This window comes from Streptomyces sp. NPDC020917, from assembly GCF_044333795.1.
GTDB lineage: Bacteria > Actinomycetota > Actinomycetes > Streptomycetales > Streptomycetaceae > Actinacidiphila.
The window spans coordinates 1-51,238 of record NZ_JBIRRR010000019.1; the positions used below are offsets into that span (position 1 = coordinate 1).

The window sequence follows — 51,238 nt, forward strand, 5'->3', positions numbered from 1 at the left end:
CACCCCGGGGCCCGCCCCCGGGGGGGGGGGGCCCGGCGCGGGGGGGGGGGGGGGGGGGGGGCCCCCCCGGCGGGGGGGGGGGGGGCGGGGGGGCGGGGCGGGGGGGGGGGGCCCCCCCCCCCCCCCCGGCTCGATCCGCGTATCACCAGGCGGGTGGGGACGATCCGCGGCTCCGCCGACAGCGCCCCCGCGCCCGGTTCGGCGTCCAGCAGCCCGCGCAGCGCGGCGACCGCCGCCTCGCCCAGGGCCCGCTGGTCCTGGGCGACCGTGGTGAGCGCGGGCCGCACCAGCGCCGCCGCGTCGATGTCGTCGAAGCCGACCACCGCCAGGTCCCGCGGCACCGACAGGCCCGCGTCGGCGGCCGCGTGCATCGCGCCGATCGCCATCTGGTCGCCGGCCGCGAAGATCGCGGTCGGGCGGTCGGCCACCGACAGCAGCCGGCGCCCCGCGGCCTCCCCGCTGGCCAGGAAGAAGTCACCCTCCACCACGTACCCGTCGGGAACGCCCAGCCCCAGGCGCGCGCAGGCCCTGCGGTAGCCGGCCAGCCGCTCGGCGGCCGGCGGCAGGTGCAGCGGGCCGGTGATGGTGGCGATCCGCCGGTGGCCCAGCGCGTACAGGTGCTCCACCGCCGCCTCGGCGCCCGCCGCGTTGTCCGAGCTGACGCGCACGGTGCGCGGCCCGGTGAACGCGGTGTCGATGCCCGCGCACGGCACCGTCGAGGCCGCGAGCATCCGCAGGCAGCGGTCGTCCGGGGGAGTGGTCAGCATGATCACGCCCTCCAGGTTGTGCCGGCTGACCGCCTGCAGATGGGTGCCCTCCGGGTCGTCGGGACCCGGCGTGGTGAGCAGCATCAGGTGGTAGTCGGCCTCCGACACCGCGGTCCGCACCGCGCTCAACAGGCCCAGCAGGAAGGGGTTGTGGAGGCCCTGCGCCTCCTGGCCGCTGTCCCAGACCAGGCCGATGGTGTCCGAGCGGCGGCGCACCAGGGTGCGCGCCGGCTCGTTCGGCGCGTAGCCCAACTCCGCGGCCAGGCGGCGGATCCGCTCGCGGGTGGCCTCGCTCACCTCGGCCCGGTCGTTGAGCGCCCGCGAGACGGTGGCGGTCGAGACGCCGCTGCGGCGGGCGAGTTCACGGATGTTCACGACGTACCCGTTCTGCGCGAGTGGACAGGGGGCCGACCTGCGGGAAGGCGACACAGACAGCCTGAACGAAAACACCTTCTGCGTACAGTCTTGACGATCAGTGAGCACGAGGACAGACTGCCCGCCGTTTGGAAACGTTTACGGCATCAGGTCCCGGCCTGCCGGGACCCCCTACGAACGGGACTCCTGACATGCCTGCAACGCCACGAAGACTACGGACCAAGGGACTTCTCACCCTCGTCACCGCCGCCGCCTGCGTGGCGGCGGTGGCCTCGGTCCCGGCCCAGGCCGGCGACAACCCCACGTACACCAACCCGAACGCCCCCGTGGACGTGCGGGTCAAGGACCTGCTCCACCGGATGACGCTCGCCGAGAAGATCGGTCAGATGGACCAGATCTCGGTGGTGCGGATGCAGGGCGACTGCGAGTGGAGCGGCGGCGACTTCACCGACTCCTGCATGAAGAACGTGCTCGTGGACAACGCCGCGGGATCGGTCCTGTCCGGCGGCGGCGCAGGTCCCGCGGTCAACACGCCCGAGAACTGGGCGAAGATGGTGAACGCCGTGCAGAAGTACGCCGTCACCAACTCGCGGCTGCACATCCCGGTCCTGTACGGCGTCGACGCCGTGCACGGCCACAACAACGTGCTGGGCGCCACGGTCTTCCCGCAGGAGATCGGCATGGGCTCGACGTGGGACCCCGCGCTGGCGCAGGACACCGGTGCCGCCACCGCCCGCGCGGTCGCCGCCACCGGCATCGACTGGAACTTCGCGCCCGTCGCCGACATCGCCCGCGACCAGCGCTGGGGCCGCTACTACGAGACCTACGGCGAGGACCCGCTGCTGTCCGGCACGCTGGCCGCCTCCTCCGTCAAGGGCATCCAGGGCGCCGACGGCGCCAAGAAGGTGGTCGCCACCGTCAAGCACTTCGCCGGCTACGGCCAGCCCGGCAACGGCCACGACCGGGTGCCCGGCGACGTCTCGATCCGCTACCTGCAGGACACCCTGCTGCCCTCGTACAAGACGGCCATCGATGCCGGCGCGCAGACCGTGATGGTCAACTCCGGCGCGATCAACGGCGTTCCGGCCACCGGCTCGCACTACCTGCTGACGACCGTGCTGCGGCAGCAGTTCGGCTTCCAGGGCGTGGTGGTCAGCGACTGGCAGGACGTTCGGGCGCTGCAGACCTCGTACCACGTCGCCGCCGACTACCCCGAGGCCGTCGCCAAGGCGGTCAACGCCGGCCTGGACATGGCCATGGAGCCGTACGACGCGCAGGGCTGGAGCGACGGCCTGAAGGCCGCCGTCGACCGCGGCCTGGTCTCCGTCAAGCGGATCGACGAGTCGGTGACGCGCATCCTGCGGCTCAAGTTCCAGCTCGGCCTGTTCGAACACCCCTATGTGGACGCCTCGAAGGCCGACGGGGCCGTGCTCGGCGCCGACACCGACCTCGCCCGCCGGGCCGCCGACGAGTCGCAGGTGCTGCTGCGCAACGACGGCAACGTGCTGCCCATCGCGCCGTCCGCGAAGAAGATCGTCGTGGCCGGCTCCTACGCCGACGACATCAACGACCAGGTCGGCGGCTGGACCGTCGGCTGGCAGGGTGTGCCCGACGGCGTGCACATCCCCGGCACCACGGTGCTGCAGGGCATCAAGGACGCCGCGCCGTCCGGCACCCAGGTCGTGCAGGCCACGACCGCGGACGACGCGGTCGCGCAGGCCAAGGACGCGGACCTGACCGTCGTCGTGGTCGGCGAGAAGGCCGCGGCCGAGGGCGCCGCCGACAGTCCGCGCCCCGAACTGAGCGCGGACCAGCAGGCGCTGGTGAAGTCCCTGAAGGCCACCGGCAAGCCGGTCGTCACCGTGATGATCGCGGGCCGCCCGCTCGTGCTCGGCGACGCGGACGGCACGCAGGGCCTGCTGATGTCGTGGCTGCCCGGCAGCGAGGGCGGCAAGGCCGTGGCCGACGTGCTGTTCGGCGCGTACAACCCGAGCGGGCGGCTGAGCGCCTCGTGGCCGAAGGACATCGGCAACGAGCCGCTGTACTACCAGCAGTTGCCCGGCACCAACGGCGGCCCCGAGTCCTCGTACGACGCCGCCTACCCGTTCGGCGCGGGCCTGTCCTACACCTCGTACAACTTCGCGTCGATCAAGGCCGGTTCGGCAACCGCGCGGGCCAAGGACACCCTCCACCTGTCGGTCGGCGTCACCAACTCCGGCTCCAGGGCGGGCGACCTGGTCGTCCCGGTGTACGTCTCGCAGCCGTCCAGCGACGTGCTGGCGCCGTCCCGCAAGCTCGTGGCGTTCGCCCGGGTGCACCTGGACGCGGGCCAGTCCCGCACGATCGCCCTCGACGTGCCGCCGAGCAGGCTGGCGGTCACCCCCGGCGACATCGACGGCACCGCGCCGCAGGCCGTGGCGCCCGGCGCCTACGTGTTCACGGTCGGCACCCAGAGCACCACGGTGACCGTGCGCTGACCCGGAACCCCCACACCCGGACGGCGCCGGGCCGGGGGCGGCTTCCCGCCCCCGGCCCGGCGCGTGGTGTGTGATGGACCTTTCGGCGCGGACGGGAGGCCCGATGGGCGGCGAGCAACGCGAGGACGACGGCTGCACCTTCGGCACGGCGGACGAGGACCGGGCGCTGCTGGCCCGGACGCGGGCCGCTCCCGTGCTGGCCGGCCCGCTGCCGGAGTTCGCACCCGAGGACGCCCCCGACGCCCCGGGGCCGCTGTTCGCCCGCTGGCTGGACCGGGCGCTGGCGGACGGCGTGCCGGAACCCCAGGTGATGACGCTCAGCACCGCGGGCGCCGACGGCGCGCCCAGCGCACGCGTCCTGATGCTCCGTGGCATCGACATCGCCGACTGCGCCTGCGCGTTCGCCTCCGACGCGGACAGCCCCAAGGGCCATGACCTGGCCGCCAACCCCCGTGCGGCGCTCACCTGGTACTGGCCCGCGCACGGCCGGCAGATCCGGATGACCGGACCGGTCGACGTCCTCGGCGCCGGCGCGGCGCGGCGCGACTACCTCGGCCGCTCCGCCGCCGCGCGCACCGCCGGGTTCACCGGCCGGATGAGCCGCCCGCTGAGCGGGCCGGCGGAGTACGAGCGCGCGCGGCAGGCCGCGCAGGCCCTGGTCGAGGACGAGCCCGGACGGGTGCCCGAGGGCCACACCCTGTACCGGCTGCGGGCGCAGCAGGCCGAGTTCTTCCAGGCCGACCCCCGGCGCTTCCACCTGCGGGTGCGGTACACGCGGACCGGCGACGGCTGGACCCGGACCTTGCTGTGGCCATGACTCATCCTTGCGAAGGAGCCGCCCTCACTCCCGGGCCGTCCTGCGGGGGAGGCGGAGATGGCCCGCTGAGGCGATGTGCCGGGCGGCCGTCCCTGATGGAGTGGGTGCCGTGTACAGCGACTGCGGACCCCGGCTCGACCTCGGGCGGCTCGCCGACGAGCCCCGCCTGACGCCGGGCGTGCGCGCGGTCGCCGCCGGGGCGCGCAGACGCGCCACCCGCGACGGCGACCGGTTGGTGGACACCGCGCACCTGCTGCACTCGCTGCTGGAGAGCGACCCGGTCGCACGCGACGCCTGCGACGCCGGCACCGGGCGGATGGCCAGGGTGCTCGGCTACCTCGTGCAGCGCAGCATCGGGTACGGGCTGCGGTGGAGCGGCACCGTGGAGGAGAGCGGCGCGCTGCCCGTGCTGGTGCCCTCGGGGGCCGCGGTGCCGCGGCCGCGCCCGCCTGAGGCCGGGGCCGGGGCCGGGGCGCCGGCCGGCGGATCCCTGGACGTCGGATCGCCGGACGCCAGGCCCGTTGACGCCGGATCCCTGGACGCCGGATGGAGCCCGGCGGCCGCTGCGGCGATGCGCCGGGCGGTCGCGCTGGCCCGCAGGCGCGGCAGGGGCCAGGCCGACGGCGTGGACCTGCTGGACGCGCTCGCCGCCGACCCGCAGTGCCGGGCACGCGAGGTGCTGCGCGCGGCCGGACTGGATGTCAGCCGTCACCGGGGTGACGGTCCTGTCGCGAGCTGACATCATGACCGGATGCACGCAACTCAGGGGAGGAACGGCGGCCTGGGCCTCGCCCTGCTCTCGGCCGTCGCGTTCGGGGGCTCGGGGGTGGCGGCCAAGCCGCTGATCGAGGCGGGCTTCGACCCGCTGCACGTGGTGTGGCTGCGGGTCGCCGGCGCCGCGCTCATCCTGCTGCCCGTCGCCCTGCGGCACCGGGCGCTGCCGCGGCAACGGCCCGGGCTGCTCCTCGGGTTCGGCCTGCTCGGCGTCGTCGGCTGCCAGGCCCTGTACTTCGTGGCGATCTCCCGGATCCCGGTCGGCGTCGCGATCCTCGTCGAGTACCTCGGCCCCGCACTGCTGCTCGGCTGGGTGCGGTTCGTGCAGCGCCGCCCGGTCAGCCGGGCGGCCGCCGTGGGCGTGCTGCTGGCGGTGTCCGGTATGGCGGGCGTGGTGGAGATCTGGTCCGGCCTGGCCTTCGACGCGCTGGGCCTGCTCTGCGCGTTCGGCGCCGCGTGCTGCCAGGTCGCCTACTTCGTGCTCGCCGACGACGGCACCCGCAGCGGCGAGGCCCCCGACCCCGTCGCGGTCATCGCCCACGGGCTCGTCATCGGCACCGTGGTCCTCACCGCCGTGGCCCGGCCGTGGGACATCCCCTTCTCCGGCCTCGCGCACCGCGCCGCACTCGGCCAGCGCGAGGTCCCCGCGGTCCTGCTGATCGCCTGGATCGTGCTCGTCGCCACGGTCGTGGCCTATCTGAGCGGGGTCCTCGCCGTGCGCCGGCTGAGCCCGCAGGTCGCCGGGGTGGTCGCCTGCATCGAGGCGGTCGTCGGCACCGTACTGGCGTGGATCCTGCTCGGGGAGCACCTCGGTGCCGTCCAGATACTCGGCGGCGCCCTCGTCCTCTTCGGGGCGTTCGTCGCGCAGACGTCGGCGGCGGCCAAGCGCCGCAAGGGCGACGGGGACGGCCGCGGCGACGGGCAGACGGCCGGGACCGGACCGGCGCTCGGGGCGCTGCCCGATGCCCTGCCCCCGGCGGGGCAGCCGGAGATCGCCGGCGCTCCGTAGCCGCCCGCAGGGCGGGGGTTCGCGGGTGCGGCGCGGCCCCCAGCGGTTGACGATGCCGGTCGTGCCTGGACGGGCAGGCGTTGCGGCGCCCCCGGCATCCCGCCCGCTCCGGATGTCCACAGGTGGGGCGTACGTTTCGGGCCCCGCCGGGATAGGGTGGCCGCATGCTCTCCATGGTTCTCCCGCCGCCGGCCCGCTGACGCGGGCACGCTGCCACCAGATCGGACCCCGGCCTGGCCAGGCCCTCGGAACGCGCGACGCGTGAGCGCCATGCGCGATGCACAACCCCGAGGTGCGGCAGGCGAGTGAGTGCTGCCCGCAGACGGTGACGCCTTCACCCACCCTTTCCCTGCGGGAGTTCCCTCGTGTCATCCACCCACGCCCGGGCCGTCCTGACCGCCCGCCGCGCGCTCCTCTGCGTCGTCTTCGCCGCCACCGCCTGGGGCACCGCGGGCGCGGCGGCCGCCCTGCTCTACAAGGGCAGCGGCCTCGGCCCCTTCGGCCTGACCTTCTGGCGCGCCGCCGGCGGCTTCGTGCTGCTGCTCGGCGCCCGCGCCGCCCGCCGGCCGGCGAACCGCTCCGGCGGCCGGCCGGCCGCGACCACCCCGGCGGACGCCGGAACGAGGCCGCGGAGCCGCGGCCGGAGCGCCGTGCGCCTGCTCGCCACCGGCGCCGCCCTGACCGTCTTCCAGGCCGCGTACTTCTGCGCGGTGCGGTCCACCGGCCTGGCCGTCGCCACGGTGGTCACCCTCGGCGCGGGGCCCGTGCTGATCGCCGTCGCGGCGCGGCTGACCATGGGCGAGCGGTTGGGGCGGGCCGGCGCCTGCGCGGTGGCCGTCGCGCTCGGCGGGCTCGCCGTCCTCGTCCTGGGCGGCGGCAGCGCGACCGTGCGGCCCGCCGGCGTCGCCCTCGCCGTGCTGTCCGCCGCGGGCTACGCCGCCATGACGCTGCTCACCCGCTGGTACGGCCGCCGTGGCGAGGCGGCCGACCCGCTGGACACCTCGCTGTGGTCCTTCGGCCTGTGCGCGTTGGTGCTGCTGCCCGTCGCCGCGGCCGAGGGGCTGCTGCCGCACGCGGACGGGCTCGTCAGGACCGTACTGCTGCTCGGCTACCTCGCCTCGGTGCCCACGGCCGTCGCCTACGCCCTCTACTTCGCGGGCGCGGCGGTGCTGCGCGCGGCCACCGTGTCGGTGATCGCGCTGATCGAACCGGTCTCCGCGGCCGTCATCGCGGTCACCCTGCTCGGCGAGCAGCTCACCGGCGCGACGGTGCTCGGCACGGTCGTGCTGCTCGCCGCGGTCGCCGTCCTCACCTGGGAGGAGGCGCGCACTCCCGCGGCCGTACCGGCGCCCGCCGCGCCGCGGGAACCGGTGGCGGAAGGCAGCAGCGCCGCCTGACCGCCGCCACCTCCCCGCCCGCCTGACCGGGCCGGCACACCGCCCCCGATCCGGTGGGGCCGGGTTGACCGCCGCGGGCCCTGTCGGGCGCTGCGGAACGGGCGGGAGTTGCCGATCGGCGGCTACGCGCCGGCCGGCCTCCCGCCCGCCCCGAGGCGGCGGAGCTGCTGGGCGCGGGCGCCCGCGTCGCGCGGGGCGGCGCGCTCGGCCAGCAGTCCGGTGACCCGGTGCTGGACCTCCTCCGGCTTGTTGCCGCCGAACTTGAACTTGGCCCGGACGTCGGTGACTTCCAGGCGGACCCCGCGGATCCCGGGCAGCATGCGCCCGAACGGGGCCTCGCCGGGGAGCACGGGTGCGGTGCCGCCGTCCGGCTGGAAGTGCCCGAGCTGGCGCCGCAGCAGCTCGGCCTTCTCCTGGGGATCGTCCAGGACGTGTGCCACGGCCAGCAGTTGGACCGCCGCGTAGTAGCTCGTCGGCGTGCCGTGCTCGGTCGGCTGGTCCGGCAGGGCGTGCCAGGGGCCGGGCACGAACGCGTAGTCGTCGACGATGCTCAGGGTGACCCGGGGGCTCGCCTCGAGCGCCGCCCACAGCGGGTTGGGGCGGGCGAGGTGGAGCAGGGCCTCGCCGCGCGCGCCGGGTGCCGGGTCGTAGGCGAAGTGCACGGGCTGGACGAACGGCGGCTCGCCGTCGAGGCCGTTGACGGCCAGCTGCCCGAAGTCGCGGCCGGCCAGCCAGGCCCGCCACTCGGCCTCGTCCGCGGCCGCGTCCCAGGGGTGGATCAGCATGGTGCGGTGTCCTCTCGGGCCGCGCCGCGCGGGCCGGCGGGCGCCAGGTAGCCGGGCAGGACGATCGACGGGTCGAGGTCGCCGGCGGGGACCGGCACCCCGTAGGCCGGGCGTACCGGCACCACTCCCGTCCAGTGCGGCAGTCCGAGGTCCTCGGGTTCGTCGTTGGGTCCTCCGGTGCGGACCTTCGCCGACACCTCGGCCAGGTCCAGGCGCATCACGGCGGTCGAGGCCAGCTCCTTGGCGTTGGCCCGCCGGGAGTCGGCCGCCCTGCCGGGGACGGCCTGGTCGACGATCGTGTCGAGCGCCAGCGAGCGCTCCGCGGGGTCGGTGACCTGGTGGGCCGTGCCGTGCACCACCACCGAGCGGTAGTTGATCGAGTGGTGGAACGCGGACCGGGCGAGCACCAGGCCGTCGACATGGGTGACGGTCAGGCACACCGGCAGCCCGTCGCCGCCGCCGGCCGCGCGCAGCGGGCGCGAGCCGGTGGAGCCGTGCACGTACAGCCGCTCCCCGTACCGCGCGTACAGGGTCGGCAGCACGACGGGCGCCCCGTCGCGGACGAAGCCCAGATGGCACAGGTAGCCGGCGTCGAGGATGCCGTGCACCAGCTCCCGGTCGTAGGCGGCGCGTTCGCGCAGCCGGGTGGGGACGGTGCGCGGCGTGGCAGGGTAGGCGGCGGGCGGGCCGGACTCGGAATCCCGTGTCATGACTGGCGCGATCCTTTGCACTAGTGCATAATTACTTTTGTGCTAGGAGAGTATCGGATCACTGGTCGGGGCGCATCGGCTATCGCCGCGGACATCGAGAGCGCCGTGGGCGCGGGGGCGCTGGCCCCGGGCGCGGCGCTGCCGCCGCTGCGCGAGCTGGCCCGCGAGCTGGAGGTCAACCCCAACACCGTGGCCGCCGCGTACCGGCTGCTGCGCGACCGCGGGGTGATCGAGACGGCGGGCCGGCGCGGCAGCCGGGTGCGGGCGCGGCCGGCCACCGCGCCCCGCGACCAGATCCGGATCGACGTCCCCGCGCAGGCCCGCGACATCTCCACCGGCAACCCCGACCTCGCCCTGCTGCCGCCGCTCGCCGACGCGCTGGCCTCGGCCGCCGCCCACCACGCGCAGGCGCCCGCCCTCTACGGCGGGCCGCCCGTCGACCCCGAGCTGAGCCGGCTGGCCCGCGCCGCCTTCGACGCGGACGGCGTGCCCGCCGGCCCGATCGGCCTCACCTCCGGCTCCCTGGACGCCATCGAGCGGGTGCTGGCCGCGCACCTGCGGCCCGGCGACGCGGTGGCCGTCGAGGACCCGGGGTGGGGGAGCGTGCTGGACCTGGTGCCGGCGATGGGGCTGCGGGTGGAGCCGGTCGCCGTCGACGACGAAGGACCGGTGCCCGCCGGGGTCGCCCGCGCCCTGGAGTCCGGCGCGCGGGCCCTGGTGGTCACCGACCGGGGCCAGAACCCGACCGGTGCGGCCCTGTCCGCCGCGCGGGCCGCGGAGTTGCGGGAGCTGCTGGCCGCCCACCGCGGCGTGCTGGTGGTCGACGACGACCATGTGCACGGGCTGACCGACCTGCCGCTGCACTGCCTGTCCGGCGCCACCGACCACTGGGCGCTGGTGCGTTCCACGGCCAAGGCGTACGGTCCGGACCTGCGGCTCGCCGTCTACACCGGTGACGCGGTCACCGTCGACCGGGTGCGCGGCCGGCACCGGTTGGGCGCGGGCTGGGTCAGCCACCTGCTGCAGCGCGCCGTGGTCCACCTGTGGCGGACCGGCGCCGTGGACACCGCCGCGACCGCGCGCTCCTACGACCAGCGGCGCGACGCGCTGCTCGGGGCACTCGCCGACCGGGGTATCGCCGCGCACGGGCGCAGCGGGATGAACGTGTGGGTGCCGGTCCCTGACGAGACCGGCGCCGTCGCCGGGCTGCTGCAGCGCGGCTGGGCGGTCGCCCCCGGCGCCCGCTTCCGCGCCCGCTCGGCGCCCGGGATCCGGCTGACCGTCTCACCGCTGGCCCCGGACGACATCGAGCCGCTCGCCGACGCCGTCGCCGCGGTGTTCCGCCCGGCCGGGGCGGGCCGCTATGCCTGACCCGGACGCCGGCCCCACTACAGCCCCTGGCTCCGCGGCTCCCGCGGCCGACGCTGGGTGAGGGCCGCGCCGACCAGGATGACGACCGCGCCCACCGGCTCGTTCCAGCTCAGCGACTCGCCGAGCAGCAGTACGCCGGCCGCCGTGGCGACGATCGGGATCAGATAGGTGACCATCGAGCCGATCGTCGGGCCCTTCTCGGCGACCAGGCCGTACTGCACCAGGAACGCGAGCCCGGTGCCCAGGGCGCCCAGCGCCAGCACCGACAGCACCGACTTCACCGGGTACGACGACGGCAGCGAGGTGAAGAACGGCGTCACGACCAGCAGTTGCAACGTGCCGAGCATCAACTGGCTCGCGGACATGGCCAGGTTGGAGCTGCCGGAGTTCGACAGGGTGCGCCGCACGTAGGCCCAGCCGACCGCGTAGCTGACCGCCGCCGTCAGCGCCATGATCGTGCCCTTGGGGTCCTGGCCCGAGAACCCCTGCCAGGCGCCGAGGACGGTGAGCACCCCGGCGAAGCCCAGTCCGACGCCGGCGAAGCGCTGCCGCGACGGCCGGTCCTCGGAGAGCGCCACGACCGAGACCAGCATCGAGAACAGCGGCGTCGCCGCGTTGCAGATCCCGGCGAGCATCGACGGGATGGTCTGCTCGGCGGTCGCGAAGAGCGTGAACGGCAGCGAGTTGAGCAGGAAGGACGCCACCAGCAGGTGCAGCCACACGCGCCGTCCGCGCGGCAGCCGCTCCCGCTTGACCGCGACCGCGGTGGCCAGCACCGCGGTGCCGAACACCATCCGGCCCAGCGTCACCTGCAGGGGCGCGAACGCCTCGTTCCCCACCTTCATGAACAGGAAGCTGAAGCCCCAGACCAGGCCGAGCGCGGCGAAGCGGATCCGCCAGTCCGTGAGCCCGCGCAGCAGGGCGCTGCCCGGGCCCGCGGGTGCGGCAGGAGACGCGACCGCCGGGGCGGACGCGGACGCGGAAGCGGAGACGGGAGCGGACGCGGGGGCGTCGGTTGCCGCGGGTGCGGCTTGCGGTGCGGGCGCCGCGGCAGCGGCGGAATCCACGGAATCCACGGAATCCACGGAACCCACGGGAGGGGTCTCGGCGGGAGCGGTCATGGCACCACGATGACGGCAGCGACGTCGTAGAACAAGCGAGAATTCGTACACAGACGACGTAGAATCACTAACATGTTGAGCCTGGAGCGCCTCCGCATCCTGCATGCCATCGACACCTACGGATCGGTGAGCGCCGCCGCGGACGTGCTCAGCGTGACGACCTCCGCGGTGTCGCAGCAGATGGCCAAGCTGGAGCGGGAGACCGGCCAGTCCCTGCTGGCCAGGAACGGCCGCGGGGTGCGGCTGACCGACGCCGGTCGGCTGCTGTCCGGGCACGCCGAGCGGATACTGTCCCTGGTCGAGCTGGCGCACTCCGACCTGGAGGCGCACCGCGGCGCCGCGGTCGGCGAGCTGCGGGCGGGCGCCTTCCCCACCGCGGTCCGCGGCCTGTTCCCCACCGCGCTCACCGAGCTGCGCCGCGGGCATCCGCAACTGCGCACCGTCGTCCACGAGTTGGAACCGCACGACCAGCTGTCCCGGCTGGTGCGCGGCGACATCGACCTGGCCGTCGTCCTCGACTGGTACAACAAGCCGCTGTCGCTGCCCGGCGGGCTCGCCAAGGCCCCGCTCTTCGACGACATCGCCGACGTCGCGGTGCCGGTCGGCCACCGGCTGGACGGACGGGCGCAGATCGAACTGGACGAGTTGGCCGACGAGGAGTGGATCGCCTGGCCGGACGGCGGCTTCTGCCACGAGTGGCTGCTGTTCACGCTGCGCGGCAAGGGCATCGAGCCGCGGATCTCGCACCACGCCGAGGAGCACGCCACGGTGCTCGCGCTGGTGGCCGCCGGGCTGGGCGTCGCCGTCATGCCGCGGCTGGGCCGCGACCCGATGCCGGACGGCGTGCGGATCGTGCCGGTGCGCTCCACCATGTGCCGCCATGTGTACGCGGTCTGGCGGGAGGACGCCGACCGCCGGCCCGCGATCCGGGTGGCGGTCGACGCCCTGCGCCGCTCGGCCGAGCGCTACACCGGCTGACACCGGCCGGTCCTGGCCGGGCTCGGGCCGGGGCGAGGCCGGGCTCGGGCCGGGCTCAGGCCAGCGAGATCTCGCCGCCGGAGACCGTGACCTGCTTGGACGGCAGCGGCGCCTGCGCCGGCCCGCCGGCCACGCTGCCGTCGGCCACGTGGAACTTGCTGCCGTGGCACGGGCAGTTGATCGTTCCGCCGGACACGCTGGCGACCGTGCAGCCCTGGTGGGTGCACACCGCGGAGAAGCCCTTGAACTGGCCCGCGGCCGGCTGGGTGACGACGACCTTCTGGTCGGCGAAGACCATGCCGCCGCCGACCGGGATCTCCGAGGTCTTGGCGAGCGGGGTGCCGCCGCCGGGCGCGGTCGTGCTCCCGGAGCCCGCGCCGGAATCGGTGGGGGAGGCGGTGGAGCCGTCCGTCGGCTGGGTCGTGCCGCCGGAGTCCGTCGACGCCCCGCCCGTCGTGGGGTTGGCGTCCGAGCCGGAGCCCTTGTCGGACGAGCCGCACGCGGTGAGGACGGCGGCGAGGCCCACGCCTCCGGCCGCCGCGACGACGGTGCGGCGGGTGGGGGTCTCGAGGCTTGCGGGGGTTTCGGCCATGAGCTGCTTCCTGTCGACTGGTCGGGCCCGGCGGGCCGGCGCGAACCGGCCCGCCGCGTCGTTGCACGCGTGACCGTTCATACGGCCTGCGGCGGCGAAACATTCAGCGACGCGCGCAGGAAGTTCAACTGGTGCCGCAACAGCCCCTCCACCACCACCGGATCGGTGGGTCCGTGGGTGACGTTCGACAGCGGCAGCACCTGGTGCATGCGCCCGGCGGCGAGCAGCGCCGCGGACATCCGCAGCGTGTGCGCGGCCACCACGTTGTCGTCGGCCAACCCGTGCACCAGCAGCAGCGGGCGGCGCAGCGAGGCCGCCTCCCCGATCGGCGACGAACGGTCGTACGCCGCGGGCTCCTCGTCGGGGTGGCCGAGGAACCGCTCGCGCCAGTGCGTGTCGTACAGCCGCTGGTCGCTCGGGCCCGCGCCGCAGATCGCCGCGTGGAAGACGTCCGGCCGGCGCAGCACCGCGGCTGCGGCGAGCGTCCCGCCGTAGGACCAGCCGCGCATCGCCACCCGGCCCAGGTCGAGGTCGGGGCAGTGCGCGGCGGCCGCGTGCAGCGCCGTCACCTGGTCCTCGATCGGCGCGCCGAGCGTGTCGCCGTGCACCGTCTTCTCCCACACGGGCCCGCGTCCGCGCGTGCCCCTGCCGTCCGCGACGACCACCGCGAAGCCCTCCTCCGCGAACCACTGCGCCTCGCACAGCGGCCAGTAGCGGCCGTGCAGCACCAACTGCATGGCGGGCCCGCCGTAGGGCGCCATCAGCACCGGCAGCGGGTCGCCGCCCGGCCGGTGCCACGACGGCAGCAGCAGCGCGGTGCGCACCGCGAGCTCGCCGGCCCGCAGCCAGGTCACCCGCGGCGGCGTCACCGGCTCGGCGCTCAGGCAGGCGACCGGCAGCGGCGCCCCCTCGGCGGGCAGCAGCCGGAACCGGGGCCCGTCGTCGGTGTGCGAGTCGAGCAGCAGGGCGCCGCCCGCCCGCTGCCCGGTGTGGACGCCGGGCTCCTCGCTCAGCCGCTCGGCACCGCTCTGCGGCGCGTACGACCAAAGGTGCACCTCGGTCGGCTCGTCGCTCGCGGTGAACAGCACGGACTCGCCCGCGACGTCCTCGACGGAGCGTATCTGCAGCCCCTCCGGGGTGACCGGCTCGCCCGCGACGGTGAGCCGGCGGGTCCCGCCCAGGTCTGCGGTGTGCACCAGGGCGCCCGACGCGGTCCTGGCCGGCGTGCCCGGGATCAGCTCCACCCAGGCGGGGTCGCGCTGCTCGTGCAGCAGCCGGGTCGCGCCGGTCGCGGGATCGGCGGCGAGCACCCGCAGGGTCCGCTGGTCGCGGCTCTGCACGGCCAGCAGCGGTCCGTGCGCGTCCCATCCGGCCCTCGCCAGGTACTCGTACGCGGTCCGGTCCCAGACGACCTCGGTCCTGGTCCCGTCCAGCCCGAACACGTGCAGGGACACGTCGGCGTTGGCGGTGCCGGCCGCCGGGTACGCCACCTCGCGCGGCGGCCGCGACGGGTTGGCGGGATCGGCGATCCACCAGCGCTGCACGGGGGAGTCGTCCACCCGGGCGGCCAGCAGGTGCCGGCCGTCCGGCGCCCACCAGTGGCCGCGGTACCGGCCCATCGACTCCGAGGCCACGTGCTCGGCCAGGCCGTAGGTGACGTCCGCGCCCTCCGGCGCCGCCACCAGCAGGCCGGGGGCGCCGTCGAGGTCGGCCACGTGCAGGGCGCCGCCGCTGACGTACGCGACCCGGCGCCCGCCGGGCGAGAGCCGCGGGTCCACGACCGGCCCCGCGGTCGGCACCGGCCGCGGCGGGCCGTCGGGCCGTTCCCAGCACCACAGGGCGCCGTCGAGCGCGAAGACCACGGTGCCGAGATCGGGGTCCGCGTCGTAGCCGACGATGCCGCCGGTGCGCTCCCGCGCCCGCTCCCTGCGGATCCGTTCGGCCTCCGGGACGCCGTCGGAGGAGCCGCCGAGCGTGTCCGGGTCGACGAGCAGGTGCTCGCCGTCGCCGTCGAGCAGCCACAGGCAGCCGGTGCGGTCCTCGGGACCGCGGGTGCGCAGGAACAGCGCGGCGGTGCCGTCGGCGGACAGCGTGAACGCCCGCGGGGCGCCGAGGGAGTAGCGCTGCGTCCGGGCGATCTGTCCGGGGAACGCGGCCGAGGCGGAAGAGGTGGGGTCGGGGGAGGTGGTGGAGATCATGTCCATAAGGGCAGTCTCCACCCCACTAACCTGGGGGGATGTTGAGAGAAGTGACGGGCATCCGCTACGTGACGCCGCTGCGCGAGGGCGGCTCGGTGCCCGGTGTGGTCGAGGCCGACGACCTCGGTACCTATGTCGTGAAGTTCACCGGCGCGGCCCAGGGCCGGAAGGCGCTGGTCGCCGAGGTGATCGCCGGTGAACTCGGCAGGCGGCTCGGCCTGCGGGTGCCCGAACTCGTGCGGTTCGAGTTCGACCCGGTGATCGGCCTGGGCGAACCCGACCAGGAGATCCAGGACCTGCTGAAGGCGAGTGGCGGGCTCAACCTCGGGATGGACTTCCTGCCCGGCTCCCTCGGGTTCGATCCGCTGGTGTTCACCGTGGATCCCGCGGAGGCGAGCCGCATCGTGTGGTTCGACGCGCTCATCGGCAACGTCGACCGTTCGTGGCGGAATCCTAACATGCTGGTCTGGCACAAGGACTTGTGGCTGATCGACCACGGCGCTTCGCTCATCTGGCACCACAACTGGCCCTCCGCCGAGGCGTCCGCGGCCCGGCCGTACGACGCCTCCGACCATGCGCTGTCCCGCTTCGACCCCGAACCGGCCGCGGTGGCGGCTGAGTTGACGGCGAAGGTGACCGAGGAGCTGCTGGCCGAGGTGACCGCGCTGGTGCCGGACGCCTGGCTGGCCGACGAGCCGGGCTTCGACGCGCCCGACGACGTGCGCCGCGCGTACGCGCGCCTGCTGGGCGCCCGCGCCCACGACGTCCACCTCCGGATCACCACCGCGCCCGGGCGCCGCGAGAAGCAGCCGCCGCCGGAGTGGCTGCGCCCCTGGGTCGAGGGCCACGCCGAAGGGAAGGGCGCCAAGTGAACGCGCGGGACGTCTTCGAGTACGCGCTCGTGCGCGTGGTGCCGCGGATCGAGCGCGGCGAGATGATCAACGCCGGGGTGCTGGTGTACTGCCGGGCGCAGAGCTACGTCGGCGCCCGGGTCCACCTGGACGAAGTGCGGCTGCGCTGCCTGGACCCCGATGTGGACGTGGACGGCGTCCGCGCCGCGCTGCGCGGCTACCAGGGCATCTGCGAGGGCGGCGACCGCGCCGGGCAGGCGGCGGAGGACGACCCGGGCCGCAGGTTCCGCTGGCTGACCGCGCCGCGCAGCACCATCGTCCAGCCGGGCCCCATCCACACCGGGCTGACCGCCGACGCCGACCGCGAGGTGGACCGGCTGCTGGAGCTGCTGGTCCGGTGAGCCGTGGGCCGGGGGCGCGCACCCCGGCGCCGGAACCCGGGCGGGTGCCCGCGGAACCCGAGCGCCCGCGCGCGGACCCGGGTGCGCGCCCCCGGTCGATCCCGTGCCATGAGCCACATCCGCCGTGGTGGCGTTGACACAGGGTCACGGCACTCCTACGGTTTCGGCTACGGGACCTACTAAGCGGTCGCTCATACGTCTGGATGTGTCTGCCGGGCGGGTGCGCGGCCGCCTCACCGGGCTGAGGAGACACAGATGTCCACCACCGAGCAGCGCGTCGCGATCGTCACCGGCGCCGCCCGCGGCATCGGCGCCGCCACCGCGGTGCGGCTGGCGCAGGAAGGCCGCGCCGTCGCCGTACTCGACCTCGACGAGGGGGCGTGCAAGGACACCGTCGAGACCATCACCGCGGCCGGCGGCCGGGCCCTCGCGGTCGGCGCCGACGTGTCCGACGAGGCCCAGGTCGAGGCCGCCGTCGCCCGGGTCGCCGAGGAACTGGGCGCGCCCACCGTGCTGGTGAACAACGCGGGAGTGCTGCGCGACAACCTGCTCTTCAAGATGACCGCCACCGACTGGGACACCGTCATGGGCGTCCATCTGCGCGGCGCCTTCCTGATGACGCGTGCGGTCCAGAAGCACATGGTGGACGCCAAGTTCGGCCGGGTCGTCAACCTCTCGTCGTCCTCCGCGCTCGGCAACCGCGGCCAGGTCAACTACTCGGCCGCGAAGGCCGGTCTGCAGGGCTTCACCAAGACCCTGGCCATCGAACTGGGCAAGTTCGGTGTCACGGCCAACGCGGTCGCGCCCGGCTTCATCGTCACCGACATGACCGCGGCCACCGCCGCCCGCGTCGGCATGGGCTTCGAGGAGTTCCAGGCCGCGGCCGCCACCCAGATCCCGGTCCAGCGCGTCGGCCGCCCCGAGGACGTCGCCAACGCGATCGCCTTCTTCACCGGCGACGCGGCCGGCTTCGTCACCGGCCAGGTCATGTACGTGGCCGGCGGCCCGCTCAACTGACCCGCACACGAAGGCCATCGACATGACTCAGCCCACTCCCGGCACCGGCCGCGTCGCCCTGGTCACCGGGGCCAGCCGCGGCATCGGCTACGGCATCGCGGAAGCCCTGGTGGCCCGCGGCGACCGCGTGTGCATCACCGGACGCAACGAGGACGCCCTCAAGGAAGCTGTCGAGCGGCTCGCCTCGGCCGCCCCCGAGGGGGCCGGCGAACCCCGCGTCATCGGCGTCGCCGGCAAGGCCCACGACGAGGCCCACCAGGCCGTCGCCGTCGAACGCACCATGGAGGCGTTCGGCCGGGTCGACTACCTCGCCAACAACGCCGGCACCAACCCGGTGTACGGGCTGCTGGCCGACCTCGACCTCGGCGTGGCCCGCAAGGTCTACGAGACCAACGTGATCTCCGCGCTGGGCTTCGCCCAGCAGACCTGGAAGGCGTGGCAGAAGGAGAACGGCGGCGCGATCGTCAACATCGCGTCCATCGCCGGCCTCGCGCCCTCGCCGTTCATCGGCGCCTACGGCATGAGCAAGGCCGCCATGGTCAACCTCACGGTGCAGTTGGCGGCCGAGATGGCCCCGGGCGTCCGGGTCAACTCCATCGCGCCCGCCGTGGTGAAGACCAGGTTCGCCGCCGCCCTTTACGAGGGGCGCGAGGAGGAGGCCGCGGCGGCCTACCCGCTGCAGCGGCTCGGCGTGCCCGAGGACGTCGGCGGGGCGGCCGCGTTCCTGCTCTCCGACCAGGCCGCCTGGATCACCGGGCAGAACCTGGTGCTGGACGGCGGCCTGTTCCTGCAGGCAGGCCACTGACGGAAGGTGCCGCCCGCGGCCCGCGGGCGGCACCTGTCAGTGCCGGGCACTAGGTTCGGGGACAGCAACGGATCATCGACCGGAGGTTCCCGACGTGCCCAGCATGCTGCCCGACTCCTGGCAGGCCGTCCTCGGCGAGGAGTTGGACAAGTCCTACTTCCAGCAGCTCACCGAGTTCGTCGCCGAGGAGCGGTACGACCACCGTGTCTTCCCGCCGCAGGACGAGGTGTTCGCCGCGCTGGAGGCGACGCCGTTCGACCGCGTCAAGGTGCTGGTCCTCGGCCAGGACCCGTACCACGGCGAGGGGCAGGGGCACGGCCTGTGCTTCTCCGTGCGGCCCGGCGTGAAGACCCCGCCGTCGCTGCGCAACATCTTCAAGGAGATGCGGGACGAGCTGGGCCACCCGGTGCCGGACAACGGCTACCTGATGCCGTGGGCCGAGCAGGGCGTGCTGCTGCTCAACGCGGTGCTCACCGTCCGCGAGGGCGAGGCCAACTCGCACAAGGGCAGGGGCTGGGAGAAGTTCACCGACGCGGTGATCTCGGCGGTGTCCGCCCGCTCCGAACCCGCGGTGTTCGTGCTGTGGGGCAACTACGCCAAGAAGAAGCTCCCGCTGATCGACACCGCGCGGCACGCGGTCATCCAGGGGGCCCACCCGTCCCCGCTGTCGGCCAAGCTCTTCTTCGGCAGCCGGCCGTTCAGCCAGATCGACGAGGCGCTCGCGGCCCAGGGCCACGACCCGATCGACTGGCGCATCCGCGACCTCGCGGTGCAGACGGGCTGACCCCCGGCGCAAAGCCCTAGGGGGCCGGTCTCCGCAGGCGCGGGGTCAACGCGCCCTGCGCGCAGGGCTGCCGCTCACCGCCGGGCCGACGGCCCGGCGGCAGGCGCGTGCCGCCGCACCGTCCGCTCCCCAGCCGCCGTACACCCCGCCGAGGTCGCACACGCCGGAACCGCCGGGCAGCCGGGGCATCGCCGGCAACGGGGGAACCCCGGCGCGTCCCGGCTCCCGGCGGTGCGCCGGACGGTGCGGCCCCGCGGCGCCCCGCGCCGGGCGGACCCGGGCGGCGGACGGGCGCGGTGAGCCGACCGGACGGGCCCCCGCGGTGTCCAGCACCTGGTGGGCCGGCGGCTGCGGCACACGGCCGTCGGGCCGCTGCCCCGCAGCCGGCTGCGGCGGGACCGCCCGCGGAGCGGCGGTGCGCGCGGCGGGAGCGGGTGGCGGGGGAGCCGGACGGTCGTGCAGCCGGCGGCGGCCCACACTGCCAGCACGGCCATCAGGAACGGGAGTCGGTGGGGCGGTCGGCGCACCCGGTCCACTGTGCCCGGTCCCGGGCGGCCCCGGAATTCCCCGTCCGAGTGACCGTTCGGCCCTCGCACGCGCGCACTTCACCCGCACGAGTGGTGGCGGATGGCCGGTTGACATCGGCGGGGCACGTCGGCCGGGGCACGTCGGCCGGTGCACGTCGGCCTGTACGCGTCGGCCGGGGTGCGCCAGGGGCCCGCAGGACGCCCACGCCCTGCCCGTATGCTGCGGTGACGCCCGCGCGGGGCGCCCGCGGCACGGTACGAGCCGCCGCTCCGGCGGCGGACCGCGCGGCCGGCCCGGCGGCGGAGCAGCCGACGGCGGGCCGCCGAGGCAACGGCAGACGACAGGAGCACGCATGGCATCCGGCACCGCCCCGCTGAAGATCGGCGTCATCGGTCTCGGTGACATCGCGCAGAAGGCGTATCTGCCGGTGCTCGCCACCCAACCCGGCCTGGAGCTGCACCTGCAGACCCGCACGCCGGCGACGCTGGAGCGCATCGGCGACGCCTACCGGCTGCCGCACCGCCACACCACCCTGGACTCGCTGCTCGACCAGGACCTGGACGCCGCGTTCGTGCACGCCCCGACCGACCACCATGTGGCGATCGCCGAGCGCCTCATCGAGGCGGGCGTCCCGGTCTACGTCGACAAGCCGCTCGCCTACGACCTGGCCGGGGCCCGCCGCGTGGTGGAACTGGCCGAGCAGCGGGGCGTGTCGCTGATGGTCGGCTTCAACCGCCGCTACGCGCCCGGCTACCTGCAGTGCCTGGACCACCCGCGGCACCTGCTGCTCATGCAGAAGAACCGGATCGGGCTCGCCGAGGCGCCCCGCGCCCTGGTCTTCGACGACTTCGTGCACGTCGTCGACACCCTGCGCTTCCTCGCGCCGGGCACCGTCGACCAGGTCGCGGTGCACGCCCGGGTGCGCGACGGGCTGGTGCACCACCTCGTGCTGCAGCTGGCAGGCGACGGCTTCACCGCCGTCGGCACGATGAACCGGATGAGCGGCTCGGTCGAGGAGAGCCTGGACGTCAGCGGCGACGACACCCGCCGTCAGGTGATCAACCTCGCGGAGGTCGTCGACCACAAGGGCCAGCCGACGCTCCGCAGGCGCGGCGACTGGGTGCCGGTGGCCCGCCAGCGCGGCATCGAGCAGATCACCCTGGCCTTCCTCGACTCCGTCCGCGGCGGCGTGCTCCTCGACGCGCGGGACGCGCTGCGCACCCACGAGCTGTGCGAGCGGATCGTCACCGAGATCGAACGGACCGCGCCGGGTCCGGCCGCCTGACCAGCCGGGTGCCCTCGTAGGCGGCGGCGACCACCAGCATCAGCAGGGCCAGGTGCGGCACCCAGTCGCCGAAGCGGACGTACGGGCTGACGCCGGTGGCCAGCGGCACCTGGTAGACGGCGGTGGTGCTGCTGCCGGTGCCGACGCGGTGGCCCACCGGCCGCCCCTGCGCGTCGAACACGGCGCTGATCCCGGTGAGCGTGGCGTGCACCATCGGCCGCCAGGTCTCCGCGGAGCGCAGTGCGGCCAGCGAGGCGTGCTGCGCGGGCGCCCAGCTGTGCTGGAACGACGACGTCGAGGACTGCGCGACGAGCAACTGCGCGCCGCTGCCGGCCAGATGCCGGCTCATGTCGGGGAACGCCGTCTCGAAGCAGATCAGCGGGCCGAACCGCAGCCCGCGGTCGTCCATGACGACCTGCCGCTTGCCGGGCGTCCGGTTCTGGTCGGCGGCCTTGCCGACCGACGTGGCCCAGCCCAGCAGCGACCGCATCGGGATGTACTCGCCGAACGGCACCAGCCGCATCTTGTCGTACGTCGGCCCGGTCACCCCGTTCGGGCCGATGAGCTCCGAGGTCTTGGAGATGCCCGAGCCGTCGGCCTTGGGCGCGTCGACGTTCACCAGCACCTCGGAGCCGACCTCGGCGGACAGCGCCGCCAGCCGGTCGGCGACCTCGGGGTGCGACGTCAGGTCCACGCCCACGCTGCTCTCCCCCCACACCACCAGGTCCGGGTGGGTGCCGGCGAGCTGCCGGGTGAGCTCGACCTCGCGGTTGAGCCGGCTGTCGCCGGTGGGCAGGACGCCGGGCTGGACGATCGCGATGCGCACCGACCCGGACTGCTGCGGGCGCGGCGCCCACAGCCACACCGCGCTGGTGCCGACGGCCGCCACCAGCAGGGCGACGATCGCCGGCCGGCGCACCGGCGGCAGCGCGACCAGCACCGCCACGGCGGTGTTCAGCAGCACCAGCAGGAAGCTCACCAGCCACACGCCGCCGATCGACGCCAGCCGCAGCGCCGGTGCGACCTGCCACTGGCTCGCGCCCAGCAGCCCCCAGGGCCCGCCGAGGCCCTGCCAGGAGCGCACCAGCTCCACCATCAGCCAGCCGGACGGCAGCAGCACGATCGCGGACGCGACCTGCCCGGCACTCGCGCCCGGGTGCAGCAGCCGCCGCACCAGCCAGCCCCATGGCGCCCACAGGGCTCCCAGGAGGAGCGCGAGGACCACGATGAACACGTTCAGGCTCGGCATCAGCCAGTTGTGGACGGCCAGCATGAAGCCCGCGCCGCCGAACCAGCCGTCCAGCGCGGCGCGCCTGGCGGTGGGGGCGGAGCGGATCAGCAGGATCCAGGGCACCAGCGCGACATACGCCAGCCACCACAGCGAGGGCGCGGGGAACGCCAGGGCGGGCACCGCGCCGGCCAGCGCGGCCGTGCCGGAGCGCACCCAGCGGGACGACAGGCGTGCCGTCAGCCGCTCCTCGACCGTGGCCGTCGTGGCCGTCATCCGCGCTCCCTCGCGTCCTTGCGCCGGCTGCCGCCGCGCCGAGGGCCGCCGGGCCGATGGGGTGATCAAGGCTGTTTACCCCCTCACATGGGCCGACACACCGCCACCCGGGCGTGTCGTCCACCGGGCGGCGCCGCCGCTCCGACCATCTTCCTCCAGGCCAGACGCCTGTGCGCCCGGGGGTGCGGGGGTGCGCGCATCCCCGGCGGCGGGTGTGCTCCCGAAGCCCGCGCAAGCGCGGGACCGGCCGCGCCTCGCGGCAGGCGGCGGCGTCCGGTGCCGGGCGGCGACCGGCCCCCGCGGCGGTTCTCACGGCAGGCGGTTCCAGGCGGTCAGCACGTGGTGGCCGTGCTCCATGCCGAGCCGGCTGACGGTGCCCGTGGCGAGCTGGAACAGCGCTCCGTCGGCCGCGGGCAGGCCGAGCCTGCGGGCGGTCAGCACGCGCAGCAGATGGGCGTGGGCGACGAGGACGACGTCCCCGCCGTCGCTGTTGGCGAACGCGGCGTCCGCGCGTGCCAGGACCTTGTCGGCGCGCGCGCCGACCTCGTCCGGGCTCTCTCCCGGGTGCCCCTCGGGCCCCGGTGCGACGCCGTCGGTCCACAGGTCCCAGTCCGGCCGGGTGCGGTGGATGTCCCGCGTGGTGACGCCCTCGTAGCCGCCGTAGTCCCACTCGCGCAGGTCGGGCTCGATCCGGGTGCGCTCCAGGCCGGCGAGCTTGGCGGTCTGCCGGGCCCGTTCCATCGGGCTGGTCAGGACGCAGGCGATGTGGCGGGAGGCGAGCAACGGGGCCAGGCTGCGGGCCTGCTCCTCGCCGTTGGGCGTGAGGGGAAGGTCGGTGTAGCTCGTGTGCTGCCCTGACAGGGTCCACTCGGTCTCGCCGTGGCGGATCAGTACCAGCTCGCCCATCGGGCACCTCCCGTGACGCCCCGCGGCGCCGCCGTTGTGATCATACGTCCCGCTCGGGAACGTGCGACGGCCCCGCGCCCGCCGCCGGGCGGCGGTGGACGGTCAGGTTCCGCACCGAGGTGAACTCTCGTCGGCGCCCAGGACTTCCCGTCACCTGACGTGACTACGATGACGCGCAGTGCCGCGGTTGCGGCATCCGCGTGACCTCGGTCTGATCGGTTGGAACAGGCGACGCCAGGACAGGAGCCGGTATGGACGACGAGACCCGCAGCTACGACGTGGTGGTCATCGGAGCGGGCCCGGTGGGGGAGAACCTGGCGGACCGTGCCCGGGCGGGCGGGCTCAGCACGGTGATCGTGGAGAGCGAGCTGGTCGGCGGCGAGTGCTCGTACTGGGCCTGCATGCCCAGCAAGGCGCTGCTGCGGCCGGTCCTCGCCCGCGCCGACGCCCGCCGGCTGCCGGGCCTGGCCGACGCGGTGACCGGACCGCTGGACGCGGCGGCGGTGCTCGCCCGGCGCGACTCCTTCACCTCGAACTGGAACGACGACGGGCAGGTGGGCTGGCTCGACTCGGTCGGCGTCGACCTCGTCCGCGGCCACGGCAGGCTCGACGGGCCCCGCCGGGTGAACGTCGCCACGCCGGACGGCGGCACCGTGCGGCTCACCGCCCGCCACGCGGTCGCGGTGTGCACCGGCACCACGGCAGCGCTGCCCCCGCTGCCGGGCCTCGCCGGAGTGCGGCCGTGGATCAGCCGGGACGCGACCAGCGCCAAGGAGGCGCCGGGGCGGCTGCTGGTGGTCGGCGGCGGCGTGGTGGCCGTCGAGATGGCCACCGCCTGGCAGGCGCTGGGCTCGCAGGTCACCCTGCTGGTCCGCGGCTCCGGGCTGCTGCCGCGGATGGAGCCGTTCGCCGGAGAGCTGGTCGCGGACGCGCTGGGCGAGGCCGGGGCGGACGTCCGGTTCGGGGTCTCGGTGACGTCCGTGACGCGCGAGGGCGGCCCGGACGGCGAGGTGTGCGCCGTGCTGGACGACGGGAGCACGCTCGCCGCCGACGAGATCCTCTTCGCCACCGGCCGCACCCCGCACACCGACGACCTCGGCCTGGAGACGGTCGGGCTGGCGCCCGGGGACTGGCTGCCGGTCGACGACACCCTGCGGGTGACCGCGGTCGCGGACGGCTGGCTCTACGCGGCCGGCGACGTCAACCACCGGGCGCTGCTCACCCACCAGGGCAAGTACCAGGGCCGGATCGCCGGAGCGGTGATCGCGGCCCGCGCCAAGGGCGAGCCGCTGGACGACGCCCCCTGGGGCGCGCACGTGGCCACCGCCGACGCGGCGGCCGTCCCGCAGGTCGTCTTCACCGATCCGGAGATCGCCTCGGTCGGCCTGACGCTGGAGGAAGCGGAGCGCGCCGGGCTGCGGGTGCGGGCCGTCGACTACGACCTGGGCAACGTGGCGGGGGCCAGCCTCTACGGCGACGACTACCGCGGGAAGGCCCGCATGGTCGTGGACCTGGACGCCGGCGTCCTCGCGGGCGTCACGTTCGCCGGCCCCGGCGTCGGCGAACTGCTGCACTCCGCCACGGTCGCGGTGGCGGGCCGGGTACCGGTGGCCCGCCTCTGGCACGCGGTGCCCGCGTACCCCACCATCAGCGAGATCTGGCTCCGCCTGCTGGAGACCCTCCGCGGCTGAGCCCGTCCGGCGCCGGCAGCGGGGCGGCGTGCCTCAGGCCGCCGGCGGGAGGGCGAGCGCGGCCTTGACCGACTCCGAGAGCGGGTCGGCCAGCACCTCGGGCAGGCCCGCCTCGAAGCCGTCGAGGGCGATGCGGACGACGTCCGCGGGGGCCGACTTGGGGGCGTCGACAGCCGCGGACATGTCGGTGTCGACGTAGCCGACGTGCAGGCCCGTCACCTGGGTGCCCTGCCCGGCGAGCGCGATGCGCCACGCGTTGGTCAGCGACCACTGCGCGGACTTGGCGGCCGAGTACGCTGCGGCGCCCGGCATCGTGGCCCAGGACAGCACGCTCAGCACGGTGAGGATGCCGCCCCCGCCGTTGCGGGCCAGCACCGGCGCGAACGCCCGGCCCATCTCCAGCGTGCCGAGCACGTGCGTGTCGAACTCGCGCCGGTAGTCCTCGCGCGGGCCGTCCAGCAGGGAGGCGCCCGTCGTGATGCCGGCGTTGTTGACCAGGAGCGTGACGTCCCCGGCCTGCTCGGCGGCCGCGCGCACCGACTCGGGGTCGGTGATGTCCAGCCGCAACGGGACCGCGCCGGGCACGGTGACCTTCCGCGGGTCGCGGGCGGCCGCGTACACCTTCGCCGCGCCGCGGTCGAGCAGGGCCTTGACGAACTGCTCGCCGATACCGCGGTTGCCGCCGCTGACGAGGGCGATCGAGCCGTTGATCTTCATGGGAGGCGTCCTTGCACGAGGAGGAAACAGATCGGTTTCCACCGACTGTAAACCGATCTGTTTCCGCTGTCGAGCCGCGGCGCTAACCTGGCTGCATGACCACCACCACGCCCAGGCCCGGCTCGCGCGACCGGCTGCTCGACGCCGCGGCGGAGCTCTTCTACCGCGAGGGCACCGGCACCGGCATCGACGCGCTGTGCCGGGCCGCCGGTGTCTCCAAGCGCTCGATGTACCAGCTGTTCGGCAGCAAGGACGAGGTGCTCGCGGCGGCCCTGGAACGCCAGCAGCCGGGCCTGGAGGCACGGCTGCTGCCGGGGCCCGGCGAGCCGGAGGCTCCGCGGGCCCGGATCCTGTACGTCTTCGAGCGGCTGGCGGACGCCGCGGACTCGGCGGACTTCCAGGGCTGCCCGTTCCTCGCCGCGCAGGTGGAACTGAAGGACCCGGGGCACCCGGCGAGCGTGGTGGCCGCCCGCAGCAAGGAGCGCATGGCCGACTTCTTCCGGGCCGAGGCCGGACGCGGCGGCGCGGCCCGGCCGGACCTGCTCGCACGGCAGTTGATGGTGGTCTACGACGGGGCCAGCGTGCGTGCGGGCGTCGGCGTGGAGCGCCTCGGCGACGGGCTCGCGGCGGACACCGCCGCCGCCCTGCTGGACGCCGCGGGCGTCACCGCCTAGCGGCCCGGACCCCGAAGTAGTCCCCGCCCTTGCGCCGCGGGCTGTCGCTGCCCCAGGCGCGCCGCCGCCACCGCCACCGCGGCGCCGGCACCAGCCGCGGGATGTGCTTGGAGCACTGGAGGTACGCCTCCTGCACCTCGGCCTCCACCCACACCACCGGCCGCCGGCCGCGGTTCGGGTCCTCGGGCAGCCCGGGGTGCAGCTCGCGCATTTCCGCGTCGGGCACGACGCGGGCCCGGCCGTTGATGTGCAGCCCGATCCGGTCGCGGGTGAAGTCGATCATCAGGATGCCGATGTGCGGGTTCTCCCGGATGTTGCCGAGCGACGCCATCACGCCGTTGCCCCGGTACTCCGGATAGCACAGCGTCTTGGCGTCCAGCACGTGCAGCACGCCCGCCGGTCCGGCCCGGAACGCCGCGTCGCACTCGCCGCCGCCGTCCGCCGTGGCGACGAAGAACATCTCCTGCTCCGCGGCGAACTCCCGCATCCTGGTGTTGAGATGGTCCAGCACCTGGTCGGCGTAGAACCGGTCGGCACGCTCCCGCGTGCCCAACTCCTCCTGCAGTCCGTGCTCTCCCGCGCTGCCGGGACGTGGCGGCACCGCTTCGGGACCCGAGCCGCTGAACATCGGCCGCCCCCTCATCGTCGAGTGGATTCCGTGGTCACCCCGTGGTCGAGCGGTCAGCCACGCTAGCCAGGAATGGGGAGATGTCCGGCGGTTCTGGCCATCACCGCCCGCGGGACGGGCGCCGCGTGGTAAGCGCATCCGTGTCCACGATGCGGTCAGCCGTTTGACCGGTTTCGGCGGAACCGGCTACGTTGCGCGGCATGCAGCGCACCACACATCTGACGACGCGGGGTCATGTCGACCTCAAGCGCGTGTGCTCCGCTGCGTGTCACCGGGTCTGAGCCACGGCTCCGCACAGGAGCGTCCTCGGGAGCGCCCGCCCGCCGGTCCGTCACCGGCCGCCGGCCGGTGCCTCCCGCCGCCCGGCCCGGAAGGCACCCGCCGTGACCCTGCCGAACGACACCCCTGCCCGCAGCTCGGACCCGGCCGTCCCGGCGGCCCCGCATGGTCAGAACCTCCCGACCGCCCCGACTCCCTTGCGCCGGGCCGACGTTCCCTCCCCTCCGGTGCAGCGCAGGACCTCCGCCGCCGGCGCGGTACTCGGCGCGGTCCTCGACCACGGCCCGGTGGCCCGCAGCACCGTGGCCCGGCTCACCGGCCTGTCGCCGTCCGCGGTCACCGGCCACAGCGCCCGGCTGCTGGCCCGCGGGCTGCTGCGCGAGCGGCCGGAGACCGCCGGGCCGCGCGGACTCGGCCGCCCGCACATCCCGTTGGAGATCGAGACCGGCAGCCATCTGGTGGCCGGCGTCCACATCGCGGTCACCAACTCCACGGTGGCGCTGATGGACCTGCGCGGCCGGATCGTCGCCGAGGACCGCCGGCCGCACGACCGGCCGGCGCCGCACGACGTGCTCGACGGCGTCCCCGCACGGCTGGCCGTGCTGACCGCCGCGCACGCGGCGGACCGCGGGGTGCTCGCGCTCGGCGTCGCCACCGGCTCCTGGGTCGACCCCGGCGCGGGCCTGATCGTCGACCATCCGCGGCTCGGCTGGCGCGACGTGCCGGTACGTGAACTGCTCGCCGGGGCCACCGGGTTGACGGTCCAGGTGGACAGCCACTCGCGGGCGCTGGCCCGCGCCGAGCAATTGTTCGGCGCGGTCGCGGCGAGGGAGAGCAGCGTGCTGCTGTTCGTCGGGGCCGTGGTGGACGCGGCGTTCGCGACCGCCGGCGCCGTGCACCGCGGACCGCGCTCCGCCGCGGGCAGCGTGGCCCATCTGCCGCTCGCGCCCGGCGAGGAGGCGGCGGGCGTCCCCGCGGAGCCCTGTACCTGCGGCACCCCGCGCTGCCTGCAGTCCGAGGTCTCGGAGCCGTCGATGCTGCGGCAGGCCGCCGCGCAGGGCCTGCGGGTCGCGGTCTTCCGCGACCTGCTCGATCTGGCCCGGGCCGGCGACCGCACCGCGATGGCCCTCTTCCGGCGTCGGGCCCGGCTCGTCGGCCGGGTCGCCGCACTGCTGCTGGACATGTTCGACCCCGAAGTGCTGGTGGTGGTGGAGCCGGGGACCGGGTGGCTGCCGGAGTGCCTGGCCGACCTGCGGGCCGAGGTCGCCGCCCGCTCCTGGGTGTGCGATGACCCCGAACGGGCCGTCCTGCCCAGCAGTTTCACCGGTTCCGTGCTGCCCGTCGCCGGCTGCACGGTGGCCCTCGGCGCGCTGTACGCCGACCCGCTCGGCGCGCTGCCGGCGGTGTCCTGACCGGCCGGCAACGGGCGGCCCGAAATCCCGCTTAAATTCAGCGAGTTGCATTGTTGACCACGCCGGAACCCCGACAGGACAATGGAAACATGACCAGCGAGCAGCGGAATCAGGGAAGGCGGCCCGCGGCGGCGCTTTCCCGTCGCGCCGCCGCCGGTCCGGTGGCCGCGGCCGTCCGGCGCCGGTGTTGTCGCCCCTGCCGTGCGTGTCGCGTGCCCGCCTCCTGCGGATCGTGTCGAGCGGCCTGACCAGCGGGTCTGTGGTGTCCTCGCTTTCCCGTGCCGGTGGGACCGCCGTCGTCCCCCCGCGCGTTCCCTGACGATCCGCCGGGTCGCGCGCTGCCGGGATTTCGCGTGCCGCGCGTTTTCCGGCGTTGCTGAGCCCGCGTCCTTCTCGGCTTTCCGAGTGCTCCGGGCGTTGTGAGGTATTTCCTGCCTGCCCTGCGCACATTTTGCCCTGCCCATTTCTCTGCACCAGGGGGAGACAGTTGTCCATCGCCGTGTCCGCGCTTCCCGTACCGGGTATCGCCCCGGAGCGCTTCAAACGGATCTTCCGCAACCATCCGGCGGGCGTGGTGGTCGTCACCGTGGACTCCGGGCGCGGGCCCGCGGGCTTCACCGCGACCTCGCTCACCTCGCTGTCCCTGGCCCCTCCGCTGATCTCCTTCGGGATCGGGGTGACCGCCTCGTCCTGGCCGCACGTCGAACGCGCCGGCAGCGCGGTGGTGAACTTCCTCGGTGCCGAACAGGAGGACGTGGCACGGCGGTTCGCCACCAGCGGCATCGACCGGTTCGCCGCACCCACCCGCTGGCGCCGGCTGCCCTCGGGCCAGCCCGTCCTCGACGGCGTCAGCGGCTGGCTGCACGTCGGCTTCGAACAGGTCGTGCCCGCGGGCGACCACCGGATCGTCGTCGCCAGGGTCGAGGACGCGTGGCTCGACGAGGGCCGCGGCCCGCTGCTGTTCCACGACGGCGCCTACCACTCCCTGAACGCCCGCTGACCCGAACTCCCGTCCTCCCAGGGTCCGGCCACGCCCGCCGGCCCGAACTCCCGCCGACCGGAACCGGATTCCGGCACTCACCAGGGACCACGATGCCCACCAGTACTCCGCCCCCGCCCCTCCACCGCCGGTCGTTCCTCGCCCTGGCCACAGGCGCCGCCCTCGCCGCCGCGGGATGCGCCCGCGCCACCACCGCCGCGGATACCTCCCTGCCCACCCGGGCCCTCCCGTCCGGCGCGCCGCCGCCGGGCACCAGGCTCGCGATCGCCGTGCACACCTCCCAGCTCCAGCTGGCGAACTCCGGCCTGGACGCCCGACTGCCCTTCACCGTGTCCAGCTGGCCCAACCTCAGTGCGGGCCCCGACGTCATCCAGGGATTCCGGGCCCACTCGGTCGACCTGGCGAGCAACGCCGGGATCCCGCCGATCCAGGCGCAGGCCATCGGCGTGGGCGCCCGGATCGTCGCGGTGCAGTCCCGCAACCACCCCATCTACACGTTCGCCACCGCACCCGGCACCGCCATCGGCAGCGCCCAGGACTTCCGCGGGAAGAAGATCGCCTTCTCCCAGGGGCAGGCGCAGGGCGTCGTCGTGCTGCGGGCCCTGAAGGAGGCGGGGCTGACGACCGGCGACGTCAAGCTCGTCGCGCTGCCCAGCACCCAGTTCCTGACCGCGCTCCAGGCCCGCCAGGTCGACGTGGCGCCGCTCGGCGAGCCGGTGCTCACCAAGTACCTGGCCCAGTACGGCAAGGACGGCGCCCGGGGCGTGCACACCGACGTGGTGGACCTGCTGTCCATCCTGTGGGCGCCGGTCGAGGTGCTGGAGAACGACGCCAAGGCGGCCGCGATCCGCAGCTACATCCCGCTGTGGGCGCGGGGCGTGGTGTGGGCCTGGGAGCACCCCGAGCAGTGGATCCAGGCGTACTACGTCAAGGACCAGGGCGTCTCGGCCGACGACGGCCGGCGCATCGTCGCCTCGCTCGACACGCCCCGGTTCCCGCTGAGCTGGGACAAGGCGGTCAACTGGGAGCAGCAGACCGCCGATCTGCTGGCCGAGGGCGGGTTCGTGCCGAAGGTGAAGGCCGAGGACCTGTTCGACCGGCGGTTCGAGGGGCTCGCGGCGCGGTCGGTCCCGCGGAAGTACCAGGTGCCGTCATGACCGAGGCCCTGTCCCGCCTGGGCACCGCTGACCGGCCGCCGGCCGCCGTACCCGCCCCCGTCGCCGTCCCCGCCCCCGCTCCCGCGCCGGTCCGCGGCACCCGCCGCAGGCTGGGGCCGGGCAGGGCCGTGCCCTTCGGCCGGCTGCTCGGACCGCTGCTGCTGGTCGCGCTGTGGTGGGCGGCCTCCGCGCTGCACTACCTCGACCCGCGGATCCTGTCAGGGCCGGGCGCCGTGGCCGCCACCGCGGCCGACCTGGTCCACGATGGCCGGCTCCAGGACAACGTGCTGGTCTCGCTGCAACGCGCCGGCCTCGGCCTGCTGTTCGGCGTCCTGGCCGGGGTGGTGCTCGCGATCGCCGCCGGGCTCAGCCGGTTCGGCGAGTACCTGCTGGACGGCACGCTCCAGGTCAAGCGGGCGATCCCGTCGCTGGCCATGCTGCCGCTGCTCATCCTGTGGCTCGGCATCGGCGAGCAGATGAAGGTCACCGTGATCGCCCTCGGTGTCGCGGTCACCGTGTACATCAACACCTATGCCTCGCTGACCGGCATCGACAGCCGGTACGTGGAGCTGGCCGAGAGCCTGGACCTCGGCCGCTGGCGGTTCCTGCGCACGGTGGTGATCCCCGGCTCGCTGCCCGGCTTCTTCGTCGGCCTGCGGCTGGGGGTGACCGCGTCCTGGCTCGGCCTGATCGTGGTCGAGCAGATCAACTCCACCAGCGGGATCGGCTACATGATGTTCCAGGCACAGCAGTACGCCCAGTCCGACGTGATCATCGTGGGCCTGGTGGCCTACGGGATCTTCGGGTTCGCCTCCGACGCGGCGGTCCGGGCGGTCGAGAGGAGGGTGCTGTCATGGCGTCGCACGCTGGCGGGCTGACCGCGGCCCCCGCCGTCCCCGTGTCCTCCGCCGTCCCCGCCGTCCGCACCGTGCGGCTGGTCCGGTCGTTCGGCGGGCGCGAGGTGCTCAAGGGGCTCGATCTGACCCTCGCCCGGGGCGAGTTCACCGCGCTGCTCGGCCGCAGCGGATCCGGCAAGTCCACGCTGCTGCGGGCCGTCGCCCTGCTCGACCACGGGGTGGCCGGATCCGGTGAACTCACCGTCCCCGAACGGGTGTCGCTGTCGTTCCAGGACTCCCGGCTGCTGCCGTGGCTGCGGATCCTGGACAACGTGGTGCTCGGCGTCCGCGGCCCCCGGGCCCGGGAACGCGGCGAGACGGCGCTCGCCGAAGTGGGCCTGTCCGGCCGCGAGCGGTCCTGGCCGCACGAGCTGTCCGGCGGCGAGCAGCAGCGCGCCGCGCTGGCCAGGGCCCTGGTGCGGGACCCCGAACTGCTGCTCGCCGACGAGCCGTTCGGCGCGCTCGACGCGCTCACCCGGATCAAGATGCACGGCCTGCTGCGGGAGCTGTACGAGCGGCACCGGCCTGCGGTGCTGCTCGTCACGCATGACGTGGACGAGGCGATCGAACTCGCCGACCGGGTACTGGTCCTTGAGGAGGGCCGGATCGCTGTCGATCTGGCCGTCCGCCTGCCGGCCCGCAGGAGCCGCCGCGACGCGCGGTTCCAGGAGTACCGCGACACCCTGCTGGCCGCGCTGGGCGTCGTCGAACGCGGCGGCGCCGCACCGCAGGACCGCACCCCGTCCGAGCCCGCAGGGGAGGCCGCCACGCACCGCACACCGGCACCGCACGCCGCACCGCCCCCCTTCGGCGACCCCGTCCACCCGCCGCGGCGAACCGAGCGCCCTCACGAGGAGAAGGACTCCCATGACCCGCAGGACTGACCGCAAGCACCTGCATCTGAACGCGTTCCTGATGTCCGTCGGGCACCACGAGGCGGCCTGGCGGCTGCCGGAGAGCCCGGCCTCCGGCGGCACCGACCTCGCGCACTACGCGAACCTCGCCCGGATCGCCGAACGCGGCAAGCTGGACTCGCTGTTCCTGGCTGACAGCCCGGTGCTGATGGGCGACCCGGGACGCCGCCCCGGCAGCAAGCTCGAACCCACCGTGCTGCTGACCGCGCTGGCCGGCGTGACCAGCCGGATCGGCCTGATCGCCACCGCCTCCACCAGCTACAACGAGCCCTACAACCTGGCCCGCAGGTTCGCCTCGGTGGACCACGTCTCCGGCGGGCGGGCCGGCTGGAACATCGTCACCACCGCGGGCGCCGACGCCGCCCGCAACTTCGGCCTGGACGACACCCCGCAGCACCGCGACCGCTACCTGCGGGCCGCCGAGTTCGTCGACGTGGCCACCAAGCTCTGGGACAGCTGGGCCGACGACGCGGTGCTCGGCGACAAGGAACTCGGGGTGCACGCCCGCGCCGAGAGGGTGCGCAGGATCGACCACCAGGGCACGTACTTCCGGGTCGACGGGCCGCTCAACGTGCAGCGCTCGCCGCAGGGTTACCCGCTGCTGGTGCAGGCCGGGTCCAGCGAGGACGGCAAGGACTTCGCGGCCCGCCACGCCGAGGCGGTGTTCACCGCGCAGCAGACCCTGGAGGAGGGCATCGCCTTCTACCAGGACGTCAAGCAGCGCGCGGTGGCAGCCGGCCGCGACCCCGACGGCATCAAGATCCTGCCGGGCATCGTGCCCGTCATCGGCGACACCGAGGCCGAGGCCCGCGCGCTGGACGACGAACTGGACCGGCTGATCCGGCCCGAGTACGCCAAACGGCAGCTCGCCAGGACGCTGCGGGTCGACCCCGACGCCCTGGACCTGGACCGCGAACTGCCCGGTGACATCCCCACCGAGGACGAGATCGAGGGCGCCAAGAGCCGCTTCACGCTCATCGTCGACCTCGCCCGGCGCGAACGGCTGACGGTCCGCCAGCTGATCGGGCGGCTCGGCGGCGGCCGCGGCCACCGCACCTTCGCGGGCACCGCCGAGCAGGTCGCCGGCACCATCGAGCACTGGTACGACGCCGGCGCCGCGGACGGCTTCAACATCATGCCCGCCGTGCTGCCCTCCGGCCTGGAGCTGTTCGTCGACCGGGTGGTGCCGATCCTGCAGGAGCGCGGCCTGTTCAGGACCGAGTACACCGGCACCACACTGCGCGAGCACTACGGGCTGCCACGCCCGGCGAACCGCCTCTTCGAGCCCGCGGACAGCGGCGAGGGCCACCTCGGCATCGCCCTGGCGGGCGCCCGGTGACGGGCTGTCCGGGGACGACCGCGAACGGGCCGGCTGCCGCGCACTCCGCGGCGGCCGGCCCTGCCGTGCCGCCCGCCGCCGGCTGGGTGCGCCGGCTCGGCGGCTACTGCCTGCGGCACCGCGCCGACCTGCTCGCGGCCTTCGGCGCGGCGGTGGCCGCCGCGCTCGCCACCGCGACCCTGCCGCTGGTGCTGCGGCACGTGGTGGACCGCGTCGCCGCCGGCGCGACCGCGTCGGTGACCGCCTGGACGGCGCTGCTGGCGGGCCTGGGCGCGGTCCGGTTCTGCGCCGGCTTCGTCCGCCGCTACCGCGCGGGACGGCTGTCCCTCGGCGTCCAGTACGACCTGCGCAACGACGCCTTCGCCGCGCTGCTGCGGCTGGGCGGCGCCCAGCAGGACGGGCTGCGCACCGGGCAGATCGTCAGCCGCTCCATCTCCGACATCACCCTCATCCAGACCCTGCTGCAGTTCCTGCCGAACATGACCGGCAACGCCCTGATGTTCCTGGTGTCGCTGGTGTTCATGGCGGTGCTGTCGCCGCTGCTGACCCTGGTCGCGCTCGTCGTCGGGCCGCTGCTGTGGTTCATCGCGCTGCGCAGCCGCCGCGACCTGTTCCCGGCCAACTGGCACGCGCAGCAGCAGGCCGCCGAGGTCGCGTCCGGCGTCGAGGCGACCGTCACCGGCGTGCGGGTCGTCAAGGGCTTCGGCCAGGAGCAGCGCGAGTTGGCCGGGCTGGAGCAGCGGGCCCGCGGCCTGTTCGCCTCCCGGCTGCGGGTCGTGCGGTACACCAGCCGCTACAACCCCGCGCTCCAGGCGGTGCCGGCGCTCGGGCAGGTCGCGGTGCTGGCGTTCGGCGGCTGGCTCGCGCTGCACGGCCACATCTCGCTCGGCACGTTCCTGGCGTTCACCAGCTACCTCGGGTCGTTCGTCACGCCGGTCCGCCAGGTCGCCACCCTGCTCACCGTCTGGCAGCAGGCCAGGGCCGGCACCGAGCGGGTGCTGGAGGTCGTCGACGAGGCCCCGCAGATCACCGACCGGCCCGGCGCGCGCGTACTCGGCCCCGAGCCGCCCGCGGTGCGCTGGGACGACGTCACCTTCGGCTACGGGGACGGCGAGCCGCTGCTGCGCGGCTTCACCCTGCACCTCGCGCCGGGCGAGACCGTCGCGCTCATCGGCGCGGCCGGCTCCGGCAAGTCCACCGCCGCGGCGCTGCTGCCGCGGTTCTACGACGTGCCGTCCGGGCGGGTGCTCGTCGGCGGCACCGACGTGCGCGACCTCACCCTCGGCTCGCTGCGGTCCCGGATCGGGTACGTCTTCGAGGAGAGCCTGCTGCTGTCCGACAGCGTGCGGGCCAACATCGCGTACGGCGACCCGGACGCCGGCGAGGACCGGGTGCGGGCGGCCGCCGCGGTCGCCCGGGCCGACGAGTTCGTCGAGCGGCTGCCGCAGGGCTACGACACGGTCGTCGGCGATCAGGGCCTCACCCTCTCCGGCGGCCAGCGGCAGCGCATCGCGCTGGCCCGGGCGCTGCTGGGCGACCCGGCGGTGCTGGTGCTCGACGATGCCACGTCGGCGATCGACGCCCGCGTGGAGTCCGAGATCCACGCCCGGCTGCGCGCGGCCACCCGCCGCCCCACCACGCTCATCGTGGCCCACCGCCGCTCCACCCTCGAACTCGCCGACCGCATCGCGGTATTGGAGAGCGGACGCGTCGTGGACAGCGGCACCATGGACGAACTGCGGTCGCGCAGCCCCCTGTTCAGGTCGCTGCTGTCCGCCGTGGACGCCGGCGCCGACGAGGCCGGCGACGCCGGGGAAACGGCCGCCGGGCACCACGGTGCCCATACGGCCGGGGAGCCCTCGGCGCACGGCGTCGAGGATCCGGAAGCCGCGGAGCCGGGCCCCGCGGTGAGCGCCCATCTGTGGCGGCGGCCGCAGGAGGACACCGCGCAGCAGCAGGACGGTACGGCGATGCGCGCCGCCCAGATGGTGGCTCTGAACGCGGCCACTGCCGGACGAGGGCGCGGCGGAGCCGGCGGCGGCGTGCTGGGATCCGCGCCGCCCACCCCCGAGTTGCTCACCAGGCTCGCCGAACTCCCGCTGCCGGACGCAGATCCGAAGGTCGGGACCGAACAGAGCCGGGCCGCCGACCCGGAGTTCGGCCTCCGCGCGCTGCTGCGGCCGTTCCGCAAGGCCCTGCTGCTCGGCCTGCTGCTCGTCGCCCTGGACGCGGTCGCCCAGATCACCGTCCCGGTCCTGGTCCGGCAGGGCGTCGACCACGGCGTCGCCGACCACGCCCGCGGGGTGCTGGTCGCCGCCGCCCTGGCCGCCGCGGCGGTGGTCGGCGCGGACTGGCTGATCGGCGTCGCCCAGGTGCGGACCACCGGCCGCACCGGGGAACGGCTGCTCTACACGCTGCGGGTGAAGACCTTCGCCCAGTTGCAGCGGCTGGGCCTGGACTACTACGAGCGGGAACTCGGCGGCCGGATCATGACCCGGATGACCACCGACGTGGACGCGCTGTCGTCCTTCCTGCAGACCGGCCTGATCACCGCCGTGGTCAGCATGCTGACCGTGCTGGGTGTGCTGGTGACGCTGCTGGCCATCGACGCCGGCCTGGCCGTGGTGCTGCTGGCCGCACTGCCCCTGCTGGCCGGGGGCGTGGTGCTGTTCCGCCGCGTGTCGGTGCCCGCCTACCACGAGGCCAGGGAGCGGATCAGCGCGGTCAACGCCCGCCTGCAGGAGAACGTCACCGCCATCCGGGTCACCCAGGCGTTCCGCCGCGAGCAGCGCAACGCCCGCGACTTCGCCGAACTCGCCCGCGGCTTCCTGGAGTCGAGGCTGCGGGCGCAGCGTGCGATCGCGGTGTTCTTCCCGTTCGTGGAGTTCCTCGGCACGCTGTGCACCGCCGCCGTCCTCGCGGTCGGCGCGAGCCAGGTCCGCTCCGGGACCCTCACCGCGGGCACCCTGATCGCGTTCCTGCTCTACGTCGACCTGTTCTTCTCGCCGATCCAGCAGTTCTCGCAGGTCTTCGACGGCTACCAGCAGGCCGTGGTGGGCCTCGGCCGGCTGCGCGCCCTGATGCGCACCAGGACCGGCACCCCGCAAGCCGAACACCCCCTCCCTGTCGGCTCGTTGCGCGGCGAGGTGGAGTTCGACGGGGTCACCTTCGGCTATGCGGGCGGCGCCGGGCAGGAGGCGCTGCACGACGTCTCGCTGCGCATCGCACCCGGCGAGACCGTCGCGCTGGTCGGCGCGACCGGCGCCGGCAAGTCCACCGTCATGAAGCTCATCGCCCGCTTCTACGACCCCGGTTCGGGGGTGGTTCGGGTCGACGGCCACGACCTGCGGGACGTGGACCTCGCTGGTTACCGCCGCAGGCTCGGCCTGGTGCCGCAGGAGGCCCACCTGTTCAGCGGCACCGTGCGCGACGCCATCGCCTACGGGCGGCCGGACGCGAGCGACGCCGAGGTGGAGGCCGCGGCCCGCGCGGTGGGCGCGCACGAGATGGTGGCCGGACTGCCGCTCGGCTACCTGCAGCCGGTCGGCGAGCGGGGCCGCAGCCTGTCGGCCGGCCAGCGGCAGTTGCTGGCCCTGGCCCGCGCCCAACTCGTGGATCCGGACGTGCTGCTGCTCGACGAGGCCACCGCGTCGCTCGACCTGGCCACCGAGAGCCGGGTGGTGGCCGCCACCGAGGCGCTGACCCGGAAGCGCACGACGCTGGTGGTCGCCCACCGGCTCACCACGGCCGCGCGGGCCGACCGCGTGGTGGTCATGGACCGCGGGCGGGTCGTGGAGTCCGGGACGCACACCGCGCTGCTGGCGGCGCACGGGCCTTATCGTGCGCTGTGGGACGCCTTCCTTCAGACGGGTGCGGCCGCAACCGTCGACCAGCTCACGCCCGACCCGCTCGTCGACGGGAGCTCGCGCTGACCGATTCACCGCCCCCTGCGCTGCGCTCGGCTCGCCCGGTGTTCGTCTCCAGGTCCGCCGTGGCCCGTCGCGCAGTTCCCCGCGCCCCTTGCGGCTTCCGGGGTGCCTCGCGCTGCGCTTGGCCGTGTGCTGGTCTCTTCGTGGCTTGTCGCGCCCCCTCGGGAGCCGGGGTGCCCCCGGGTGTGCTTTGCCGTCGTGCGGCGTCGTTGTGGCTGGTGGCGCAGTTCCTCGCGCCCCTTTCGGTGCACCTTCGGTGGGTAGGGTCGGGGCCGCCACGGGAGTGTCTCCTCGGAACTGTGCGTGCGGGTTCTTTCGTGGGGTGGGCCGGGTGTGTGCACAGTTCCTGCGGGGACACTCCCGCACCGTCCCCTCCCAGCCCGGCCCCCGTCTGCGGGAGGACTTGGGACGGGGGTCACCCCCGCAGGGGCGCGGGGAACTGCGCGACCAGCCACCCGCGCACCGCGCATTCGGCAATGCACCTTCGGGGGCACCCCGGATGCCCGCCCCGGAGGGGCGATGCTCCAGGAGTGCGGGGAACTCCGCGCCCAGCTTGGACGGGCCGTTCGACGGCGGGGCAGTCCAGGGGGCACCCCGGATCCCGCAGGGGCGCGGGGAACTGCGCGACCAGCCACCCGCGCACCGCGCATTCGGCAATGCACCTTTGGGGGCAGCCCGGATGCCCGCCCCGGAGGGGCGATGCTCCAGGGGCGCGGGGAACTGCGCGACCAGCCATAACGCACGCCGCAGGCGGCAAACTACGAGGCGGGGCAGCCCAGTTGCCGGAGGGGCGAGGAGTCAGGGGCTGACCTTGATGACGACCTTGCCGCGGGTGTGGCCCTCCTCCACCGCGCGCAGGGCCAGATCCGCCTGGTCGAGGGGGAAAGTGCGGGTGACGAACGGGTCGAGCGCGCCCTCCGCAACGAGCCGGACGACCGCCTCCAGCGCGCGCGTCGAGCGCTCGCGGACCACCGCGCTCCCGCCGAGCGCCACGACCGCCGCCTTGTCCGCCACGCTCACCACCCGCGCCGGATCGGCCGCCAGCGCCGCCACCTCGCGCAGCGGTTCACCGCCCACCAGGTCGTAGACCGCGTCCACGCCGTCCGGCGCCACCGCGCGCACCCGGTGCGCGACATCCGGGCCGGAGGCCACGTGCACCGCGCCCAGCGACTCCACGAAGTCCTTCTTGGCGGCGCTCGCCGTTCCGATGACCCGCAGGCCCTCGTGCACGGCGATCTGCACGGTCGCCGTTCCGACCCCGCCGCCCGCTCCGTTGACCAGCAGGGTCGCGCCGCGGGGCAGGTCCAGCTGCCGGACGCCGTCCCAGGCCGTGCCCGCCGCGACCGGCAGGGTCGCCGCGTCGGCGAAGGACACCTGCGGGGGCTTGCGGGCCGCGGCGTCCGCGGGCAGCAGGGCGTACTCCGCGTAGGAACCGCCGTCGGGATGCCCGAACACCTCGTCGCCGACCGCGAATCCGGTCACCCCCTCGCCGACCTCCGCGACGACCCCGGCGGCCTCGCGGCCGAACACCGCGGGGAAGCGCGGCTCGGGCTCGGTGGGCGGGCGCAGCCCCTCGCGCCGCTTCCAGTCGGCCGGGTTGACGCCGGCGGCGCGCACGGCGACCAGCAACCGGCCTGGCCCGGGCACGGGGCGGGGCAGATCGGCGAACGACTCGGCCTCCGGTCCGCCGAACCGGTGGAACACATAAGCACGGGGCATGGCTGCTGTCCTTGCGTCGAGGAGCGGTCGTCGAGGAGTGGTGCTGCCGCACCTGCCGGCCGGGCCCGCAGCGAGGGGCCGGGCCCCGCCGGTCATCCCAGGGCGTCCGGTGCGGCGGCGGGGACGCGCAGGCTGTGGAAGAAGGTGGCCTTGCGCCGGGTGAAGCCCAGCGACTCGTAGAGCCGGACCGCGCCGGTGTTCGACGAGGCCGCGTGCAGGAACGGGACCTCGCCGCGGGCCCTGACGCCGGCCGCGACGTGCCGCACCAGGCGGGCCGCCAGGCCCTGGCCCCGGTGCCGCTCGTCGGTGCACACCGCGCTGATCTCGGTCCAGCCGGGCGGCCTGAGCCGTTCGCCGGCCATCGCCACCAGGCGCCCGCGGTCCCGCACGCCGTAGTAGGCGCCCAGCTCGATGGTGCGCGGCAGGAACGGGCCCGGCCGGGTGCGGGCCACCAGCTCCAGCATCTCGGGGACGTCCGCGGGGCCGAGCGGCTCCGCCTGCGGGTCGGCCTCGCCGCGCAGCGCGGGCGTGGCCACCATCTGCACGCCCTCCAGCCCGGGCCGGGCCGCCCAGCCGTCGGGCAGCGCGGCCCCGCCGGTCAGCGGGAAGATGTTGCCCGGCCGGACCAGCGCGGCCAGATCCGCCCACGCGCGCGGGTCGGCGGGGTCGGCCACCGCGACGAACGGGGCCACATCGGCCAGGAACCGGCCGCCTCGGCCGGTGACTTCGGCGAGGTGCCGCTGCGGCCCCGACAGCGCGGACCACACGGGGTTGTCGAGGACGTGCGGGGCAAGGGGCCGGTCGTCGGCCGGGGCGCTGGTCGCCATGGTCGCCTGTGTCTTCCGTTCGTGCGTTCGGTGCGGGTGGGTGCGGGGCACCAACGGAGCGAACCCGCGGGCGGCCCCCCGCATTCCCGCTGGCACCCCCGCACGGACGGCGCGGCGATCGGCCGCGGGCACCGGCGGTCAGCCGGTCCTGCGGCGGGCGGTCTTCTTGGCTGCCGGCTTCGCGGCGGCCTTCTTCGCCGCGGACGCGCGCGTGCCGGATCCGGTGGCGGTCTTCTTCGCGGCCGTCTTCCTGGCCGGCTTCTTCCCCGCGGACTTCGCCGAGGTCCCCTCCGAGGACTTCGCGGCCGCGCCCGATCGGCCCGTCCCCGAGGTGCCCGTGCTCTTCTTCGCCGCGCCCTTCCTGCGCGACTGCGCGGACAGCTCGTGGACGGTGGCGCCGCCCCCGCCGGCCGGCCCGCCCGCCGCGCCACCGCCCTTGGCCTGGTCCACCGACGCCTGAAGTGCCGCCATCAGGTCGACCACCTTGGCGCCGCCCTCGCCGGCGGGCACCGGCAGCTCGGTGCCCTCCAGCTTCGCCGCCACCAGTGCCTCCACGGCCTGCGCGTACTCGTCCTGGTAGCCGTCCAGGTCGGCCTCGCCCAGCGCGTCGATCAGGGTGTCGGCCAGCCGCAGCTCGTTGTCGCTCACGCTCACCTTGCCCTTGGGAGCCGCCTCGGTGGGGGAGTTGAGCTCGTCGGGCCAGTGCAGCGTCTGCAGGACCAGCACGTCGTCGCGCGGCCGGATCAGCGCCAGGTGCTCGGAGTTGCGCATCGCGAACTTGCCCACCGCGGCCTTGCCCGAGCGGGCCAGCGCCTCCCGCATCAGCACGTACGGCTTGTCGGCCGCGGGCGAGGCGGGGGCCAGGAAGTACGGGGTGTCCAGCTGGACGGCGTCGATCGCCGACAGGTCCAGGAAGCCGCTGACCTCGATGGTCTTCGCGGTGGGCAGCGGCAGGGCCTTCAGGTCGGCGTCGGTCACCTCCACCAGCTCGTCGTCCGGCGTCTCGAAGGCCCGGCCGATGTCCTCGGTGGCCAGCACCTGGTCGTCCAGCTCGCAGGTCTTCTGGTAGCGGACGCGCCCCTGGTCGGCCTCGTGGACCTGGCGGAAGCTGATCTTGTGGCTGGAGACCGCGGACCCGAGCTTCACCGGGATGGAGACCAGGCCGAACGCCAGGTTCCCCGACCAGACGCTGCGCATAGCATGTCCTTTTTGTCAGGCTATGGGAATCTTTATGGTATGCCGATCACCGAGGTCGGGGGCCACCGGTTCAAGATCAGCCACCTCGACCGCGTGCTGTGGCCGCTGACCGGCACGACCAAGGCCGAACTGCTGCACTACTACGCGACGGTCGGCGAGGTGATGCTGCCCCACCTGCGCGGGCGCCAGGTCAGCTTCGTGCGCACCCCCGACGGCGTGGAGGGCCAGCGCTTCTTCCAGAAACGGCCGCCGGCCGGTACGCCCGACTGGGTGACGGTGGTGGAGACCGTCCGCAACAGCGGCGAGACCATGGAGCAGGTCCAGGTCAACGACCTGGCCACGCTGATCTGGGCGGGCAATCTGAGCTGCGTGGAGATCCACACCCACCAGTGGCTCGCGGACGATCCGGGCAGCGCCGACCGGCTGGTGCTGGACCTCGACCCGGGTCCCGGCCGCACGGTGGTGGACTGCTGCAAGGTCGCGCTGCTGCTGCGCGACCGGCTCGCCGAGGACGGCCTCACCAGCTTCGCCAAGACCAGCGGTTCCAAGGGGCTGCACCTGCTCGCCGCCCTGCGCGGCGCGAGCCCGCGGTCCGCCAGCGACTACGCCCGGGCCGTCGCCCGGGAGCTGGAGGCCCGTCACCCCGACACCGTCATCTCCCGGATGACCCGCGCCGACCGCACCGGCCGGGTCTTCATCGACTGGTCGCAGAACGCCGCCCGCAAGACGACGGCCGCGCCCTACACCGTCCGCGCCCGGGAGACGCCGACCGTCTCCACGCCGGTGTCCTGGCGCGAGGTGGCCGCCGCCCGCCGCCCCGAGCAGCTCGGGTTCACCATCGACGACGTGCCCGGACGGGTCGCCGCCGACGGCGACCTGATGGCAGGGCTGCTCGATCCCGGCAGCGCCGGAGCGCTGCCGGGATGACCGGGGGCCGCCGCCGGCGCGGTCTCAGCTCTGCGCGCCGGCCAGGTGCTCGGCCAGCTCCTTCTCGTCCTCGTCGTTGAGCGAGGTCTTCAGCAGGGTGCCGCCGTAGGGCTGCATCGCCGCGGCGAACTTGTCCTCGGTGATCTTCGAGGCCATGATCACCACGGCCGTCGACCCGGGCTTGAGCAGCGCCTGCACCTGGTTGCGGAACTGCTCGTCGATGCCGGACTTGCCGAGCTTGCCGAGCAGTCCGCCCATGGCGGCGCCGGCGACCAGGCCGAGGCCGGGCACCAGGAAGAGCAGGCCGAAGACGGTTCCCCACAGTGCGCCGGACGCCGCCGACACGCCGACGATCTTGCTCGGGGTGTCCACGTGGGTCTTGCCCTCGGCGTCGACGGACACGATGGCCAGCCCGTTGAGGTTGACCACGTAGTCCTTCTGCAGGTTCTGCACCGTGGCGTACGCGTCGTCGGCGACCTTGGGGTCGTCGTAACCGATCACGATGAGTTCGGACATGGGAGGATGCCTCCTCGGTGGGGTCGGCTCAGGGGGAGCAACACCAGCACCTTATGTCCGATTTGTCAGCGAGGCTCCCCGTACCAGCGCCAGCTGGTGAGCCGGGGCCTGCCGGGCAGTTCACCGCGTCCCGTCGCCCACAGCAGCGCCGGCCAGGGCGCCTCGCCATCGGGCGCGTCCGGGAACAGCCGGGCCAGCGCGCGGGCGCACGGCCCGGCCGGCGGCTCCCAGGGCAGTCCCAGGCCCAGAGCGAGGTCGTGCGCGTGCACCAGGGTCTCCACCACGCCCATCGCCGCGAACCCCTCGGGGTCCGAGACGCCGAAGCCGTGGTGCGCGCGGACCTCGGGCGAGGCGGTCCGCACCATCGCGGTGAGCAGCGCGCCGCAGGCGTCCAGCACCTGGACCAGCCCCTCGGCGCCGGCGTCCCGCTCCGCGAAGACGACGTTCGCCGGGCCCCCGGGCGTGGTGCGCCGCCAGACGAACGGCACATCGCGGGTCAGCGGCGGCGTCCGCGGGCCGATCTGGACGGCGTACGCGAACAGGTCGTCGGCCAGGTGCTCGGCGGTCTCCCAGCAACTCCACTCCAGCGAACCGGCCTTGCCGCCCCAGGCCGCGGCCCCGCCGTCCGGCGGTGCCTGCCGCAGCATGGCGAGGCACGACTGGACGGCGAGGTCGACGTCGTCGGCGGTGACCGGGCCGGGCCCGGCGCCGGCCGGCGCGCCCGCGGAGATGTCTGAGGATCGGCTCATTCCCCGCACGCTACCGTGCCGGTCACCCGGCCTCCGAGAGGTTTTCGCCGGTCGGCGGCGGTGGTCCGGCGTCGATCAGGGCCAGTTCCTCGCCCGTCAGCAGCCGCGAGCGGATGAGGAACCGCACCCCCTCGGGGGCCTCGAGCGAGAACCCGCTGCCGCGGCCCGGCACCACGTCCACCGTCAGGTGCGTGTGGCGCCAGTACGCGTACTGGCTCGCGCTCATCCAGAACGGGATGTCCCCGGCGACCCGGCCCAGCAGCACGTCCGCGGCGCCGACCCGGAACTCGCCGCGCGGGTAGCACATCGGGGAACTGCCGTCGCAGCAGCCGCCCGACTGATGGAACATCAGCGGGCCGTGCTGCGCGGTGAGTTGGGCCACGAGGGCCTCCGCCGCAGGAGAGAGGCCGACGCGGGCCGGCGGCACCGCCGGGTCGCCGGGAACGCTCATCAGAAGAACCCGAGCTTCTTGGGGGAGTAGCTGACCAGCAGGTTCTTCGTCTGCTGGTAGTGCTCCAGCATCATCTTGTGGTTCTCGCGGCCGATGCCGGAGTTCTTGTAGCCGCCGAACGCGGCGTGCGCGGGGTAGGCGTGGTAGCAGTTGGTCCACACCCGGCCGGCCTTGATCTCCCGGCCCAGGCGGTAGGCGGTGCTGCCGTCCCGGGTCCACACGCCGGCGCCCAGGCCGTACAGGGTGTCGTTGGCGATCTTCAGCGCCTCGTCGACGGAGTCGAAGGTGGTGACCGAGACGACCGGGCCGAAGATCTCCTCCTGGAAGATCCGCATGTCGTTGGTGCCGCGGAAGATCGTCGGCTCGATGTAGTAGCCGTCCTCCAGGCCGGGCACGCTGCGGGCGGCGCCGCCGGTGAGCACCTCGGCGCCCTCCTGCTTGCCGATGTCGATGTACGACAGGATCTTCTCGTACTGGTCGTTGCTGGCCTGGGCGCCGAGCATGGTGGCCGGGTCCAGCGGGTCGCCGCCGGTGATCGCCTTCGTGCGGGCGACGCAGCGCTCCATGAACGCGTCGTAGATCCCGGAGTGGATCAGCGCCCGCGACGGGCAGGTGCACACCTCGCCCTGGTTCAGGGCGAACATCACGAAGCCCTCGACCGCCTTGTCCAGGTAGTCGTCGTCGGCGGCCATCACGTCGGGCAGGAAGATGTTGGGGCTCTTGCCGCCCAGCTCCAGGGTCACCGGGATGATGTTCTCGCTGGCGTACTGCATGATCAGCCGCCCGGTGGTGGTCTCGCCGGTGAACGCCACCTTCGCCACCCGCGGGCTGGACGCCAGCGGCTTGCCCGCCTCGACACCGAAGCCGTTGACGACGTTGACCACGCCCGGCGGCAGCAGGTCCGCGATCAGCTCCATCACCAGCAGGATGCTCGCCGGGGTCTGCTCGGCCGGCTTGATCACCACGCAGTTGCCCGCGGCCAGCGCCGGCGCCAGCTTCCAGGTGGCCATCAGGATCGGGAAGTTCCACGGGATGATCTGCCCGACCACGCCCAGCGGCTCGTGGAAGTGGTACGCCACCGTGTCCGCGTCGATCTCCGCGATGCTGCCCTCCTGGGCGCGGATCGCACCGGCGAAGTAGCGGAAGTGGTCGACGGCCAGCGGAAGGTCGGCGGCCAGCGTCTCGCGCACCGGCTTGCCGTTCTCCCAGGTCTCGGCGACCGCGAGCTTCTCCAGGTTCTCCTCGAGACGGTCAGCGATCTTGTTGAGGACGACCGCCCGCTCGGTGGGGGAGGTGCGGCCCCAGGCGCCCGCCGCGGCGTGCGCGGCGTCCAGCGCCAGTTCGACGTCCGGCGCCGTCGACCGGGCGACCTCGCAGAAGGTCCGGCCGGTCACCGGCGAGGGGTTCTCGAAGTAGCGGCCCTCGGCGGGCGCCACCCACTCGCTGCCGATGAAGTTGTCGTAGCGGGCGGAGTAGCTGACGATGCTGCCTTCGGTGCCTGGCTGCGCATAGACCATGGCGGCGCTCCTGGGACGCGGGAGTGAGCAGGACGCCGCTCACTGTGGCCGCCCGAGGTTGGTGAAAGGTTGGTGGGCGCACGGCCGGCCCGCGCAGCCGCGATCCGGTGCCGCCACGGGCCCGGCCCGCACGGCGCCTCACGCGCGCAGCGCGGCCCCCAGCCGGCTGGCGGCGATGCCGCGGCGCGCGTCCCGCGGCCCCATCAGCCGCAGCGCGTGCCGGTGCACCTCGGCGTCGTACGGCGCCCGCTCGCCGTAGCGCAGGGCGTGGTCGGGCGTGTCCGCGGCCAGCACGGCCTCCCTGACCACCACCTCCAGGTGCGCCCGCCAGTCCGCGACGCCCGGCGCCTCGGACAGCGGCAGCAGCGGCCCCCGGTACTCCTCGACGGCGGCGGCGGTGTCCCCGCGCTCCAGGGCCCGCAGCACCCGCACCGCGTCGCAGTCCACCGGCGTGGTCAGCGCGTAGCGGCGGGTGGCGACCGCGCCGTCCAGGGCCCGCCGCAGGTGCGAGATCTCGGCCTTGAAGGTGGACGCCGACACCGGCCGGTCGCCGTAGAGCAGGTCGCGCAGCCGCTCCGGGGTGAACCCCTCCGGCTCCAGCGCCAGCAGCGTCAGGATCTCCAGCTGCCGCGGCGGCAGGTGCAGCGCGCGGCCGCCGCTGGTGACCGCGGTCGCACCGAGGCAGGTCAGGGCCAGCCCGGGCGCCGGGGCGGCCCCGGCCCGCGCGCGCAGCGCGTCCCGCAGCCCGGCCTCGATCGCCGAGGTGAGCCCGCGCACGGTCGGCAGGGCCAGCGGGTGCGAGCGGTCCCAGGTGGTGGACAGGTCGAGCACACCCAGCACCCGGCCGTCGGGGCCGTGGATCGGGGCGCAGTAGCAGACCCAGCCGTGCAGCGCCGCGACCAGGTGCTCGGCGGAGAAGACCGTGCTGGGCCGGCCGGTGCGCAGGGCCAGCGACAGGGCGTTGGTGCCCATCGCGCCCTCGTCCCAGCGGCCGCCCGGCGCGAAGTTGACCCGCTCGGCGCGGCGCCGCATCACCCGGCCCCCGCAGGTCCACAAGATGGTGCCGCTCTCGTCGGTGACCGCGGCCACGAAGCCCGCGTCCTCGGCGATGCCCCGCAGCTCATCGGCCAGTTCGGTCACCGGTCCGCGCAGCGGCGACCCGGCCCAGCGCGCGCCCGCGACGCCCGGCGGGGCACTCTGCAGCTGCGGGTCGACGGTGGCCAGCGAGCGCACCCAGGACTCGCTGACCTCGTCGCGGACCCGCGCGCCGGCGGGCGCGCCGCGCCCCGCCGCCGCCAGCAGCAGCGGCACCCGGCGGGCCCACTCGTCCTCCAGCGCCGCCCTGCGCTGCCTGAGCACACCGTTCTCTGCCATCGTCATCCCGACTTCATCGTCGTTCGACGCACGCCTCGTGCGACCACACCGGCGGGCACCCGCCCGCATGCCCACCGAAGTCCCATTGAAGGCGCACCGCGCCCCGGCGTCGACCCCTGGGTCTCAAGGAGCGGGGGCGAACAGGCGCTGCGCGGCGACGGCCGCGCCGCCGCGGGCCCACTCCTCGAACGGCAGCGGGCGGACGACGATGTCGCAGTCCGCGGCCGCGCCGAACGCCTGCGCGGCGAAGGTCTGCCGGATCTGGTCCGCGAACAGGTCGTAGGAGGCCACGCCCTCGCCGGAGATGATGATCCGCTCCGGGCCGATCAGGTTGGCCACCGAGGCCAGCGCCAGGCCGAGCGCGCGGCCGGCGCCGGAGAACACCGCGCGCACCGCGGGGTGGCCGCCGTGCGCGAGGCGGACCGCGTCGGCGATGCCCAACTCCGGGTCGCCCGCCGCCTGCCGGGCCTGCTCGGTGATCGCGTGCGTGGAGGCGACCGCCTCCACGCAGCCGGTGTTGCCGCAGGTGCACACCCGGTCGCCGCCGCCCACCGGCAGATGGCCGATCTCGCCGGCCACGCCGTGCGCGCCGGAGACCACCCGGCCGCCGACCGACAGTCCCGCGCCGATGCCGGCACCCACGGTGACCAGCGCGAACGACGACAGGCCGGCCCCCGCGCCGAACCACTGCTCGGTGACGGTCAGCGCCCGAACGTCGTTCTCGATCACGGTGGGCGTGCCGGTCGCGGCCTCGACGAGCCGGGCGAGCGGCACGCCCCGCCAGTCCAGGAACGGGGAGTACTGCACGGTGCCGGTGTGCCCGTCGACGTCGCCGGCCAGGGTCACACCGATGCTGTGCACCGGGCCGTGCGCGGTGCTGCCCGCCTCCCGGCACAGCTCGGCGACCAGCCGGGCGACGGCCTGCACCACCGTGCCGACGTCCCGCGAGCCGAGGTCGGCGCGGCGGGTCGCCAGCGGCTGCGCGGTCAGATCGGCCAGCACGCCGATCAGCTCGTCGCCGGTGACCTTGACGCCGGCGAAGCAGGCCCGCTCCGGCCGCACCGCGACGAGCGTGGCCGGCCGGCCGGTGGGCCGCTCACCGAGCGGGCGGCCCAGCTCGGTGATCCAGCCGTCCTCCAGCAGCGGGGTGGCCACCTTGGTGACCGCGCCGGCCGACAGCCCGGTCCGCCGTCCGACCTCGGCCCGGGTGAGCGGCCCCTGGGCGAGCAGGGTCTGGAAGACCAGGGCGGCAGCGGGCGGCCGGTCGGCGAGCGTCATGGGGGAACCTTACGTTTCCCGAGGAAAGCAAGGAAGAGGCCAGGATCTGCGGATCCGCGAGCTGCTGCCCCCAACGGGCGGGGATTACGGTGCCGAATATGTTGACGGTGGAAGGAAACCCTGGCTACATTCGCGGCGCGCTTCACGCCGGGCGGAAGGGACGGTTCCCCCGGCGCGGCAGCGGCCGGCCCCTCCCGCCGGCCGCGCCTTCCCCGACCCCTCACCCCGTGCCTCGGTTCCGAGATGGAGAACACCCATGCCTCGTCCAGCACGACCCGCAGGATCCTTCCGGCGCAGAGCCGCGCTGTCCGGCCGGCCGGGCACCCGCGCGGTGCCCGTACTCGCCGTGACCGCGCTGGCCGCCGCCCTCGCGCTGCCCGCCGCGGCCGCGGCGAGCCCCGCGGCGGCGCAGGCCCCCACCGCCGTGCAGGCGGCCGCGCAGGCGAAGCCCGACGCCGATGCCCTGGCCGCCAAGCCGTACATGGGCTGGAGCAGTTGGAGCCTGGAGTCCACCAACTTCCCCGGCTACGGCGGCGAGAACTGGCTCACCGAGTCGCACGTGCTGCAGCAGGCGGACCTCGTCGCCGCGAAGCTGAAGCCGCGCGGCTACGAGTACGTCAACGTGGACGCCGGCTGGAACGTCGACAACGGCACCAACGTGTCGGACGCCTACGCCCGCCCGACCGCGGACCTGAAGAAGTTCCCGCACGGCATGAAGTACGTCGCCGACCAACTCCACGCCAAGGGACTGAAGTTCGGCCTGTATCTGGCGGTCGGCCTGTACATCGACGCCTACGACGGCGGCACCACCCCGATCTACGGCGCCCCCGGCTGCACCACCAAGGACATCGTCTACCCCGACCTGCGCAGGACCAGCGGCTGGGACGACGTCTCCTACCAGCTGAACTTCGCCAGCCCGTGCACCACCAAGTACATCCAGTCCGAGGCCGACGAACTCGCGTCCTGGGGCGTGGACTTCCTCAAGATCGACGGCGTCGGGCCGGGCTCCAGCCAGGGCGACGCGGCGCACGACAACATCCCGGACGTCCAGGCGTGGCACCAGGCGCTGCAGGCCACCGGCCGCCCCATCCAGCTCACCCTGTCCTGGTCGCTCAGCCACAAGAAGGCCGACGTCTGGAAGCAGAACTCCAACGGCTGGCGCGTCGACACCGACGTGGAGTGCTACTGCAGCACCCTGGTGACCTGGAACAACTCGGTCAAGCAGCGCTGGACCGACGTCGTGCCATGGATCGACGACGCGGGACCCGGCAACTGGAACAACCTCGACTCGCTCGACGTCGGCTCCGGGCCCATGGACGGCCTGACCGACACCGAGCGGCAGAGCTACGCCACGCTGTGGGCGATCGAGGCCGCGCCGCTGTACACCGGTGACGACCTGACCAAGCTCGACCCGTACGGCCTGTCGCTGCTCACCAACGACGAGGTCATCGCCGTGGACCAGGCGGGCAACCCGGCCCGCCCGGTCAGCCAGGCCACCGACCAGCAGGTCTGGTACGCCCGCAACGCCGACGGCAGCTACACCGTGGCGCTGTTCAACCTCGGCGCCGGCTACGCCGACGTCACCGCGGACTTCGCCGACCTCGGCATCAACGGCAAGGCCTCGGTGCGCGACCTGTGGCGGCACAAGAGCCTCGGCTCGCTCTCCGGCAGCTACGGCACCCAACTGGCGCCGCACGGATCCCAGTTGCTGCGGATCACGCCCAACAACACCGCCGGTCCCGGCGTCCCGCTGAACGTGCACGGCACCGCCTCCACCGCCGGCAGCGTCTCGCTCGCCTGGAACGCGGTGAACTCCGGTACCGCGACCACCGGTTACGACGTCTACTCCGGCGGAACCCGCGTCGCCACCACCACCGGCACCTCGGTGACCGTCAGCGGACTGAGCCCGGCCACCGGGTACTCCTTCACCGTCGTCGCCCACGACGCCAAGGGCCGTACCTCCGCCGCGGGCAAGGCGGTCCCCGTCACCACGCCGGCCGCCACCGGGCCGGTGTCGTACGAGGCCGAGGCGCCCGGCAACACCCTGGGCGGCAACGCCGGGATCAGCAACTGCGCGGCGTGCTCCGGCGGCAAGAAGGTCGGCAACCTGGGCGGCGGCGGGTCGGTAACCGTCAACGGCGTCACCGCGCCCGCCGACGGCACCTACCTGATGACCGTGGACTACACGGACGGCTCGTCCGGCCGCACCATCGTGGTCACCGTCGACGGCACCGCGTTCCACCTGCCGCTGCCCGGGAGCAACGACAACGACTGGGGCACCCCGCAGTCGGTCACGATCCCCGTGCACCTCAAGGCCGGCGCCAACACCGTCGCCTTCGGCAACCCGACCGACTACGCCTCCGACATCGACCGGATCACCGTCTGACGGTGGGCCGGACGGAGGCCGGTTCTCCACCGACACGGGGGCGGCGTCACGGCGCCGCCCCCGAAGAGCCGAGAATCCCACCTAGCAACCGGTGTCCGGACGGGGGGGGGGGGGGCCCCCCGGGCCCCCCCCCCCCCCCCGCCCCCCGCGGCGGGCGCGGGCGCCGCCCCCCCCCCCGCCGCGGGGGGGGCGGGCGGGGGGGGCGCGGC

43 protein-coding genes are annotated in these 51,238 nt (G+C 74.5%); 24 read left to right on the forward strand and 19 right to left on the reverse strand.

The genetic code is table 11. The features are described from left to right. Positions 1 to 1,142, reverse strand: a 1,142-nt coding sequence (locus ACH4TG_RS31130; RefSeq protein WP_398245938.1) for a LacI family DNA-binding transcriptional regulator, incomplete at its 3' end; no start/stop codon positions are given. A 191-nt stretch (positions 1,143 to 1,333) separates the two neighbouring features. On the opposite strand from ACH4TG_RS31130, the gene ACH4TG_RS31135 reads away from it, so the two are divergent. The 5 genes from ACH4TG_RS31135 to ACH4TG_RS31155 all read left to right on the forward strand — a co-directional run bounded on the left by ACH4TG_RS31135 (position 1,334) and on the right by ACH4TG_RS31155 (position 7,616). Beyond that, positions 1,334 to 3,619: a glycoside hydrolase family 3 N-terminal domain-containing protein gene (locus tag ACH4TG_RS31135; protein WP_398245939.1), complete on the forward strand. Its 2,286-nt coding sequence runs from the start codon at positions 1,334 to 1,336 to the stop codon at positions 3,617 to 3,619. 103 nt (positions 3,620 to 3,722) lie between these two features. Further along, on the forward strand, positions 3,723 to 4,436 hold the full coding sequence (locus tag ACH4TG_RS31140; protein ID WP_398245940.1) for a pyridoxal 5'-phosphate synthase: 714 nt from the start codon (positions 3,723 to 3,725) through the stop codon (positions 4,434 to 4,436). Positions 4,437 to 4,545: 109 nt separating this feature from the next. After that, entirely contained in the window at positions 4,546 to 5,175 is a 630-nt protein-coding gene (locus tag ACH4TG_RS31145; protein ID WP_398245941.1) for a Clp protease N-terminal domain-containing protein, read from the forward strand. A gap of 12 nt (positions 5,176 to 5,187) precedes the next feature. Beyond that, entirely contained in the window at positions 5,188 to 6,219 is a 1,032-nt protein-coding gene (locus ACH4TG_RS31150) for an EamA family transporter (RefSeq protein ID WP_398245942.1), read from the forward strand. A 365-nt stretch (positions 6,220 to 6,584) separates the two neighbouring features. Beyond that, complete coding sequence (locus ACH4TG_RS31155) at positions 6,585 to 7,616, forward strand: DMT family transporter (protein WP_398245943.1); 1,032 nt, start codon at positions 6,585 to 6,587, stop codon at positions 7,614 to 7,616. Between the two features lie 122 nt (positions 7,617 to 7,738). Here ACH4TG_RS31155 and ACH4TG_RS31160 read toward each other — a convergent pair whose 3' ends face one another. After that, positions 7,739 to 8,401: an FMN-binding negative transcriptional regulator gene (locus ACH4TG_RS31160; RefSeq protein WP_398245944.1), complete on the reverse strand. Its 663-nt coding sequence runs from the start codon at positions 8,399 to 8,401 to the stop codon at positions 7,739 to 7,741. Beyond that, complete coding sequence (locus tag ACH4TG_RS31165) at positions 8,395 to 9,111, reverse strand: pyridoxamine 5'-phosphate oxidase family protein (RefSeq protein ID WP_398245945.1); 717 nt, start codon at positions 9,109 to 9,111, stop codon at positions 8,395 to 8,397. Before ACH4TG_RS31165 ends, ACH4TG_RS31160 begins: the two co-directional genes overlap by 7 nt. Before the next feature lie 39 nt (positions 9,112 to 9,150). Between ACH4TG_RS31165 and ACH4TG_RS31170 the strand changes: the two genes are divergently transcribed. Continuing rightward, positions 9,151 to 10,482 (forward strand): aminotransferase class I/II-fold pyridoxal phosphate-dependent enzyme, encoded by a 1,332-nt coding sequence (locus ACH4TG_RS31170; RefSeq protein WP_398245946.1) that lies wholly within the window; start codon positions 9,151 to 9,153, stop codon positions 10,480 to 10,482. A gap of 17 nt (positions 10,483 to 10,499) precedes the next feature. Here the strand turns inward: ACH4TG_RS31170 and ACH4TG_RS31175 are convergent, their stop codons facing one another. Beyond that, positions 10,500 to 11,549 (reverse strand): DMT family transporter, encoded by a 1,050-nt coding sequence (locus tag ACH4TG_RS31175; protein ID WP_398245947.1) that lies wholly within the window; start codon positions 11,547 to 11,549, stop codon positions 10,500 to 10,502. Between the two features lie 126 nt (positions 11,550 to 11,675). Between ACH4TG_RS31175 and ACH4TG_RS31180 the strand changes: the two genes are divergently transcribed. After that, on the forward strand, positions 11,676 to 12,581 hold the full coding sequence (locus ACH4TG_RS31180; protein WP_398245948.1) for a LysR family transcriptional regulator: 906 nt from the start codon (positions 11,676 to 11,678) through the stop codon (positions 12,579 to 12,581). Positions 12,582 to 12,636: 55 nt separating this feature from the next. On the opposite strand, the gene ACH4TG_RS31185 is transcribed toward ACH4TG_RS31180, so the two are convergent. Beyond that, positions 12,637 to 13,173, reverse strand: a complete 537-nt coding sequence (locus tag ACH4TG_RS31185) for a Rieske (2Fe-2S) protein (RefSeq protein WP_398245949.1) — start codon at positions 13,171 to 13,173, stop codon at positions 12,637 to 12,639. A 77-nt stretch (positions 13,174 to 13,250) separates the two neighbouring features. Beyond that, positions 13,251 to 15,371: a prolyl oligopeptidase family serine peptidase gene (locus ACH4TG_RS31190; protein ID WP_398246087.1), complete on the reverse strand. Its 2,121-nt coding sequence runs from the start codon at positions 15,369 to 15,371 to the stop codon at positions 13,251 to 13,253. Between the two features lie 38 nt (positions 15,372 to 15,409). Between ACH4TG_RS31190 and ACH4TG_RS31195 the strand changes: the two genes are divergently transcribed. From ACH4TG_RS31195 to ACH4TG_RS31220, 6 genes are all read left to right on the forward strand, one after another. After that, entirely contained in the window at positions 15,410 to 16,243 is an 834-nt protein-coding gene (locus ACH4TG_RS31195) for a HipA family kinase (RefSeq protein ID WP_398245950.1), read from the forward strand. Beyond that, positions 16,240 to 16,623, forward strand: a complete 384-nt coding sequence (locus ACH4TG_RS31200; protein ID WP_398245951.1) for a DUF3037 domain-containing protein — start codon at positions 16,240 to 16,242, stop codon at positions 16,621 to 16,623. Before ACH4TG_RS31195 ends, ACH4TG_RS31200 begins: the two co-directional genes overlap by 4 nt. Before the next feature lie 255 nt (positions 16,624 to 16,878). Next, on the forward strand, positions 16,879 to 17,640 hold the full coding sequence (gene fabG / locus ACH4TG_RS31205) for a 3-oxoacyl-ACP reductase FabG (RefSeq protein WP_398245952.1): 762 nt from the start codon (positions 16,879 to 16,881) through the stop codon (positions 17,638 to 17,640). 22 nt (positions 17,641 to 17,662) lie between these two features. Next, entirely contained in the window at positions 17,663 to 18,445 is a 783-nt protein-coding gene (locus ACH4TG_RS31210) for an SDR family oxidoreductase (RefSeq protein ID WP_398245953.1), read from the forward strand. Positions 18,446 to 18,539: 94 nt separating this feature from the next. Continuing rightward, complete coding sequence (ung, locus tag ACH4TG_RS31215; protein WP_398245954.1) at positions 18,540 to 19,229, forward strand: uracil-DNA glycosylase; 690 nt, start codon at positions 18,540 to 18,542, stop codon at positions 19,227 to 19,229. 901 nt (positions 19,230 to 20,130) lie between these two features. Then, on the forward strand, positions 20,131 to 21,042 hold the full coding sequence (locus tag ACH4TG_RS31220; RefSeq protein ID WP_398246088.1) for a Gfo/Idh/MocA family protein: 912 nt from the start codon (positions 20,131 to 20,133) through the stop codon (positions 21,040 to 21,042). Here ACH4TG_RS31220 and lnt read toward each other — a convergent pair. Beyond that, a complete protein-coding gene (lnt, locus tag ACH4TG_RS31225) occupies positions 21,002 to 22,546 on the reverse strand; it encodes an apolipoprotein N-acyltransferase (RefSeq protein WP_398245955.1) in 1,545 nt (514 codons plus the stop codon). The two genes, ACH4TG_RS31220 and lnt, sit on opposite strands and share 41 nt — an antisense overlap. A 309-nt stretch (positions 22,547 to 22,855) precedes the next feature. Continuing rightward, positions 22,856 to 23,452 (reverse strand): histidine phosphatase family protein, encoded by a 597-nt coding sequence (locus ACH4TG_RS31230; protein ID WP_398245956.1) that lies wholly within the window; start codon positions 23,450 to 23,452, stop codon positions 22,856 to 22,858. Between the two features lie 251 nt (positions 23,453 to 23,703). Here ACH4TG_RS31230 and ACH4TG_RS31235 point away from each other — a divergent pair, with 251 nt between their 5' ends. Next, positions 23,704 to 25,143, forward strand: coding sequence for a dihydrolipoyl dehydrogenase family protein (locus ACH4TG_RS31235; protein ID WP_398245957.1), 1,440 nt, complete (start codon positions 23,704 to 23,706; stop codon positions 25,141 to 25,143). Between the two features lie 33 nt (positions 25,144 to 25,176). Here the strand turns inward: ACH4TG_RS31235 and ACH4TG_RS31240 are convergent, their stop codons facing one another. Beyond that, complete coding sequence (locus tag ACH4TG_RS31240; RefSeq protein ID WP_398245958.1) at positions 25,177 to 25,860, reverse strand: SDR family oxidoreductase; 684 nt, start codon at positions 25,858 to 25,860, stop codon at positions 25,177 to 25,179. 95 nt (positions 25,861 to 25,955) lie between these two features. Between ACH4TG_RS31240 and ACH4TG_RS31245 the strand changes: the two genes are divergently transcribed. Beyond that, positions 25,956 to 26,534, forward strand: a complete 579-nt coding sequence (locus ACH4TG_RS31245; protein WP_398245959.1) for a TetR/AcrR family transcriptional regulator — start codon at positions 25,956 to 25,958, stop codon at positions 26,532 to 26,534. On the opposite strand, the gene ACH4TG_RS31250 is transcribed toward ACH4TG_RS31245, so the two are convergent. Next, a complete protein-coding gene (locus ACH4TG_RS31250) occupies positions 26,524 to 27,162 on the reverse strand; it encodes a pyridoxamine 5'-phosphate oxidase family protein (protein ID WP_398245960.1) in 639 nt (212 codons plus the stop codon). The two genes, ACH4TG_RS31245 and ACH4TG_RS31250, sit on opposite strands and share 11 nt — an antisense overlap. Before the next feature lie 506 nt (positions 27,163 to 27,668). On the opposite strand from ACH4TG_RS31250, the gene ACH4TG_RS31255 reads away from it, so the two are divergent. The 7 genes from ACH4TG_RS31255 to ACH4TG_RS31285 all read left to right on the forward strand — a co-directional run bounded on the left by ACH4TG_RS31255 (position 27,669) and on the right by ACH4TG_RS31285 (position 38,091). After that, the gene (locus ACH4TG_RS31255; protein WP_398245961.1) at positions 27,669 to 28,853 is read left to right on the forward strand and encodes an ROK family protein; all 1,185 of its coding nucleotides are present in this window, start codon (positions 27,669 to 27,671) and stop codon (positions 28,851 to 28,853) included. A gap of 487 nt (positions 28,854 to 29,340) precedes the next feature. Then, complete coding sequence (locus ACH4TG_RS31260) at positions 29,341 to 29,853, forward strand: flavin reductase family protein (RefSeq protein ID WP_398245962.1); 513 nt, start codon at positions 29,341 to 29,343, stop codon at positions 29,851 to 29,853. A gap of 92 nt (positions 29,854 to 29,945) precedes the next feature. Further along, a complete protein-coding gene (locus ACH4TG_RS31265; RefSeq protein WP_398245963.1) occupies positions 29,946 to 31,010 on the forward strand; it encodes an ABC transporter substrate-binding protein in 1,065 nt (354 codons plus the stop codon). After that, positions 31,007 to 31,888, forward strand: coding sequence for an ABC transporter permease (locus tag ACH4TG_RS31270; protein ID WP_398245964.1), 882 nt, complete (start codon positions 31,007 to 31,009; stop codon positions 31,886 to 31,888). The genes ACH4TG_RS31265 and ACH4TG_RS31270 overlap by 4 nt, the downstream gene beginning before the upstream one ends. Continuing rightward, positions 31,864 to 32,790 (forward strand): ABC transporter ATP-binding protein, encoded by a 927-nt coding sequence (locus tag ACH4TG_RS31275; protein ID WP_398245965.1) that lies wholly within the window; start codon positions 31,864 to 31,866, stop codon positions 32,788 to 32,790. Before ACH4TG_RS31270 ends, ACH4TG_RS31275 begins: the two co-directional genes overlap by 25 nt. After that, positions 32,774 to 34,159 (forward strand): LLM class flavin-dependent oxidoreductase, encoded by a 1,386-nt coding sequence (locus tag ACH4TG_RS31280; RefSeq protein ID WP_398245966.1) that lies wholly within the window; start codon positions 32,774 to 32,776, stop codon positions 34,157 to 34,159. Before ACH4TG_RS31275 ends, ACH4TG_RS31280 begins: the two co-directional genes overlap by 17 nt. Next, positions 34,156 to 38,091, forward strand: a complete 3,936-nt coding sequence (locus ACH4TG_RS31285; RefSeq protein WP_398245967.1) for an ABC transporter ATP-binding protein — start codon at positions 34,156 to 34,158, stop codon at positions 38,089 to 38,091. Before ACH4TG_RS31280 ends, ACH4TG_RS31285 begins: the two co-directional genes overlap by 4 nt. Before the next feature lie 795 nt (positions 38,092 to 38,886). Here ACH4TG_RS31285 and ACH4TG_RS31290 read toward each other — a convergent pair. From ACH4TG_RS31290 to ACH4TG_RS31300, 3 genes are all read right to left on the reverse strand, one after another. Continuing rightward, positions 38,887 to 39,807, reverse strand: coding sequence for an NADP-dependent oxidoreductase (locus ACH4TG_RS31290; protein WP_398245968.1), 921 nt, complete (start codon positions 39,805 to 39,807; stop codon positions 38,887 to 38,889). Between the two features lie 92 nt (positions 39,808 to 39,899). Beyond that, the gene (locus tag ACH4TG_RS31295; RefSeq protein ID WP_398245969.1) at positions 39,900 to 40,634 is read right to left on the reverse strand and encodes a GNAT family N-acetyltransferase; all 735 of its coding nucleotides are present in this window, start codon (positions 40,632 to 40,634) and stop codon (positions 39,900 to 39,902) included. Between the two features lie 138 nt (positions 40,635 to 40,772). Next, the gene (locus ACH4TG_RS31300; RefSeq protein WP_398245970.1) at positions 40,773 to 41,831 is read right to left on the reverse strand and encodes a Ku protein; all 1,059 of its coding nucleotides are present in this window, start codon (positions 41,829 to 41,831) and stop codon (positions 40,773 to 40,775) included. A 39-nt stretch (positions 41,832 to 41,870) separates the two neighbouring features. Between ACH4TG_RS31300 and ligD the strand changes: the two genes are divergently transcribed. After that, positions 41,871 to 42,758, forward strand: a complete 888-nt coding sequence (gene ligD, locus ACH4TG_RS31305) for a non-homologous end-joining DNA ligase (RefSeq protein ID WP_398245971.1) — start codon at positions 41,871 to 41,873, stop codon at positions 42,756 to 42,758. A 24-nt stretch (positions 42,759 to 42,782) separates the two neighbouring features. Here the strand turns inward: ligD and ACH4TG_RS31310 are convergent, their stop codons facing one another. From ACH4TG_RS31310 to ACH4TG_RS31335, 6 genes are all read right to left on the reverse strand, one after another. Next, positions 42,783 to 43,274: a DUF1269 domain-containing protein gene (locus tag ACH4TG_RS31310; RefSeq protein ID WP_398245972.1), complete on the reverse strand. Its 492-nt coding sequence runs from the start codon at positions 43,272 to 43,274 to the stop codon at positions 42,783 to 42,785. Between the two features lie 65 nt (positions 43,275 to 43,339). Next, entirely contained in the window at positions 43,340 to 44,023 is a 684-nt protein-coding gene (locus ACH4TG_RS31315) for a hypothetical protein (RefSeq protein WP_398245973.1), read from the reverse strand. Positions 44,024 to 44,045: 22 nt separating this feature from the next. Continuing rightward, entirely contained in the window at positions 44,046 to 44,474 is a 429-nt protein-coding gene (locus tag ACH4TG_RS31320; RefSeq protein WP_398245974.1) for a DUF779 domain-containing protein, read from the reverse strand. After that, complete coding sequence (gene adh / locus ACH4TG_RS31325) at positions 44,474 to 45,991, reverse strand: aldehyde dehydrogenase (protein ID WP_398245975.1); 1,518 nt, start codon at positions 45,989 to 45,991, stop codon at positions 44,474 to 44,476. Before adh ends, ACH4TG_RS31320 begins: the two co-directional genes overlap by 1 nt. 138 nt (positions 45,992 to 46,129) lie before the next feature. Then, a complete protein-coding gene (locus ACH4TG_RS31330) occupies positions 46,130 to 47,365 on the reverse strand; it encodes a transcriptional regulator (protein ID WP_398246089.1) in 1,236 nt (411 codons plus the stop codon). Between the two features lie 123 nt (positions 47,366 to 47,488). Next, positions 47,489 to 48,643: an ROK family protein gene (locus ACH4TG_RS31335; protein WP_398245976.1), complete on the reverse strand. Its 1,155-nt coding sequence runs from the start codon at positions 48,641 to 48,643 to the stop codon at positions 47,489 to 47,491. A gap of 256 nt (positions 48,644 to 48,899) precedes the next feature. Here ACH4TG_RS31335 and ACH4TG_RS31340 point away from each other — a divergent pair, with 256 nt between their 5' ends. Continuing rightward, positions 48,900 to 51,029, forward strand: a complete 2,130-nt coding sequence (locus ACH4TG_RS31340) for a fibronectin type III domain-containing protein (RefSeq protein WP_398245977.1) — start codon at positions 48,900 to 48,902, stop codon at positions 51,027 to 51,029. The last annotated feature ends 209 nt before the right edge of the window (positions 51,030 to 51,238 follow it).

Bases quoted from the DNA above. Each gene is read 5' to 3' on its own strand.
- ACH4TG_RS31290 (WP_398245968.1), bottom strand. From the start codon at position 39,807: ATGCCCCGTGCTTATGTGTTCCACCGGTTCGGCGGACCGGAGGCCGAG.
- ligD (WP_398245971.1), top strand. From the start codon at position 41,871: ATGCCGATCACCGAGGTCGGGGGCCACCGGTTCAAGATCAGCCACCTC.
- lnt (WP_398245955.1), bottom strand. From the start codon at position 22,546: ATGACGGCCACGACGGCCACGGTCGAGGAGCGGCTGACGGCACGCCTG.
- ACH4TG_RS31275 (WP_398245965.1), top strand. From the start codon at position 31,864: ATGGCGTCGCACGCTGGCGGGCTGACCGCGGCCCCCGCCGTCCCCGTG.
- ACH4TG_RS31270 (WP_398245964.1), top strand. From the start codon at position 31,007: ATGACCGAGGCCCTGTCCCGCCTGGGCACCGCTGACCGGCCGCCGGCC.
- fabG (WP_398245952.1), top strand. From the start codon at position 16,879: ATGTCCACCACCGAGCAGCGCGTCGCGATCGTCACCGGCGCCGCCCGC.
- ACH4TG_RS31150 (WP_398245942.1), top strand. From the start codon at position 5,188: ATGCACGCAACTCAGGGGAGGAACGGCGGCCTGGGCCTCGCCCTGCTC.
- ACH4TG_RS31190 (WP_398246087.1), bottom strand. From the start codon at position 15,371: ATGATCTCCACCACCTCCCCCGACCCCACCTCTTCCGCCTCGGCCGCG.
- ACH4TG_RS31340 (WP_398245977.1), top strand. From the start codon at position 48,900: ATGCCTCGTCCAGCACGACCCGCAGGATCCTTCCGGCGCAGAGCCGCG.
- ACH4TG_RS31240 (WP_398245958.1), bottom strand. From the start codon at position 25,860: ATGAAGATCAACGGCTCGATCGCCCTCGTCAGCGGCGGCAACCGCGGT.
- ACH4TG_RS31250 (WP_398245960.1), bottom strand. From the start codon at position 27,162: ATGTTCAGCGGCTCGGGTCCCGAAGCGGTGCCGCCACGTCCCGGCAGC.
- ACH4TG_RS31330 (WP_398246089.1), bottom strand. From the start codon at position 47,365: ATGGCAGAGAACGGTGTGCTCAGGCAGCGCAGGGCGGCGCTGGAGGAC.
- ACH4TG_RS31300 (WP_398245970.1), bottom strand. From the start codon at position 41,831: ATGCGCAGCGTCTGGTCGGGGAACCTGGCGTTCGGCCTGGTCTCCATC.
- ACH4TG_RS31335 (WP_398245976.1), bottom strand. From the start codon at position 48,643: ATGACGCTCGCCGACCGGCCGCCCGCTGCCGCCCTGGTCTTCCAGACC.
- ACH4TG_RS31265 (WP_398245963.1), top strand. From the start codon at position 29,946: ATGCCCACCAGTACTCCGCCCCCGCCCCTCCACCGCCGGTCGTTCCTC.
- ACH4TG_RS31195 (WP_398245950.1), top strand. From the start codon at position 15,410: ATGTTGAGAGAAGTGACGGGCATCCGCTACGTGACGCCGCTGCGCGAG.
- ACH4TG_RS31230 (WP_398245956.1), bottom strand. From the start codon at position 23,452: ATGGGCGAGCTGGTACTGATCCGCCACGGCGAGACCGAGTGGACCCTG.
- ACH4TG_RS31320 (WP_398245974.1), bottom strand. From the start codon at position 44,474: ATGAGCGTTCCCGGCGACCCGGCGGTGCCGCCGGCCCGCGTCGGCCTC.
- ACH4TG_RS31245 (WP_398245959.1), top strand. From the start codon at position 25,956: ATGACCACCACCACGCCCAGGCCCGGCTCGCGCGACCGGCTGCTCGAC.
- ACH4TG_RS31140 (WP_398245940.1), top strand. From the start codon at position 3,723: ATGGGCGGCGAGCAACGCGAGGACGACGGCTGCACCTTCGGCACGGCG.
- adh (WP_398245975.1), bottom strand. From the start codon at position 45,991: ATGGTCTATGCGCAGCCAGGCACCGAAGGCAGCATCGTCAGCTACTCC.
- ACH4TG_RS31315 (WP_398245973.1), bottom strand. From the start codon at position 44,023: ATGAGCCGATCCTCAGACATCTCCGCGGGCGCGCCGGCCGGCGCCGGG.
- ACH4TG_RS31310 (WP_398245972.1), bottom strand. From the start codon at position 43,274: ATGTCCGAACTCATCGTGATCGGTTACGACGACCCCAAGGTCGCCGAC.
- ACH4TG_RS31165 (WP_398245945.1), bottom strand. From the start codon at position 9,111: ATGACACGGGATTCCGAGTCCGGCCCGCCCGCCGCCTACCCTGCCACG.
- ACH4TG_RS31280 (WP_398245966.1), top strand. From the start codon at position 32,774: ATGACCCGCAGGACTGACCGCAAGCACCTGCATCTGAACGCGTTCCTG.
- ACH4TG_RS31295 (WP_398245969.1), bottom strand. From the start codon at position 40,634: ATGGCGACCAGCGCCCCGGCCGACGACCGGCCCCTTGCCCCGCACGTC.
- ACH4TG_RS31135 (WP_398245939.1), top strand. From the start codon at position 1,334: ATGCCTGCAACGCCACGAAGACTACGGACCAAGGGACTTCTCACCCTC.
- ACH4TG_RS31160 (WP_398245944.1), bottom strand. From the start codon at position 8,401: ATGCTGATCCACCCCTGGGACGCGGCCGCGGACGAGGCCGAGTGGCGG.
- ACH4TG_RS31185 (WP_398245949.1), bottom strand. From the start codon at position 13,173: ATGGCCGAAACCCCCGCAAGCCTCGAGACCCCCACCCGCCGCACCGTC.
- ACH4TG_RS31235 (WP_398245957.1), top strand. From the start codon at position 23,704: ATGGACGACGAGACCCGCAGCTACGACGTGGTGGTCATCGGAGCGGGC.
- ACH4TG_RS31210 (WP_398245953.1), top strand. From the start codon at position 17,663: ATGACTCAGCCCACTCCCGGCACCGGCCGCGTCGCCCTGGTCACCGGG.
- ACH4TG_RS31180 (WP_398245948.1), top strand. From the start codon at position 11,676: ATGTTGAGCCTGGAGCGCCTCCGCATCCTGCATGCCATCGACACCTAC.